We start from the raw sequence: 57,671 nt of genomic DNA on the forward strand, positions 1-57,671 counted from the left end.
CACTACCCAATTTTTGGGAAAAAAGTCGGAGAAGCAGTCGCTAGTGGTCAAGCAGATCTTGGAGTATGTATCTGTGGAACTGGTGTTGGGATTAACAACGCGGTTAACAAAGTCCCTGGAATCCGTTCAGCTTTGGTCCGTGATATGACAACTGCACTTTATGCCAAAGAAGAACTCAATGCCAACGTGATTGGTTTTGGTGGGAAGGTCACAGGAGAACTTCTGATGTGTGACATTTTGGAAGCCTTCATCCATGCGGAATACAAACCTAGTGAAGAAAACAAGAAATTGATTGCCAAGATTCAACATTTGGAAACCCACAACGACCGTCAAGAAGATGAGGATTTCTTCACAGAATTCCTTGAAAAATGGGACCGTGGGGAATACCACGACTAAGAGGTGAGTCTATGATTTTAACGGTAACCATGAACCCTTCAATCGACATCTCCTATCCATTAGAAACTTTACACTTGGATACGGTCAATCGAGTTGACAAGGTAAGCAAAACCGCAGGAGGGAAGGGTCTCAATGTCACACGGGTCCTTGCAGAGATTGGAGATCCTGTCTCGGCAACTGGTCTGATTGGTGGTTCAACAGGCCAATTTATCTTGGACCATCTAGATCAGGAAATCGGCAAAGAATTCTTTGAAATTCAAGGGGAGACCCGGAATTGTATTGCGATCCTTCACGAAGGACAACAAACTGAAATCCTGGAAAAAGGTCCGTCTGTTTCTGAAGAAGAAGGGCAAGCATTTCTGGCTCACTTTGAAGCCTTGCTTCCAGATGTAGCAGTCGTTGCTATCTCAGGAAGTTTACCAGCTGGTTTACCAGCTGATTATTATGTGAAATTAGTAGAGCGTGCTAAGAAGGCAGGAAAACCAGTTGTTCTTGATTGTTCAGGTGTTTCCTTGGAAAAAGCTCTAGCAGCTCCTATTAAACCAACGGTTATCAAGCCCAATAATGAAGAGTTGTCTCAACTCTTGGGCTACGAGGTGACCAAGGATCTGGATCAATTAAAAGAGGTCCTTCAATCTAACTTGTTTAAAGGGATTGACTGGGTCATCGTCTCCCTAGGAGCTGACGGTGCCTTTGCCAAACATGGTGATGTCTTCTATAAAGTAGATATTCCAAAAATTGAAGTGGTTAATCCAGTGGGATCTGGTGATTCGACAGTTGCTGGGATTGCCTCAGCTCTCTATCATCAGGAAGACGACCAAGCACTTTTAACCAAAGCCAATGTCCTTGGCATGTTGAATGCTCAAGAAGCAACAACAGGCCATATCAATATTCATCGCTATGATGATTTGTATCAACAGATAAATGTAAAAGAGGTATAAGATGGTATTAACAGAACAAAAACGCAACTATTTAGAAAAATTGAGCACCAAAGAGGGTGTAATCTCAGCCTTGGCCTTTGACCAACGTGGCGCTTTGAAACGCCTCATGGCTCAATATCAAGACACAGAACCAACAGTGGCTCAAATGGAAGAATTGAAGGTCTTGGTGGCTGAAGAATTGACGCCATTCGCATCTTCTATGCTCTTGGACCCTGAGTATGGACTTCCAGCGACTAAGGTTTTGGATGCGGAAGCAGGGCTCTTGTTGGCTTATGAAAAAACAGGCTACGACACTTCAAGCACCAAGCGTCTGCCAGACTGCCTCAACCTTTGGTCAGCTAAACGCATCAAAGAACAAGGTGCAGATGCAGTGAAATTCTTGCTCTACTATGATGTGGATAGTGCTGATGAACTCAACCAAGAAAAACAAGCTTACATCGAACGCATCGGTTCAGAATGTGCGGCAGAAGAAATTCCATTCTTCCTTGAAATCTTGGCTTACGATGAAACAATCGCTGATGCAGGTTCTGTAGAATACGCTAAAGTAAAACCTCGCAAAGTCATCGAAGCGATGAAAGTCTTCTCAGACCCCCGCTTTAACATCGATGTTTTGAAGGTAGAAGTTCCTGTCAACGTCAAATACGTAGAAGGCTTTGGTGATGGTGAAATCGTTCATAGTCGTGAAGAAGCTGCAGCCTTCTTTAAAGAACAAGAAGCAGCAACCAACCTTCCATACATCTACTTGAGTGCAGGTGTTTCTGCAAAACTCTTCCAAGAAACTTTAGTCTTTGCCCATGAAGCAGGTGCAAACTTTAATGGAGTTCTCTGCGGCCGTGCAACTTGGGCTGGATCTGTAGAAGCCTACATCAAGAATGGGGAAGAAGCAGCTCGTGAATGGTTGCGTACCGAAGGTCGTCGCAACATTGAAGAGCTCAACCAAGTCTTGGACCAAGTCGCAACTTCTTGGAAAGAGCGTATTTAACAGTGTAGACCACTCCTTTAACGATGGGCGTTCGAATTTCCTTGAAGAGCCCAGAGAATACAACGATAAACAGCTATTTGTTAGAAAAAAACAAAAAAGTTAAAAAGTTGTTAAGAAAGGGTTTACAAAAACAAAAGCGTGTGCTATACTTAATCCATAAGTGAATACAAGGTGAGTGTTAGTAAGTTAGATTACGCATGATCACAGATGAATCAGGGAGAAGCCTCTCTGATCTCATTTGTGGTCATTTTTTATACCCTTAACCTTAAATAAACTAGCAAGGAGAGTACCATGTATCGGATTTTAAATCCACTCAATCACAATGTTGCTCTGGTGAGGAATGACAAAGGGGAAGAACTGATTGTCATTGGAAAAGGAATCGTTTTTGGCAAAAAGAAGGGCGACCTAGTCCCTAAAGAAAAGGTAGAAAAGCTCTTTCGGATGAAAACAGAGGAATCCCGAGAGAACTTTATGACTCTGTTAAAAGATGTTCCATTAGACTTCATCACAGTGACCTACGAGATGATCGATTACTTGAGCAAAAAGTATCACTACCCCGTTCAAGAATATATCTATGTGACCTTGACCGACCACATGTTTTGCTCTTACCAGGCAGTGACTCAAGGCAGGTATAAGGAAAGTAATCTTTTGGATATCTCAGAAAACTACCCAGTGGCTTTTGAGATTGCTAAAGAGGCAGTCGATATCTATCGGGAGAAGCTCACAACTAGCTTCCCTGAAGATGAGGTCACTCGTATCGCCTATCATTTCATCAACGCAGAAGGTGAAAATGAAGTAGAAGTCGTAGATTCCATGGACCAACGCAAAGAAATCTTAAAAGGCGTGGAAGAGGTTCTGAATAGTTATTCAATCAAACGGACTGAAGCCAACAACAATTTTTATGATCGCTTCATGATTCATCTCAACTACTTCTTGGATTACCTAGATCGCAATCGCGATGATAATCAATCGCTTTTAGATATGGAGGAACATATCAAAAGTTCTTATCCATTAGCTTTTGAGATTGGTTCCAAGATTTATGATGTAATTTCTAGGGAGACCGGGGTTGACTTGTACAAGAGTGAACGGGTCTATCTGGTCTTACACATTCAACGCTTATTGTAACAACTTTTAAATATTAAGAAATTCAAATTGGAGGAATTGGTCATGACCAAAGAAGAAATGACATTACTAGGTTTCGAAATCGTTGCGTATGCAGGGGATGCTCGCTCTAAACTCTTGGAAGCCCTTAAGGCGGCTGAAAAGGGTGAATTCGCTCAGGCTGAAAGCTTGGTAGAAGAAGCAGGAAGCTGTATCGCAGAGGCTCACAAATCTCAAACAACTATGCTAGCGCAAGAAGCAGCAGGAGAAGACCTCCCCTACAGCATTACCATGATGCATGGGCAGGACCACTTAATGACAACAATCCTATTAAAAGATGTGATTCATCATCTCATTGAACTATACAAAAGAGGAGTAAAATAATGCATAAATTAATTGAATTGATTGAGAAAGGAAAACCTTTCTTCGAGAAGATTTCTCGTAATAAATATTTGCGTGCCATCCGTGATGGGTTTATCGCAGGGATGCCAGTCATCTTATTCTCATCTATCTTTATCTTGATTGCCTATGTTCCAAATGCGTGGGGCTTCCATTGGTCAAAAGAAATTGAGAATTTCTTGATGACACCTTATAGCTATTCGATGGGAATTCTGGCTTTCTTCGTAGGTGGAACCACAGCCAAAGCTTTGACAGATTCTGTCAACCGTGATTTACCTGCAACAAACCAGATCAACTTCTTGTCAACCATGTTGGCATCTATGGTTGGTTTCCTTCTAATGGCAGCTGAACCTGCTAAGGAAGGTGGTTTTCTGACTGCTTTCATGGGAACAAAAGGTCTTTTGACAGCCTTTATCGCAGCCTTTGTCACTGTTAATGTTTATAAGGTCTGCGTGAAAAATAATGTGACTATTCGCATGCCAGACGAAGTTCCACCAAATATCTCTCAAGTATTTAAAGACTTGATCCCATTCACTGTATCTGTTGTTCTCCTTTATGGACTTGAATTGATTGTGAAGGGAAGTCTGGGTGTAACAGTAGCTGAATCTATTGGTACTCTCCTTGCGCCTCTCTTCTCAGCAGCAGATGGCTATCTTGGAATCACGCTTATTTTTGGTGCGTATGCTTTCTTCTGGTTTGTGGGAATCCACGGCCCTTCTATCGTAGAGCCTGCGATTGCAGCGATCACTTACGCAAATATCGATGCCAACTTGGCTCTGTCTCAAGCTGGTCAACATGCAGATAAGGTTATTACTTCTGGTACTCAAATGTTTATCGTTACCATGGGTGGTACTGGTGCAACCTTGATTGTTCCCTTCCTATTCATGTGGTTGTGTAAATCAGAACGGAACCGTGCAATCGGACGTGCTTCTGTTGTTCCTACATTCTTCGGTGTAAACGAACCAATCTTGTTTGGTGCACCTATCGTATTGAATCCGATCTTCTTTATTCCATTCATTTTTGCACCAATTGCCAACGTTTGGATCTTCAAATTCTTTGTTGATACCTTGGGAATGAACTCCTTCACGGCTAACCTTCCATGGGTTACTCCTGGACCTTTGGGGATTGTCCTTGGTACAAACTTCCAAGTTCTCTCCTTCATCCTTGCAGCTCTTCTAGTAGTAGTAGACGTGGTTATTTACTACCCATTTGTGAAGGTTTACGATGAGCAAATTCTTGAAGAAGAGCGCTCTGGTAAAGCCAATGATGATTTGAAAGAAAAAGTCGCTGCAAACTTTAACACTGCTAAAGCAGACGCTATTCTTGAAAAAGCAGGTGTTGAAGATGCACCAGCTGAAAATACCATTACAGAAGAAACTAATGTCTTGGTTCTCTGTGCCGGTGGCGGTACTAGTGGACTCCTTGCCAACGCCTTGAACAAGGCTGCGGCAGAATACAAAGTTCCAGTTAAAGCGGCAGCCGGTGGCTACGGTGCTCACCGTGAAATGTTGCCAGAATTTGACCTTGTTATCTTGGCGCCTCAGGTTGCTTCCAACTTCGAAGATATGAAGGCTGAAACAGATAAACTAGGCATCAAATTGGCGAAGACAGAAGGTGCTCAGTACATTAAATTGACACGCGATGGACAAGGTGCTCTAGCCTTTGTTCAAGCTCAATTTGAAGAATAAGAACGAATAAGTGAGATGGAGATGGATGGCTCACTAACTCCTCTCCCCTCACTTTTCATTATATCCAATCAAGAAATAGGTGAAAAAATGACAAAAACACTTCCTAAAGATTTTATTTTTGGTGGGGCAACGGCTGCCTATCAAGCAGAAGGAGCTACCCATACTGACGGAAAAGGACCAGTTGCTTGGGACAAATACTTAGCTGATAACTATTGGTATACAGCAGAACCAGCAAGCGATTTCTACCATAAATATCCAGTAGACTTACAGTTGGCTGAAGAATATGGCGTAAACGGAATTCGTATTTCTATTGCTTGGTCACGTATTTTCCCAACTGGCTATGGTGAAGTAAATCAGAAAGGGGTTGAATTCTACCACAAACTATTTGCGGAATGCCACAAACGTCATGTAGAACCATTCGTAACGCTTCACCACTTTGATACTCCTGAAGCTCTTCACTCAAACGGAGACTTCTTGAATCGTGAAAATATCGAACACTTTGTAGACTATGCTACCTTCTGTTTTGAAGAATTCCCAGAAGTCAACTACTGGACAACCTTCAATGAAATTGGCCCTATCGGAGATGGTCAGTACTTAGTCGGAAAATTCCCACCAGGAATTCAGTATGACCTTGCCAAAGTCTTCCAATCACATCACAATATGATGGTTTCTCATGCACGTGCTGTGAAATTGTACAAAGATAAAGGTTATGCAGGTGAAATCGGAGTGGTACATGCCCTTCCTACTAAGTATCCTCTAAATCCTGAAAATCCAGCAGATGTTCGTGCGGCTGAGTTGGAAGATATTATTCATAACAAGTTTATTTTAGACGCAACCTACCTTGGACACTATTCTGAAAAAACTATGGAAGGGGTCCATCACATCTTATCCGTCAATGGTGGTAGCTTAGATCTTCGTGACGAAGATTTTGTAGCGCTTGAAGCAGCAAAAGACTTGAACGACTTCCTTGGAATCAACTACTACATGAGTGACTGGATGGAAGCATTTGATGGTGAAACTGAAATCATCCACAACGGTAAAGGGGAAAAAGGAAGCTCTAAGTACCAAATTAAAGGTGTTGGTCGTCGTGTAGCTCCTGACTATGTACCTCGCACTGACTGGGACTGGATCATCTACCCTCAAGGTTTGTATGATCAAATCATGCGTGTCAAGAAAGATTATCCAAACTACAAGAAGATCTACATCACTGAAAACGGACTGGGCTACAAGGATGAATTTGTGGACAATACGGTTTACGATGATGGCCGTATCGATTATGTGAAACAACATTTGGAAGTATTGTCTGATGCGATTGCGGATGGAGCAAATGTCAAAGGATACTTCATCTGGTCTCTTATGGACGTCTTCTCTTGGTCTAATGGTTACGAAAAACGCTATGGTCTCTTCTATGTAGACTTTGAAACGCAAGAACGTTATCCTAAGAAATCTGCACATTGGTACAAGGAAGTAGCAGAAAGTCAAGTGATTGAATAAAGAAATGAATCATATAAGAAGGCTTATCCGTAAGGATAAGCCTTTTTTGTTGGTATTGGAGGTGATTATTTATCTCTTTTATAATTGCAACAAAGATTTCTAAGTCGTATTGCTAAAATACTCTAAAACTTGTACAATAACGCTATGAAAAAATTTAAACAGTGGAGTTGGATCCTTTGTGGCTTTCTTATCCTCTTTTTAGGTGCTACATTTATGTATCACCAAGTTAGTTTGCGACAAGAAAGGAAGCTACTCACACCCATAGGTAAGCAGGTTACGGTCAATGGCCATCAAATGAATGTCTCGATTACTGGAGAAGGGCCTGAAACAATCGTGTTACTTTCAGGTGCTGGCATCGCTTCCCCTATCCTAGACTTTAAGAATCTATCAGATCTTCTATCCAAAAAATACAAAGTAGTCGTCGTAGAGCGAGCGGGATATGGTTTTAGTGAAGATAGTGATCAATCAAGAGATGTAATGGAGGTCCTTGATGAGACCCGTCAAGCCTTATCGCAAGCTCATGTTTCAGGTCCTTATGTGATTATTTCGCATTCTATGGCTAGTTTAGAGAGTCTTGCTTGGCAAGAGAAATATCCGAATGAAGTGAAGGCTTTGATTGGCCTGGATTGGGCTTTGCCAGCGAGTTATGAAAATTTAAAGGATAATCAGGCCTTGCTTACTGTGGCTTATTGGAGCAGTAAGATTGGCTTATTACGCTATTTCCCTGAGTCCTTTTATATAAAAAATCCAACTCTGACTGAAACTGAACGACAACAATATAAATTACTAGCATATAAGCAGTTGATGTCACAAGCCATGCTTCATGAATCCCGTTTGGCAAAGGAAAATGCCAAGAAAGTTCCATCTAGCATTAATCCGAAAATTCCAGCCTTACTCCTGGTTTCTAACGGTGAAGGCACGACCTTTAGCCAATCAGAGTGGCAACGTTATGCAGAGAGATTTGCAAGCGACCAGTCTAACGTTCAAGTCGACTATATGGATGCGCCTCACGACCTCTATCATTATCAAAGCGATGCTATTGTTTCTCGTATTAAAAAATTTTTAGAGAATAATTGAGGGCTTAAAAATCCATTGAGACTGATGATAATAATTAAATGCTGAAGGATTAACAGTAGAATCGTTAATTTTCTCGATTAAAAAAATTCTTTTTCTTAACAATAAGCCTGCCCCTAAGGGCAGGTTTTTTGGTGTCTTAAGGAAACTATTTAACAGAATTTTTGATTAAAAGTTTCATTTTAAGAGAGAAATTTCTAATTTCATAATCAATAAGCAAACGCTTGCATTCCTTTTTTTATTAGATTATAATAGGTTGGTATAAAGCCTTCTGTAATAATATTGAGAAAGTGTAGAAAGTAAGGATTTAGAATATTTGTAGTCAAAAATACAATGTTGCTTCTTACGATAGGGAGATAGATATGGCAATGATAGAAGTGCAACATCTTCAGAAAAATTTTGTGAAGACAGTTAAGGAGCCGGGGTTAAAGGGAGCCTTGCGCTCCTTTATTCATCCTGAAAAGCAGACATTTGAAGCGGTCAAGGATTTAACTTTTGAAGTTCCAAAAGGGCAGATTTTAGGATTTATCGGGGCAAATGGTGCTGGGAAGTCAACCACCATCAAAATGCTGACAGGAATTTTGAAGCCCACATCTGGCTTTTGTCGGATTAACGGCAAGATTCCCCAGGATAATCGCCAAGATTATGTCAAGGACATTGGAGTCGTTTTCGGACAACGCACCCAGCTATGGTGGGATTTGGCTCTGCAAGAGACCTACACGGTCTTGAAAGAGATCTATGATGTACCGGACTCGCTTTTCCATAAGCGCATGGACTTTTTGAATGAAGTTTTGGATTTGAAGGAATTTATCAAGGATCCTGTGCGGACTCTTTCACTAGGTCAACGGATGCGGGCGGATATTGCGGCTTCCTTGCTTCACAATCCCAAAGTTCTCTTTTTAGATGAGCCGACTATTGGTTTGGATGTGTCGGTCAAGGACAACATTCGTCGGGCCATTACTCAGATTAATCAGGAGGAAGAGACAACTATTCTCTTGACTACTCATGATTTGAGTGATATTGAGCAACTCTGTGATCGGATTTTTATGATTGATAAGGGGCAAGAGATTTTTGATGGAACGGTTAGCCAGCTCAAGGAGACCTTTGGAAAGATGAAGACTCTCTCCTTTGACCTGACGCCAGGTCAAAATCATCTAGTCTCTCATTATGAGGGCTTGCCTGATATGTCCATTGATAGACAAGGAAATACTCTCAATATTGAATTCGATAGTTCCCACTACCAGTCGGCTAATATTATCAAGCAAACCTTATCTGATTTTGAAGTTCGTGATTTGAAGATGGTAGATACAGATATTGAAGATATTATCCGTCGCTTCTATCGAAAGGAGCTCTAAGATGGTCAAATTGTGGAGACGTTATAAACCCTTTATCAATGCAGGGATTCAGGAGTTGATTAGCTATCGAGTTAACTTTATTCTCTATCGGATTGGTGATGTCATGGGGGCTTTTGTCGCTTTCTATCTCTGGAAGGCTGTCTTTGACTCCTCCCAGGAGCCTTTGATTCAGGGCTTCAGTATGGCGGATATCACCCTCTACATCATCATGAGTTTTGTGACCAATCTTTTGACCAGGTCTGATAGCTCCTTTACGATTGGTGATGAGGTAAAAGATGGCTCTATTATCATGCGCTTGCTGAGACCAGTCCATTTTTCGACCTCTTATCTTTTCACCGAGCTTGGTTCCAAGTGGTTGATTTTTATCTCTGTTGGACTGCCATTTTTAAGTGTCATTGTTTTGATGAAAATCTTATCTGGTCAAGGGATTGTAGAAGTGCTGGGATTAACTGTCCTTTATCTCTTTAGCTTGACTCTGGCTTATCTGATTAACTTTTTCTTTAATATCTGTTTTGGTTTTTCAGCCTTTGTGTTTAAAAATTTATGGGGTTCCAATCTACTCAAGACTTCCATAGTGGCCTTTATGTCTGGCAGTTTGATTCCCTTGACGTTTTTTCCAAAGGTGGTTTCAGATATTCTCTCCTTCTTGCCATTTTCATCCTTGATTTACACTCCGGTTATGATCATTGTTGGGAAATACGATGCCAGTCAGATTCTTCAAGCACTTTTGCTTCAGCTTTTCTGGCTTATAGTGATGGTGGGCTTGTCTCAGTTGATTTGGAAACGAGTCCAGTCATTTATCACCATTCAGGGAGGTTAGTATGAAAAAATATCAACGCATGCATCTGATTTTTATTAGACAATACATCAAGCAAATCATGGAATACAAAGTTGATTTTGTGGTTGGTGTGTTGGGAGTCTTTCTGACTCAAGGCCTAAACCTCTTGTTTCTCAATGTACTCTTTCAACACATCCCCTCGCTAGAAGGTTGGACCTTTCAAGAGATTGCCTTTATCTATGGATTTTCCTTAATTCCAAAGGGATTAGATCACCTCTTTTTTGACAATCTCTGGGCACTAGGTCAACGCTTAGTTCGAAAAGGGGAGTTTGACAAGTATCTGACTCGTCCTATCAATCCTCTCTTTCACATCCTCGTTGAGACCTTTCAGATTGATGCCTTGGGTGAACTTTTGGTCGGTGGAATTTTACTAGCGACAACGGCGACTAGCATTGCTTGGACTCTTCCAAAATTCCTGATTTTTCTAGTTTGTATTCCTTTTGCGACCTTGATTTATACTTCCTTGAAAATTGCTACAGCCAGCATCGCTTTTTGGACCAAGCAGTCAGGTGCCATGATTTACATTTTCTATATGTTTAATGATTTTGCCAAGTACCCGATTTCCATTTACAATTCGCTCCTTCGTTGGTTAATTAGCTTTATTGTACCTTTCGCCTTTACGGCCTACTATCCTGCCAGCTATTTCTTGCAGGGCAAGGATGGACTCTTTAATATTGGTGGTTTGCTTCTGATTTCTATTATCTTCTTTTGCATCTCTCTGAAACTCTGGGATAGGGGATTAGATGCATACGAAAGTGCAGGTTCGTAAGAGCTAAAGTAAGACTAAAATCAAGAAAGGAACTTATGATGCTTGTTATTAAAGAAGTTAAGGATGAAGAGCAAAAAATGGCAGTTGTCGCTGAGGTTTTAAAGGATTTGCCAGAATGGTTTGGAATACCAGAAAGCACGCAAGCCTACATTGAAGGAGCTAAGGATTTACGAGTTTGGGCTGCTTATCAAGAAAGTGATGTAGTAGGGTTTATAAGTTTATCATATTCGAGTGAAGATTGTGCAGAGATTGATTGTCTCGGTGTAAAAAAAGCTCATCAAGGCAGGGGGATTGGAAGTCAGTTGCTTGCTACTTTGGAAAGTGAAGCCTGCAAAAAAGTCGACTATTTACAGGTAAAAACAGTGGCATAAGGTTCTAACAAGGATTATGACCGAACCAATATCTTTTATCGCAGTCTTGGTTTTAAAAAACTAGAAATTTTTCCTCAACTATGGGATCTTAAAAATCCTTGTCAGATTTTGATTAAAAAGATGGGTTAAGAATCCCTTGACATCCATTCTTAGAGTGCTATACTATAGGGGTAATCGCCGAATTAGCTCAGTTGGTAGAGCAACGCACTCGTAACGCGTAGGTCACAGGTTCGATCCCTGCATTCGGCATCAAATGATATAAGACAAAGCCCCTTGTGACGGGCTTTTTTGGTGTTGAATTACTTTTTGTACCAAAATTTGTACCAAATTATTATAATAGTTTTCGGATGTTTTTAAATTCATCGTTAATCTTCTCTTGTAATGTATAATCGTAGTCTTAGCTAATATGGGAATGGCTTTATCAATATTCTAGAGCTATTTTAGAAATGCTCAAAACTAACTTTCCAGAAAATTTATATTTTTTCGGAAAGTTGAATTTTTCTGTAAATTGATCTTTATTTCTTACTATTATATAATAAAGAAAACCGTAGAAATAAATGTATTGTTGAGGTCGAGTAATGAAAAGAAATATGGATCTGTGCCGACTTAAGATTGAAGCTGAGTATAAATCGACTGCATTGTACAATTTAAATATTGATGGTTATGATATTGAGACAGTAGCTTATCATTGTAAATTATTGTTTAATGCGGGCCTTTTAGAGAGTTATAAACCAACATATGGAGATAATAGAATATATGCTTTCAGTGTAGGTTCATTAACATGGGAAGGACACGATTTTCTTGATAAAATACGAGAAAATACTATATGGAATAGGACTAAAAAGAAGATTAAAGAAAATGCTCTGCCATTCACAATAGAAGTAATCAAAAGTGTAGCAACAGCTATAATTAATAAAAGATTAGAAGGCCTATTACAATAGTGATTTTCAATAAGTAAGTTTTGAAGTTCCCCTTATTCAAAAATTTTGAAATAAAAAAGCAGTATTAGTCTGCTAAAGATTGATATCAAGCTAATCTAAAAGTACCTGAAATCTAACCGTGTCAAGCCAGGATTCAATATAACTTTTGAAGATGAAGGTAAGAATCGATCACAAAAAAGAAGAAAATATTCCGGAATTGCCAAGAAACTTGATTTTGACAAAATTCAGAAATCAAAGAATAAAATTGGTGCTTTAGGGGAAGAAATAGTTTTTAATTTTTTGATGGAACTAGCTCAACAAGAAGAGCTAGATACTCCAATACATGCTTCAAAAGATGAAGGTGACGGTCTCGGTTATGATATTCGGTATTGGGACAAGGATGGAAAGGAGATCCATGTCGAAGTAAAAACAACAACGAGTAGCTATGTAGATGGTTTTGAAATGACTAGAAATGAAATTGAAGCATCAATGAATACAAATTATGACTATCAAATTTATAGAGTCTATGATCTTCAGGTTAAAACAAAAGACTGTAAAATTAAAATATATAAGGGTCCTGTAGATGATGAGAAGTTTATCCTTGAAACAACGAAGGTAGTAGTTTTCAAAAAGTAATAATTATAAAATAAAAACACCTAAAAGGTAGTAGTAATATACAAAAAATTTATTTTTAACCAAATAGTGTTAGGGATTTTATTATAAAGGAAAGATGAAAGGAAGATGTGATGAAAAGACTTTTTAATAGTGTTTTAATAAGTAAACCAATGAAATCGAATCTTATTATAACTATAATACTAGATGTATTTGCCTTGTTGAGTTTTGTGATAATTGGTTTAAAAGCTCAGAAAGGTGAGGGAGATGCAGGATTAATTTTACATCTATTAATATATATAGCATCATTTATTATATTAATTTTATTAAATGCAAAAGAAGATTGGAAAACCAGATTACCCATTAGAGAACAAATTAATGGTCGCTCTAATTTGAATATAGCAAAAATGATATTTAATTTTATCATATGTTATGTGAATTATATTTATACATTAGTTTTTTTTGCTAACTTAGATTTTTTAAATGACTTTATAAAAATTGGAGTTATAATTGTAATTGTTATTCTTTTATTGTCTCGTATAATTTATATAGCAGTAAAGCAGTCACCATTCATAGTTTTCCTTGGAGCGTTAATAGTATTCCTTGTATTTTCGCTGATTGGATTAGAGGATGCTGTGCTAAGTTGGACTTTCGTGACGATTATATTGAGTACACTTTTCATTCAATTTACAAATATAGATGTGAAATATTTACTATCGAAAGATTACAGGGATAAAATAATTAATGATGAAGAAGCAGAAGAAGATATAAAAGAAAAATTATTTAGAAAAAAATATGCAGTACTACTTTATATTCCATTTCTCTATATAACACTACTAATTTCTGAAGGAATAGTGAAAAGCATAAATTTTTTGCATTTTGTTAATCTTATTGCTCAAGTTCATTATGAACATCCACCAACTGATTTCTTTTCATATTTTAAAATTTATGAGGTATTTTTAAAAATCATAGTCTTTCTTTCAATTTGGCTGCTATATTATCAGTTTAAATATATAGTATTGGATTTGTTAGCTAAAGCATTAATAAAAAAAACTGAGGGATCAGATCATTTATTAATGGACAATGGTAGATATTATAGAGCCCAAGTTAGTGAATTCAAGTTTAAAGGATTTAAAAGAAAATGGAGAATAGATAAAAATAATTACCTGTCTATAGATGAAAATTATATTATTGAGTATCAGATAAATAAGGAAACAAATTGTGATTCCCCTTTAATAAACATTAAGTGTTGGTCATCTGTTTCAAAAAATGCAAACATAAAATTTATCACTAATGATATACTTCAAATAAATTATAATTATTTTGTGAAAGATAAATCAGATGTTTTAAATAGACTTGACGGTGCAGATAAATATTATGGAAAGTTACTTTTGAGAAAGACTGATTTTTCAGGGGTTTACTTGTTTTTTATTATTTTGATATTTTTTATTTTTGGATATTTTGGAACTGAGTATAGCATGAAAAATAAATATAGAGGTGTATATGATTTATCTGAAAGTAAAAAATTAACTAAGGATGAAAGAACGGAATTTATTGTTTTTTCAGGTAAAGAAATAAAAGTAATAAAAAGACGTAGTATACATTATAATGCTGATACGGTAAACAAATATACTTATTGTAGTGATAGTCTTCTGATTAAAGACAGTAACGGTAATATAGTGGGTGGTGTTGATCCAGCTACAGAATTAATTCTTATGTACTACGACAAATCAGGTCAACCTACAGAATATAAAATTAAAAAAGTAAAGTGAATATTTATAAATGAGTCATGTTGATGGTGTCAAGATACATTTAGTAAACTAATTCAAACAGTTATGATTAGTGTTTACACAAAATTATTGACAGTATCTTTAAAAAATATAGGTGGTATTTTGAAAATTAAATTTAAAAAAATAAAAGCGTTTCTAATTAAACTATTTTATAATATTTTCCGAATTTTAAAATGGTTTAAAAACAATTTTATCCAAGCATCGTTGGTTATATTGTTGTCATTATCTATTTTCTTACCGTTTATAATATATTACATTTCTGTCAATTATAAACAATTCAAATTCATGGGAACCAATATCGACGTCTTGGGATACTACGGTAGTGTACTTGGGGGCATCGTTACAATTATAGGTATTATTCTAACTTTTAATTACGAAAGAAAAAAATCAAGTGAAGAATTAAGAAAAAACAATTTACCACTTCTAAGGTTTTCCTATAGGCCTAAAAAATTCAAAAGTGATCCAAATAAAAAATATGATGTTGCAGTAATATCTGGCCTAATTAAAGAGATCGATGATTATAATAATAGTAAAAAAAATCTAGAACAAATTGCTTTTTTGCAACAGAGATTTTTCTATCAAATAGAACATTATAATAAACAGCTAGAATACTATTACTCTAGATTAAAAGTTGTTGAGAATATCTACAAAGAAAACTCAGAAGAGTACTTGAAAGAAATTAGTTACTGTCAAAAAGCGCAGGAAATTATTATTAATGAGGACCATAGAATTAAAGAAGATATTCTCAATTCAGCTAATTCTATTAGTCAAGTTCCTAAAAAAATTAATATAATTAACGAAGGTTTTTTAGATATTGAGAATATTGGTTTACAAACAGCAATTATAACATCTATCACCTTGAAAAAATATGATGGGACGCTTTCATTAGATACCGAAATATTTAAATTAGGAAGATTTGCAGTACCAAAAAATTCAAAAATTCAATTAACTCTATTGATAGATATCTATAACTATCATGAACTTGATTGTTTACTAATAGAATTTATAGATCTTTACTATAATAAGTATGAGTATGTAATAACTTTCGAACTTCAGGAAATTGAAGGAGAAAATTCATTAATAATAAATCCCAATAACATTCCTGTATTACCTACACAACTTTCAAAATAGGCTTAAAAAAAGCTCGTAGAGCGTCACTGTTTAATAAACGTTAAAACTTTTTGAATTTATTGAAAGCATCCTGCATACAAAATAGGGCTGCTTTTTTGTATCATCTAATAGATCTTTCACGAAAAGATGCATTTTTCTGAAAAAATATTAGCAAAAGTATACTTTACAATAAGAATAAGTAAAAAGACATCTGATAACGAGTACATCAGATGTCTTTATTTTTTAGGGGATCAATTACTTTATTATAGTTCAGGATGTTGGTTTTCAAAGGAATTGTATACTTCAAAAAGTTGATTTCGTTTAGTAATTTCAAGTTTCATAAAAATATTATGTACATGAGTTTTTACAGTTCCAACTGAAAGAAATAATTGGTCAGCAATCTCCTGATTGCTTTTATGTTCTAGTAATAGTGAAAAAATTTCCTGCTCACGCTCTGTTAAATGTAGCTTTTCGTAGAATAAATCTAAAGTACTATTATTATTGATATTTTTAGACATATCAAGTGAATTTAATTGTTCTTCTACATTTGAAATAATTTTCCAATCAGAAAGTATATATTTCATAATCAAAAAACAAACAGTAATAGTGAACATATCTTCGCATATGTTTCTATTTTGAATCCTTAGATTTAATAAGTCATATGAATCTATATTAAAAATGACAAATAGATCTTCTACGATAATTAGAAATCCAAATATCACTCCGATATGAGAAATTGTTTTTAAGTAATGTTTATTTCTATTACTAACGTTTAAAGATATTAGATTTCGTTTTGCGTATATGCCAGTATAAATCAAAAGGAGCTGGTTGGGAAGATAGTACATAAACACTCTCAAAGGAGAGTTATTAAGAATTGGGAATACCATCCATATGAAAGTAATACAAATAAAGCTGTAATGGATTATAGAAGGTGTTTCTTTTCTCAGTTTAGCAACTATCCAAAACTGGCACATGTTATTAACAAGGTATATGACAGTTTTAACAAAAGGGACGCCTAGAAAGTGCTGGTTGTATGAGTTTCCGAAATCTTTGAATATTTCTGTCATTGATAGGATCAGATTATCAAATATAAAAAAAACCAGATATAAGCTAACTGCAAAAAATAAGTATTTCTTTTCCTCTTCGGAATTTAAAGCATATGTCAATACAAAACCAAAAGTCAAAGTATACAGCATTATTAGAAATACATTGTATATATAAACTATTTCAATCATACTTAGCCTCCATCTGGTACGTGAAACTAATCAAAACTCTAAACTTTATTGAAAAGCAATAAAATAAAAGTTTATATTTAAAATAGCATTTATTTTTTTAAAAGAGAAACACTGGGTTTAGTACTTAAACTTTAAAAAAATAGGGTTTACACCTTTTAGTTTATCGTAAACTGTGTTTTTTTGCAATATCATTAAAACATAACAACACAGGAGGTCTCAATTATGAGCAATAAAATTGATTATATTACAACAGAAGAGTTCTCTAAAGAGCAACTTTTAGAAATGGCTGAGTTATCTCTTAAGATTAAAGCTTGTATTAAAAATGGCTATTACCCACCTTTGTTGAAAAATAAAACTCTAGGTATGATTTTTCAACAATCATCTACAAGAACACGGATTTCTTTTGAAACCGCTATGACTCAACTTGGAGGGCACGCACAGTATTTGGCACCCGGTCAAATTCAACTAGGAGGACATGAAACACTAGAAGATACAGCAACCGTAGTTTCTCGCTTAACAGATATTATAATGGCACGTGTTGAGCGTCATAAGAGTGTAGTTGATTTAGCAAAATTTTCTCAAGTACCAGTAATTAATGGTATGAGTGATTATAATCATCCTACACAAGAATTGGGAGATCTGATTACGATTATTGAAAACTTGCCGAAAGGAAAAAAATTAGAAGATTGTAAAGTAGTATTTGTAGGAGATGCAACTCAAGTATGCTTCTCTTTAGGATTAATTACATTGAAAATGGGTATGGAATTTGTTCACTTCGGTCCGAAGGGATTCCAATTAAATGATATGCATAAGTCAAAATATGATGAAATTTGTAAACTATCAGGTGGTAAATATTTGGTAACTGATGATATAGATTCAATTATTGGTGCAGATTTCTTATACACTGATGTATGGTATGGCCTATATGAAGCAGAATTATCAGAAGAAGAACGTATGAAGGTTTTCTATCCTAAATATCATGTTGATTCAGAGATGATGGCAAAAGCAGGAGAAAATTGTAAATTCATGCACTGTTTACCTGCTACACGTGGCGAAGAAGTGTCTGATGAAGTAATGGATGGACCAAATTCAGTTTGCTTTGATGAGGCAGAAAATCGTCTAACTTCAATGCGAGGTATCTTAGTTTATCTACTTCGTGATTTTGAAAAACGTCATCCATATGATCTTGAAAAACAATCTGTAGCTAAAGCAGAACTGGAATCATTTTTAAATTAAAAGGGTCAATTTACTTTAAATTGACGATGTTACAACTCTCCTCTTAAAGGAAGGAGAAAAAAATGGAAGAAAAGAAAAAATTTAGTTTGTTTACTACAGTATTAACTGTAATATGTGTAGTATTTGTTGCAGAAGCTGCAGCTCCAGTTGCAGCGATTGGGAATTCTCAATTCTTTTGGTGGTTATTTTTATTAATTGCTTTTTTATTACCATACGGATTGATTTCAGCTGAATTAGGTACTACTTATATAGGTGATGGTGGAATCTATGATTGGGTGACGAAGGCGTTTGGACACCGATGGGGCTCAAGGACCTCCTGGTATTATTGGATTAATTTTCCATTGTGGTTAGCATCACTAGCTGTTATGACTCCTGGGTTGTTGACAACGATTACAGGTGTTGAGTTTTCGATGTTCTGGACATTATTAATTGAACTTGTATTTATTTGGTTGATTATATGGATAAGCTTTTATCCCGCAAGTGATAGCGTATGGATCCTCAATGGTGCGGCAATTATAAAGATGATATTAGCACTATTAGTAGGAGTCTTGGGATTATACATTGCCTTTACAAAAGGAATGGCTAATAAAATTACGTTGGATTCACTTTTACCATCATTTGATTTAAATAGTCTATCATTTATTTCTGTTATTATTTTTAATCTACTTGGTTTTGAAGTTATTTGTACGTGTGCGGATGATATGGAGAATCCTAAAAAACAAATACCTCAATCTATAATTGTTGCAGGTCTAGTTATTGCGGCTATTTATATATTTTCTGCATTTGGTATTGGGGTAGCGATTCCAGTTGATAAAATTTCTACCAGTAGTGGTATGATGGACAGCTTTAAACTTTTGACCGGATCAGAAAATGGATGGTTTATAATTTTAATGGCATTTCTGTTCTTACTAACTCTTTTTGGAAATATGATTTCATGGTCATTAGGAGTGAATAACACGGCATGTTATGCTGCTGAAAATGGAGATATGCCAAAGTTTTTTGCAAAACGTAGTAAAAAGAATAACATGCCAATTGGATCAGCTTTAGCAAATGGTTTTGTTGCAACATTTGTAGTAGTCATTGCACCAATATTGCCAAATCAGGATCTGTTTTGGGCGTTCTTCTCATTGAACCTTGTTATGTTCCTACTTTCTTACATACCAGTTTTTCCAGCATTTTATAAGTTAAGAAAAATTGATCCAGAAACCCCTCGACCTTTTAAAGTAGGAGGAAGTGATCTTATTTTAAAAATTATGGTTGTGATTCCAATTATTATGATTTTGATCTCGCTTTTATTTACAGCATTCCCATTATCTTTTGACGAAGTAACATTAGCTGATAAATTACCTGTAACTATCGGTTCATTAATTTGTCTTATCTTAGGTGAAGTAATTATTCGTGTGAAAAAAATCAAAAAATGATAGTAACTAAATACCAATACAATAATAGGAGGACTTGAGATGTCTAAACGTATTGTGGGGACAACCCCTAAAGTAGATGGATTTCGAATGCCAGGAGAATTCGAAGAACAAGAACAAATTTGGATGTTATGGCCATGGCGAAATGATAATTGGCGTCTAGGAGCTAAACCGGCTCAAAAAGCATTTTTAGATGTTGCTAAAGCTATTAGTGAATTTGAGCCAGTTTCACTTTGTGTACCACCTCTTCAATTTGAAAATGCTATAGCTCGTGTATCTGCTCTTAATTGTGAAAATATAAGAGTAATCGAGATGACAAATGATGATTCGTGGATTCGCGACTGTGGTCCTACATTTCTTATAAATGATAAAGGTGAACGTCGTGCAGTAGATTGGGAATTCAATGCATGGGGTGGTTTAGTAGATGGACTCTATTTCCCTTGGGATCAAGATGCACTTGTTGCAAGAAAAGTTTGTGAATTAACAAATACTGATTCTTATAAAACAGATGATTTTGTTTTAGAAGGTGGATCAATTCACGTTGATGGTGAAGGTACAGTGATGGTTACTGAAATGTGTCTTCTTCATCCAAGTCGAAATCCACATTTGTCAAAAGAAGAAATTGAACAAAAATTAAAGGATTATTTGAATTGTGAAAAAGTAATTTGGGTGAAAGATGGTATTGACCCATATGAAACGAATGGTCATATTGATGATGTAGCATGTTTTGTAAAACCTGGAGAAGTTGCATGTATTTATACTGAAGATGAAAACCATCCTTTCTATAAGGAAGCAAAAGCTGCGTTTGAATTCCTAAGTGAACAAACAGATGCAAAAGGCAGAAAATTAAAAGTACATAAAATGTGCGTTACTAAGAAGCCGTGCTATCTAAAAGATGCAGATACGATTGATTTTTCAGAAGGGGCTATCCCAAGAGAGGAAGGAGAAGTTGCAATCGCATCATATTTGAATTTCTTAATAGTGAATGGAGGAATTATTCTCCCTCAATATGGTGATGAGAACGATGCATTAGCGGTTGAACAAGTGCAAGCAATGTTCCCTGATCGTAAAGTTGTTGGAGTTGAAACTACAGAGATTGCATATGGTGGTGGTAATATTCACTGTATCACCCAACAACAACCAGCAACTAAATAGGTTTTGCAGAGTCTGGTAAAACAGACTCTGTTTTCTTAATGTGGCAGATCAAGTAGGTGTAGGCATACGATTGTATATTGTTCTACAAAGAGGAATAAATGATGAAAAATTTTGAGGTGGAATATAGCTGGTTAAAAAATTCTATTATAAAAGGAATAAATCAGCTACCTGAACATTCTGAGCATTATTTTTATAATAAATATGTAGATATAAAACAATTTGAATATATTCAAATGGATATGATGCATTTAAATAGCAATTGGATATACAAAATACCAGTTTTTAATACAAAAACTAGCAATAATGAACAGGAATTAGTAACGTTATTTAATAATTTTAAGGCTGAAGATACATTAATTAACAAAAAAAGTATCTTAAAATTGAGAAGTTTTAATTTTCCTTTTTACATCTGGCTAAATGGATCCTTTGTTGGTTTTTCAAAGGGATTTGAAAGGTATTTAGAGTTTGAAATTACAAATTTACTACGTCCGGATAGTAATGAACTTATAATTAAGGTATATCCAAATAATGAAGAAACAACTAGTGATGATGTGATGTTAGACTCACTCTTGGATAAAATTTCGGAGAGTATTATATATAACATTCCTAATCTCCATGTATATGATTTTAATGTTACATTAGAAAATAAACAAAAATTTAATAAATCGACAATCACAATTGATTGTTTATTAAATGGAAATTCTAAAAGTGCTATAATTGGTATTTATGTATACGATAAAGAAAGAAAGATAATCTTAAAGGATAACGTTGATTATACTAATAAACTAGACAAAAAATATAATTTGGATACAAATTACTTAGCGATTTCTTTTATAAAATTATTAGTAATTGATGATGGTACTGTAGTAGAAACGGCTATAAAGAAAGTTAATTAAAAATTAGTATCACACGATTTTGATTTATCATAAGCTAACATTTTTTTCACCAATATTAAAAATCTCGTGAAGCATCACGATTTATAAAACGTTGAAACCCATTAACATTTATTGAAAGTTAATCTTATTTATATAAGGGGCTGGTTTTTAAATCTGTAAAAACAAACATATTCATCTTTCAGGAAAAATAAGTCTTTTTCGGAAACTTATTAACTGTTGGGGACGATACAAATAGATAATCGTATCCATAATTGCCACTAAATACATGAAAAAGCACTTTAGTTGATAGTAACAGAATATGTGTTATCAGCTAAAGTGCTTTGTTAGATTGCTACATGCTTAAAAATTTTTCCCTTGCTTCATTTGAATCTTCCATTTTGAAAATCCTTATAAAATCAAGATAGTCTGAAAATCGTTCTTCTGGGATACATATTAATAATTCTTCAACATTAGCTTCAAATTGATTCAGGCCCCATTCGTTTAGTATTCTAACGAATTCATCAGAAATACGAATATCACGTTCTCTAATTTCATCAAGTCCCCAATTGTTATTACTTTGACTTAACTCAAGTAAGACGCCAACTTTGGACTTCTTGTAGCTTTCTTTTTTCTTAGCAAAGTATCCGTTACTTGCGCTAATATTCAGCTTCTTTTCAATGGGAATCTTATTACCAATATGTTCAACTAATTCTTTGACTTCAGAATCTGAATTTGTTGGGAAATAACTTGATTGCCATTTTTGGGGAAGGATATGCTCAATTTCCCATTTTTCTGGTAATAATTCCGATTGATGTTGATAAGCTATGATATTTAATATCATCTTCACTGTATTACGATTCGCATTTTTGATTTTATCTGACAATTCTTTCTCATCGATTTTGCTGAAATTGAATCTGGGTTGTGATGAGTTAACTATTTCTGCATTTAAATTCAAGATTCCAGTTTTGACGGCATTAATTGTTGGTGTTATGATATATCTTGCAGAAAGAACTGCTAATAATCTCTTCACAAAAATAAGAAAATCATCTTCAAATGTGTCTTTATGATGATAGTGTAAATAGTAAATAACAACAGGATATTTCCAGAACTCATTAGGATAAGAGGTCAGAGCATCCAATATTTGTTTTATTTCCATATTTTCGGACCATTTTTCATTTTCTAGTGAGACTTTATTATTTATCACTATCCACAAATTTAAAATGGCATTTAAGTTTTGCATTAAATCTTGTGAGTACAGTTTTTCGAAATTATTTTTTGCATAATATTTTCTAATACCAGGAGTAGTTGTCTTGCGATCGTTTTCATTTGCTCTCAAGTAAAACATATAGTAGTAAAACAACTTTTGAATACTTTCCCCAGCATTTGTAGCTTCTTCATCTAGTTCTTGCCAGAGTTCTATAAATTCCTTTTTTTCATCTGAATTCAAGTGATTATAAATTTTTGCTTTAAAAATATCGGCATCCGATAATGCTAGTCCTCTATCGTTTAGAGTTGAAAAAATAGTTAGTGCTGTTTCTTGACTATCGGCTGTAATAGGGAGAAGAATAGCTTGATTTAAGATATTACTGATGAAGTTATAAAAGGACAATGGATTATCTGCAGCATATTCATTAACTAGTTGCTGGAGCAATCTATAATTTTTAGCATAGTTGCTATGTGATTTTTCATCTGCTTTTCCAGAGACTAGTATATTAGCAAATTCTTGATTCCCTTCCTCTCCCATTACCCGGGAACTAATAAGGATTTCATCAAAATTAACAACTCCTGTAGTTGGATTTTGTTTCCAAATTGTTGGCTCGATTTGACTTTTCAAGAAATTAGTCTCAGGACCACCACTTTCTAATTTAGTGTAAATAGCTCTCAATAGCAATAAGAGGCTTGTTATACGCTGTTGCCCATCGATTATTTCCTGTTCTTTATTATCATTTTCATATGAAACTATTGTGCCAAGAAAGTAAGTATTATTTTCATCTTCTGTTGTATTGAGTGTGTATTCAGTTAGATCATCGAATAAAACTTGGATTTGTTCGTCTGACCAAGCATATGGTCGTTGATATTCAGGAATAATAAATCTTTTATTCTTTCCAGTCTCTAATAGTTGTTTGACGCTTCTTTTGTCAACATTTATTGATGTAGTCATAGAAGAAATTCCTTTGATTTGTTTATAATATAGCTAATTATATCAATTTTTTAGTTTTCTTTCTAAGAAATATCTATTTTTCTAAAATTAAAATACGGGTGATAATTCTGCCTGACGTATTATAAAGATCAATTTTGTATTTGAAGGAATCAATAACAGTTGACAACTCTAAGAAAAACGCTTACAATGTTACTATGTTGCGACTTCTATTTTTGGCAACCTAGAGTTGCCCAGAAGGAGGAGATACCATGAAAATGGATAACAAAACAACCCTTGCTCTTATTGAGCTAGCAACAGTTGCCATCTTAGCTGTAAAAGATATTGTACTCAAGAAAATTGAGTGCAATAATCAAAGGCTGGAAGGCTAGCATACAGTTTTACTGTATGCTTTTTATTTAAAATTTATAGATAAGAATTGAGTAAAAATGGTTTTAGATAGATACCAAGATATTATAAAAGGGCATGCTGAAAATTTTAAAGAAATATTTGGGAGTAAATTTATTTACGGGAATTACAAAAGAAATGTAAAAGATAAATCTAGATATAGATCGGACTTTCCTCTATTTAATATTGCCTCTGATAATTTTTATATTTATCAGATATATGTAAAAGATCTTCAATCAAATATCCGAAACTATTTAATAAATCCTATTTTAGAGGAATTACTGAATGAGAGTAGTTATAAAATTACAAGTTCGCTAAAAGGTATAAGAAGATGTGTAAGTTTTAGTAATTCGGCTATAGAGGAATACAATTGTTATCCATTTCAATTTATTATTGAGAGGGAAAATATTAAAATTGGTGTTCGGTATACTGAATTACATGATATAGATGATGGAGATGATGTTTTTAGAGAGTTACTAAATGATTTTCGAATTGATAAAGTAATTATTTTACATTTTTCAAAGGATATGAATATTGTATCAAACTCATATTCCAAAATAATAGATATATATCATTATTCAATTAAAAATTTTTTAGATGAGTTCATCAATGAAAATATATATCAATACTTTTTAACAACTTTAACAAAAGCGATAGATGATATGCAAAAGTTAATAGGTTTTGATGTGATTCCTAGATTAAGCATGTCTAATCTAGCTAAAGTTAGACTTGATTTAAGAGAGAATTTACAAAACGTCAATTTAAAAGCACTAAGTTATAATTCCCCAAAAAAATTTAACAATCTAGAAGAGTGTGACTTAGATATAATTAATTCAAATTTAGAGAAGGGTAAAGCTGAAGTATTATTAGGAAAATCAGATTTTGCTAAGTCCTACCTAACTTCTGAATATTTGTATAAAGTATTAGTTGATAATAGTAACTTTGATTATACTTCTGTTGTAGCGGGGTATTTAAAAACAATTGAACAATTTCTTTACCGGCTTTTAGAATACCAGATGAACACTAATGAAAGAAAAAAATGGATTAAAACGAAAAATCGTCGCCTGGTAAACAAAGAATTCAAAGCAACTAATAGAACAGATGAAATAAAGCCGAATGGAAATAAAATATTAGCTAAATCTCAAAACCTTGAATACATGGATACTAGTTTAGGTTCTCTAATAAATTACATGAATGAAAATAACGATTGTTGGGAAATAAGTAAGGACGGAAAAACGATATTGACGGAACTCTTGAACGATTATAGAGAATCAGTTCGCAATGGGTATTTTCATAAACACAACATAGAAGATATTGAAGAAGTGGAGCGTATTAGAAATAACACTTTATATCTTCTTTGCTTTTTAATTGGAAGTTTAAAAGATTTTGACATTACTAAATTTGGTTATTTAGATTTTTCATTTAATGACTTTTACCATAAAGTTCCTAGACGCCCAGTAGGTATCCCCTTCTATATTCAAGAAACAAAAAATGGCCAACCAAAGCTAATGAAACTAGTTTATGAACAAGAACCTGAAAGTTATGACGTAGATGGTCTACTGGAGAATAATCTCTATTTTGCTGAAGTGGATGATCATAACAAGCCGTATGAATATATTAATCAAGTTCCTAAGGATGATCTGGTTATTTTCAATATTAATAATGTGCCTTACCGAGCAGAGTATGTTGGAAGAAGTACAGACGATGGCTTTATAAATAAAGTTGAATTTTATAGAAAAGATTAATTAGAAAAGAAATAGATCATCTCATCATTCTTGATATATAGTGCATTAACTTTATAGTGCTTGAATGATTTAATTAGATTTTTCTTGTTTTTAAGAATACATACTTCAACACTTCCCTTCTATTTCGGAAAACACAATAAAAAGCTTCTCTTTGAAACTTGTCACAGTTAAAAGAGGAGCTTTTTATTTTTTGATGATATTTAGAATCCAATTTTGCGTTTATTTATTTTTTTTTATTAAATCCATTGACAACAAAAGGGATCAGTGCACCAATTATAGTACCTGCAATAGCAGCAGACTTAGAGGATACAATTAATTTAGAAGCCTGAGAGATTTCATCAAAATCTAGATTTTCTGCTTCAGCTTTAGACAATACTTCTAATAACATTTCAGCACGCTTAGCTCGATCAGAGTCGGTTGACTTTAGTTTTTCAATTTCAAAATCAACTACTGTTCGTATTGCAATGTAATGTAGTTTGGTTAGTTTGCTATTCTTTGTTTCCAAATTACTAATAGTTTGTTTAGTGACTCCAATAAGATCACCTAAATCAGCACTTGTCCAATTTAAAATTTCTCTAATAGACTTTAAATTGTCTTGCAGTATTTGTCTTGTTTTCTCATTTGAGGGATATTTTTCTTTTTTCATTTCACGACACCTACAATTCTGTATTTACATTATAACAGAAATTTGGGACATAAAAAAGCATTGTTTCGGTCAAGATTATAATTTAAATAAAAAATAATTGACAAATTAAAATTAATGGACTATAATATCGGTATTCTTAAGAAAGTGAGGAATAAAGTAATGATTAGCTTGTTAAAAATAAAGTGAGTCATATGTTTGTTCTAGATTCTGTGTCAGAAGCATGACCAGAAGTGTTTTGAGGTAGTGTATACCCTGCCGTTCCATTATAGGAGGAAAGTCATAATGAATTTACAAGTAATGCTTAATATTGTGTTGATTATTGGAATGATCTATTTAGTTGTTAGAAGATATATTATTGCATCAAAATTTACAGATTATATGATTAAGAATGGCGGGGAAGAAATTGAATTTATAAAAGAGCACAGCTTGAGTTTCTCTGAATGTGTAAAATTGCTTAATAAAAAACATAAAATTGGGATAGTCAATGCATTTTCTGTTGTAAACTGTTTAAGAGAAAAGTAAGATGATCCTTTAATTTCGTTAATAAAAATAGTCGAAGTAACAGTATTTGCTATGGATCAGGCTGAGTCTGATAATGTAGAAGCTTCATATACTTGTTTATTAAAAATAGGAGTTTATATTATGTCAAAATTATACGAATGTAGTGAGTGTGGTGAGTTGTTTTCCAAGCATGAAATTGATTGGGAAGGTAGCGATGAAAGCTATGAGTCTTATTATTGTCATGACTGTTCTAGGTTTCTAGAGCAATGTGGAATTGATGCAATGGATCCTGATGGATTTGGGTATGACGAATATGGAAACTGGGATTCTGAACGATTAGGATTATAAATACCTTTGAAAAACTCCTATCGCCTCTTCGTCCGTCCCCTTGTTAGATATTTATAACAGTCTTAAAAAATCACATAAGAAAGTGTAAGAATGAAGTTAATACCGTACATTTTTATAAATAGAAATTTATTGTCTGTTACCGGCACAAAAAAAGAAGTGTTTTCTAAATGTCTCAAAATTGCAAGTAAATATGGAAAAGTGATAGGCAGTGATGAAATGTTTGGGGATATTTATCTTAAAACAAAACTAAATCTGCGCCAGTTACATTTTCCAAGAGAAATAAAAATATCGGTTGCTGCCACTGAGGTTCAAGATTTGACTATTATAAGGTTTGGTGATAGGTATGATTTTACTAGTTCATGGCTTAGGGACGTTTTTGGAAAAGAATTCTTTAAAAAATGAAAACCTGTATATAGTTATAATGAAGCGCTTCAAAACTATACTGGAATTTCCCTAAATTATCAAGCTAATATAAATTTTTTGAAATTTTAGTTGCGTAAGGATGCCCTTAAATACTGTTATGAAGCTATTTTTAAATCAATTGAAAATAATGCTTTCCAAACCAGGTTTTACGAAAAGTTTTATTTGTACCAAAAATGACAAAGCATCCAAAACCTTTTCTCCATCTCTCCGGTAATTCATTGACCTTCCGTTATCCTCGAATATTGTCTTCTAACGCCTAGGAATGAACGGAGATTTGACCAGATAGTCCGATAATTTGACCACTTATCCAAATTTCCTTGTCACCCTTGCCTCTGTTTGTTATAGTAGGATTATCAAAAGAAGCTAGTCTTCTGATATAAATACAAAAAGAGGTAGTATCATGAAAAAATTAATTGGTTTTGGATTTATCCTTGCAGCTCTCGCCGTCATCACCTTTAGTATCATTGGTTACCCGAAAATAGATGCCAATCTTTGGCCCTTGGTTCCAGTTGTCTTGTTTGTTTTCTTTACGCTTGAAAATGCACTCAAGAAAGACTACAAGTCCAGCTTGATTTGTGCCATCATTGGATTCATCATTGCCAATGCCATCTATGATCTTCTTCCGATTTCAAATGGGGTCGTGATTACTGCGGGTGTCTTAGCTTGTCTTGGCCTCGGCTTTCTCTTTCCAGATGCACCAAAAGAAAAATAATGCTTCCGCTTTTATTCGCTCTAGGGGCTTGGCATGAAGAGATTTCTTCAGACCAAGTCCTTTTTAGCTGTCTGAAAGAACCACTTAGGGGCTGAAAATAACCACTTACTGAAAAGGACTTGTAAGATTTTGAACAGCTGTTATAATGTTACTAACAAAGGTTAAGAAAGGAGTCCTATGAAAGTTCGCATCGAATTAGATCCTCAGATGGATGAGCCAGAAATGATCATTCGGGCTCCTCGATTGACGGAAGATGTCGCCCGCTTGCAACAGTTGATCTTGGAGCGAAAAATGACGCCCTTGACCTTTTACAAGGATCGCAGCGAATACTTTGTAGATGTGTCAAAAATTCTCTTCTTTGAGACAGATGGTGAAAAGATCTATGGTCATACCAGAGAAGAGGCTTACGAGGTCCGTCAAAAACTCTACGAGTTGGAAGAAATCTTGCCGATTGCTTTCTGTCGCATCTCCAAGTCGACCATCGTCAATACCAAGCAGATTTATTCCATCGAAAAATCTTTTTCGGGAACCAGTACAGTAAACTTTTATCAAACCCATAAGCAGGTACACGTGTCCCGACACTATTATCAACTCTTAAAAGAACGGTTAAAGGAAATGAGGTAACAAAATGAAAAATAAATTAATTGGGATTTTCTTAATCCTCCTAGCAGCTCTGGTGCTCTTGCAAGGCTATTTTGTAAAATGGGAGATTAGTATCTGGACGCTGGCTTGGGTTGTCTTGCTCGCAGTCCTTTCCCTCTCTAGTTTCTTGAAGCGCCACTTTGGTTGGGGATTTCTATATGGGATTTTGGCCCTCTTCTCCCTTAACGGCCAATACCATTTTCTTCCAGTATCTAATTCGGTGGTCATCTTTTCTTCTATTTTAGCGGTGATCGGTCTCAATATTCTCTTCAAGCCTTCCAAAAAAGCAAAAGCAACTTGGAACTCCTACTCAGCAGGAACATCTTCCCAAACTGCTGGCAATGACATCGATGTCTCCTTCTCTACAGTGACCAAGTATTTGAATGACCAGAATTTTACGGGCGGAAGTGCGGATGTGAGCTTGGGAGAAGCTTCTATCTATTTTGATAATTGCCGGATCGAAGGGCCGTCAGCCCAGTTTGCGGTGGATGTCTCCCTTGGAAGTTTGAGTCTCTATGTCCCGAGCGACTGGCGGGTTCATGTCAATGTAGAAAGTTCTCTGTCAGCTATCCAACACCAGGAAAATCCTAGCAATTTAACCAGCAAAGACTTTTACATCGTCGGAGAGGTCTCACTGGGGAACCTAGAAATCATCTATGTAGGTGAGAATTCCTTTTCATAAGCCGATCTAAGAAAAACTTATTCAAAGGTCTTGCCAAGAGAAAGTTTTTTTGGTAATATAGTACGGTATGTGGTGCTAGCACATCCGTAATATTAGATCTAATAGGAGGCAAAACAGAATGGCTAAAGTATGTTATTTTACTGGTCGTAAGACTGTATCAGGAAACAACCGTTCACACGCGATGAACCAAACCAAACGTGCCGTAAAACCAAACCTTCAAAAAGTAACTGTCCTTATCGATGGTAAACCTAAAAAAGTTTGGGCTTCAGCTCGTGCATTGAAATCTGGTAAAGTAGAACGCGTTTAATAAAGAAAGAAGGCTGGGCATAAAGTGTCCAGCCTTCGCTTTTTGATAGGAATAGTAGTATGACGCAGTGGTTGATTGGAACTACTCATGTTTGAAACATTCGTACTTCCTAATCAACTGCGCGGGGGTGGGAAAATTGAAAAGGTTTGGGGAACCTTTTCAACTTTTTTTATTTTACAGAGTTCTTTCCCACTCCCTTTTCTTTTTCTTCATTTTTCCTCTTTTTGGACATTTGTATCAACCGATAGGAGAAAGGTGTATCCCTTTTACACGCGCCCTCTTTTATGGTAAAATAGAATATAAAATACTTTTGAGGTAGAAATTATGACAGTAAAAATCAATACAAAAGATGGTCAAATTGAATTGACCGATGATGTCATCGCAACTGTTGTAGGCGGTGCAGCCACTGAAATTTTTGGAGTGGTTGGGATGGCCAGCAAAAACGCGATTAAAGATAATTTCCAAGCTCTCTTAGGTAAGGAAAACTACTCTAAGGGTGTCGTTGTGAAAACAGCGGAAGCAGGAAGTATTGCGGTTGATGTTTACACTGTTTTGAGCTATGGTACAAAGATTAGCGAAGTCTCAAAAAATATTCAAGAGCGTGTCAAATTCAGTTTAGAAAATCAACTTGGAATCACAACGGATACAGTCAACGTCTATATCCAAAACATTAAAATTGTGGGAGAATAATCGTGTCTAAAATTACAACTAGTTTATTTCAAGAAATGGTCCAAGCAGGGGCTACTCGCTTAAATAAACAAGCCGAGTATGTCAATTCATTGAACGTTTTTCCTGTACCAGATGGTGATACTGGAACCAACATGGGGATGACCATTGAAAATGGTGCAAAAGAAGTAGCCGATCGCTCTGCTTCAACTGTTGGTGAAGCAGCAAATATCTTTGCGAAAGGGCTTTTGATGGGAGCGCGTGGAAACTCAGGAGTGATTACTTCTCAGTTGTTCCGAGGATTTTCTCAAAGTGTCAAAGACAAGGATGAATTGGATGGGGCAGCTCTTGCGGCAGCCTTCCAAGCAGGGGTTGAAGTAGCCTATAAAGCGGTTATGAAGCCAGTAGAAGGAACCATCTTGACCGTTTCTCGCGGTGCTGCTATCGGTGCCAAGAAAAAAGCAGAATCTACCAATGATGCAGTAGAAGTCATGCGTGCAGCCCTTGAAGGAGCTAAAACAGCCCTTGCCAAAACACCAGATATGCTTCCAGTATTGAAGGAAGTCGGTGTGGTGGACTCTGGTGGTCAAGGTTTGGTCTTCATCTATGAAGGATTCCTATCAGCTTTGACAGGAGAATTCATCGCTTCTGAAGAATTTGTGGCGACTCCAGCAACCATGTCAGAAATGATCAACGCAGAGCACCACAAGTCCGTAGCAGGTCATGTGGCAACCGAAGATATTACCTTTGGTTACTGTACAGAGATCATGGTCGCTTTGAAACAAGGTCCAACCTATGTCAAAGACTTTGACTACGACGAATTCCGTAATTATTTGAACAATCTTGGGGATTCTCTATTAGTCGTTAACGATGATGAAATCGTCAAAGTCCACGTCCATACTGAAGATCCAGGTCTTGTTATGCAAGAAGGATTGAAATATGGTAGCTTGGTCAAAGTAAAAGTTGACAACATGCGCAACCAGCACGAAGCACAAGTTGAAAAAGAAGAACGTCAAGCGAAACCAGCTGAAGCAAAAGAATATGCGATTATTGCAGTCGTTGCGGGTGACGGTTTAGCGGATATCTTCAAAGCGCAAGGAGTGGATTACATCATCTCTGGTGGTCAAACTATGAACCCTTCAACAGAAGACTTTGTCAAAGCTGTTGAAGAGTTGAATGCGCGCAACATCATTATCTTGCCAAACAACAAGAACATCTTGATGGCGGCTCAATCTGCAGCAGAAGTCATTGAGCAACCAGCAGCAGTCGTAGAGACGAAGACCATCCCTCAAGGATTGACCAGTCTTCTTGCCTTTGATGAGAGCAAGTCGATCGAAGAAAACTACGAACGCATGAGCGCTTCACTGGAAGATGTTGTTTCAGGTAGTGTGACGACAGCCGTTCGTGATACCACTATTGATGGTCTTGAAATCCATGAAAACGACAATCTTGGAATGGTTGATGGTAAGATCGTCGTTTCCAATCCAGATATGATGGAAACCTTGACAGCAACCTTTGACAAGATGTTAGACGAAGATAGTGAAATTGTCACGATTTATATCGGTGAAGATGGTAAAGAAGAAGTAGCCAATGACTTGGCTCAAAACTTGATGGCTAAATATGAGGACGTCGAAGTCGAAATTCATCAAGGAAATCAACCAGTTTACCCATATTTGTTTAGCGTTGAATAATCAAAAAATTTCAAAAATAGCAGGAAAAAGAGCCAAAAAATGATTTTTTGGCCCTTTTTTTGATAAAAAAAGCTTTATGAAAGCGATTAGATAGGTGTTTTTAGACAATTTTTATTTGATATGTTATACTTTAGAAAAATAGAAATAGGAGAAAAAAGCAAATGAAAAAGGTAATCTGCTTTTTAGGAGCTTTGCTTTTTGTGATGACGGGTTGTGCTACTAAGTCCCAGTCCACAGAAACATCAAAAAGCTCAACCACTACTTCGATAGAAAAAAGTGAAACTGTTACCAGTGAGGCAAAGGAAGAAACCAAGGTTCTCACTGCAGAAATCAATGGCAATCAACATCGCTACACCATCACGACAAAAGGTGATAAGGTTCAGAAATTAAAGTTAGATGTTTTATCGGCCCTACCAGAAAAAATTGCCACTAATTCAGCTAATTTAAGTCCTGAAGAAATGACAAAAATTATCAATGAAGGTTTGCAGTCAGATTCAGAATACAAGGCTCTGAAAGACACAGCTGGCTTCAGTATCGAATATAAGGTCACTCCAGAGAAAAAATTAGCCTCAACAGTCTCTGTTGATATGGAAACCATTGATTGGGACAAGGTTAAAGATCTATCTTACTTTAAAGATCTTGGTATCGGTGACCTAAAAGACATCAAGGCGTCTACTGTTTTCACAGGATTAAAACTCCATGGTTTCAAAGAAGAAACCCCAGCACCATAGGTTCGGACTCTTGTCCGGCCTTTTTTTATTTTCCATGACATTTGTCATGTCAGCCAGTGACAAAATCATCTAGTGGCCTGTTATTCCTTTCGCTATAATAAAGTCAGAAAGTAAGAGGTAAGGAAAAATGAAACAATGGTTCTATAAAGTATTTACGTTAACAGTGGTTGGGATGGTCGTCTATTTGATCTTTTCAAAGGACGATAGCCTCTATTACCATTTTCCTTGGGAATTATTTGCTGGGATTGGCATCATGAGCTGGGCGGTCCAAGAAGGTCTAAAAATGATCAAGGCTGTTAAAAAGGAGATGGAGCAATGAAAAAGAAACTTGAAATTGGATTGGTAGCTGTTTTGTGTTTGCTCCTTTGGGCAACTGAGATGGTGACGGGCTGGTTTTCTGCCCATTTTCCTAGCTGGTTTTTCCAAACGGTTTGGGGAGTGACCTTGGTCGTCTATGTCATCATTCCAGCTGGCCAGATTTGGTTGAAAGGAGAGTCCCATGAGTGTCATTAGAGTTGATAACTTGAACAAAAGTATCAGAGGAAAGGTGATCCTAGAAGATCTTTCTTTCACAGTTGAGAGAGGGGACTGTCTGGCCTTGATTGGGCCAAACGGGGCAGGGAAGACAACCTTGATGGATTGCCTCCTAGGAGATAGGAAGGTGACTTCTGGAACTATTGAAGTAGAGGGAAAAGCTCCTGGTCATCCTCAGTTAAAGGCTAGTATCTCCTATCTCCCTCAAGAGAATGCCATCGTGCAAAAGCTAACCGTGCAGGAACTGATCAGTTTCTTTCGCTCCATTTATCCCAACCCTTTAACGGTCAATGCCATCGATGATTTATTGCGTTTTACTCCAGAACAAAAGAAGCAATTAGCCAGTAAGCTGTCTGGTGGGCAAAAGCGTCTCCTATCCTTTGTCCTGACCTTGATTGGTCGTCCCAGTCTCCTATTTTTGGATGAGCCAACGGCTGCCATGGATACGTCCACTCGCCAACGCTTTTGGGAGATCGTCGGGCATTTAAAGGACCAAGGTGTGACTATTGTCTATTCGTCCCATTACATCGAGGAAGTAGAACATACAGCTGATCGGATTTTGGTCTTGCACCAGGGCCATTTGCTTCGGGATACGACACCTCTCGCTATGAGAAGCGAAGAGGTAGAAAAACATTTCACCCTGCCTTTGCGTTACAAAGCTCTAGTGGCCGAGATGGAAGGGATTGGTCAAGTGGTCATTAAACCGGATGCCCTTCAGGTTGTGACAGGCGACGCTAATCGTTTGTGGAGGCGATTGCAGGAAGAAGGATGTTCGATCCAAGAGATCGAAGTGACTAATAGAAGTTTATTGGATTCTATTTTTGAAAATACAAAGGAAGTAGGTAGAGAAGATGAAACGCATGAAAGCTCTCGGCGTGGTTGAGTGGCATTTGACTCGACGCCAAGCCATTTATTACTTGTTATCAATTGGGATGCCCACGGCCTTTTATCTATTTTTTTCAGGGATGTACCAGGAAACGCCAGGAGCACCTGCTCACTTTATGAGGGATTATCTCCTTTCTATGACGGCTTTTTCCATGATGTCTACGGCTATCTTTTCTTTTCCAACAGTTCTTGAAACCGATCGACTCAACAATTGGCAAAAAGTCTTGCGCCATACCCCGGTATCTATGGTAGAATATTATCTAATAAAGGTTGTGGGTCTCTTTGTCGATTTTCTCCTATCGATTGGGGTCGTCTTTACCGTGGGCCACGTGGTGCGTCATGTGAATATGTCCCTACAAGATTGGGTCTTGTCGGCCTTTATTCTTATCCTAGGGAGCCTAGCGTTTGTGGCTATCGGTCTGGTCTTGACCCTGCTTCCTTCCAGTCAATTGATGTCTGTTGTGGGCAATCTCCTTTACATGGGGCTTGCTGTTATGGGTGGCCTATGGATGCCGATTAGTCTCTTTCCAGAATGGATGCAAGCCATCGGCAAATGCCTACCAACCTATCAATTGATGGAGCTGATCAAGACCTTTTTAAACAAGGGGCAGATCAATGTTCTCGCTAGTGTCTATTTAACCTTGTTTACCCTGGTCTTGTTTACCCTTGTCATTGTTTATCGTCGTCATTCTGAGGTTCGTTCATGATTGAAAAACTCAAGCGTATCCATTATATGTTTTACGCTAGCCTAGTCTTTATGGGCTTTCCCTTTATCTCTATTTTATTAGGGGAGGTCCCCTACTGGCACTTCTTTTTAGCCCTCTTGTTTATTGCTTCCTATCTAGGAGTCTTGATTACTGAAAACAAAAAGCTGACCTGGATTTGTTGGCTATACCTCCTAGCCTATGTAGCAGGAAATACTCTTTTTATTAACGCCAACTATTTTTGGTTTTATTTCTTCATCAGCAACCTATTGGTCTATCACTTTGAGATTCGCAATTTTCGCTCTCCCTATCTTTGGACAGTTTTTCTATCGCAATTCCTGCTTTTTGGGGCCATCTTTTTCAAACAGAGTGCGATGGAGTATGAATGGGTATTTTTAATCATTATTTTCTTTTTTACCCATGCCATGACCTACGGCATGATTCGGATTCGGATGGTGGAAGAGTTGAAAGCTGACCATGCCAAGCAAAATGCCCAGATCAATCTCTTGTTGGCAGAAAACGAGCGCCATCGGATTGGCCGCGATCTGCATGACAGTCTAGGACACACCTTTGCCATGCTCAGTGTCAAGGCGGACCTAGCTGATCAATTCTTAGCATTGGGTCAGGTTGAGAAGGCGCAGGAGCAGGTGCAAGAGATTCAAGCTATCAGTCAAGAGTCCATGCACCAAGTCCGAGAGATTGTGGAGAACTTGAAGCAGCGAACCCTGACAAGAGAGCTAGAAACTGTCCAGCAAATGCTAGAAGTGGCGCAAGTCAAAGTGGAGATTCAGAATGAGCTCGATACAGCTAGCATCTCGCCGATCCTAGAGTCTGCTCTGGCCATGGTGTCTCTGGAATTAGCCACTAATATGATCAAACATGCCAAAGCGACGCAGGCCTTTCTCTCTTATTGCTCCACCGAGACAGGTGTAGAAATGGTTGCAGAAGACAATGGCATCGGCTTTAGTAAAGTTTCCGATAAGGATCTGCACTCGATCCGCGAACGGATTGCCTTATTGGGAGGAGAGTTAGAGATCAGTCGTCGTCACAAGCCAACCCGCATAGAAATACGGATCCCCTATCAAGAAAGGAAATAAGATGCGCTTATTAGTTGCTGAAGACCAAAGTATGTTGCGCGATGCCCTCTGCCAGCTCTTGCTTTTGCAAGAGGATGTAGAAGAAGTCTTGCAGGCTGGAGACGGGCAAGAAGCTATTCGCTTACTCGAAACCCATCCAGTTGATATTGCTATCTTAGATATTGAGATGCCCATCAAAACAGGGCTAGAAGTGTTGGAATGGGCCAAAAGTCAACAACCCCAGCTCAAGGTTGTCATCGTTACCACCTTTAAGCGACCGGGTTACTTTGAGCGGGCCCTGAAGGCTGGAGTCGATGCCTATGTCTTAAAAGAACGCCGGATCACGGACTTGATGGGGACCCTTCATACCGTTTTGGCAGGTCAAAAAGAATATTCTCCTGAATTAATGGAGGGAATCTTGACCCATCCCAATCCTCTAAGTTCTCAGGAGCAAGCAGTCCTAAAAGAAGTCGCCAAAGGAGCTTCCAACCAAGAAATTGCTGATCGATTATTTCTCTCTAACGGGACCATCCGCAATTATATGTCAGCCATTCTGACCAAGTTAAATGCAGAGAATCGGACTGAGGCAGCAAAGATTGCCCAAGAAAAGGGTTGGTTATAAGGAAGAAAAGAGAGTGGGACAGAAATCGGTAATTGGTTAGAATTCGATTTCGTCGTCCCACCTCCGCACAGTTGAGTAGGGCTGTAAAAGCTGATGAAATCAGCGTAGTAGAGCCCACTCAACCACTGCGTCTTGCTCGACAATCCAAAGACAATTGAGAGGCTAGGACTTTTGTCCCAGCCTCTTTTTTGATTAGATTTGTCAATTTTTTAGGAGAGCTCTCATTATTCGGATTTGGATAGAAAATTCAGAAAATTTGTGATTTTTACTTGAAATATTTTCCAAAAATGATATGATAGTAGCATGCTCATTTGATAATCAAAGAAACAGAAAGGAGAGACATGGAGAAAATTACCTTAGAAACTGCAAAGACAGGTTCAGAGCTTGTGCTAGAAACGCTTCGAGATCTTGGGATTGATACCATTTTTGGGTACCCAGGTGGAGCGGTTTTGCCCCTTTACGATGCTATTTATAGTTTTAAAGGGATCAAACACATTCTTGGTCGACATGAACAAGGGTGTTTGCATGAAGCGGAAGGCTACGCCAAATCAACTGGAAAGTTGGGTGTCGCAGTCGTCACTAGTGGACCTGGGGCAACCAATGCCATTACAGGTATTGCTGACGCCATGAGTGATAGTGTCCCTCTTCTTGTATTTACTGGACAGGTCAACCGTTCCGGTATCGGGAAGGATGCCTTCCAAGAGGCAGATATTGTTGGGATTACCATGCCGATCACCAAGTACAATTACCAAGTACGAGAGACAGCAGATATTCCACGGATTATTACTGAAGCGGTCCATATTGCGACAACTGGTCGTCCAGGCCCTGTCGTCATTGACCTTCCAAAAGATGTCTCTGCCTTAGAAACAGATTATGTATTCAACCCAGCAATCAACATTCCAAGTTACCAACCGACCATTGAGCCAAATGAATTGCAGATTAAGAAAATCTTGAAGCAATTGGGCAAGGCTAAGAAACCAGTCCTTTTGGCTGGGGGTGGCGTTAGCTATGCGGAAGCGGCAGAAGAATTGGTAGCCTTAGCAGAACGCTATCAGATCCCTGTAGTGACTAGCCTTTTAGGTCAGGGAACGATTGCGACAAACCATCCTCTCTTCCTTGGAATGGGTGGGATGCACGGATCCTTTGCGGCCAACATTGCCATGACCGAAGCGGATTTCATGATCAGTATTGGCTGTCGTTTCGATGACCGTCTGACAGGAAATCCAAAGACCTTTGCGAAGAATGCCAAAGTCGCTCATATTGATATTGACCCAGCAGAGATTGGTAAAATCATTGCAGTCGATATTCCCGTCGTTGGCGATGCGAAGAAAGCTCTACAACAATTGTTGGCAGAGCCAGTCGTTCACAACAATACGGAGAAATGGATCGAGAAGGTCACAAAAGATAAGAACCGGGTTCGTTCTTACGATAAGAAAGAACGCGTGGTCCAACCCCAAGCAGTTATTGAACGCGTGGGTGAGTTGACCAAGGGGGATGCCATCGTCGTGACAGACGTTGGCCAACACCAAATGTGGGCAGCTCAGTACTACCCATATCAAAACGAACGGCAATTAGTGACTTCTGGTGGTCTAGGGACCATGGGATTCGGTGTACCAGCTGCAATTGGTGCTAAGATTGCCAATCCAGACAAAGAAGTCGTGCTCTTTGTCGGAGATGGTGGCTTCCAGATGACCAACCAAGAATTGGCAATCTTGAATGTTTACAAGATTCCGATCAAGGTCATCATGCTCAATAACCATTCACTTGGGATGGTTCGGCAGTGGCAAGAAGCCTTCTATGATGGACGAACATCAGAGTCCGTCTTTGAAACCTTGCCAGACTTCCAATTGATGGCGCAAGCCTATGGGATTAAGAACTACAAATTTGACAATCCCGAGACCCTCGAGAAGGATTTGGAAGTCATTACCGAAGATGTACCAATGTTCATCGAGATTGACATTTCTCGGAAAGAACACGTTCTACCAATGGTACCAGCTGGTAAGAGCAATCATGAGATGTTGGGGGTGAAGTTTAATGCGTAGAATGTTAACAGCCAAACTTCAAAACCGGTCTGGGGTTCTCAACCGCTTTACCGGTGTCTTGTCTAGACGACAAGTCAACATTGAGAGCATCTCAGTGGGAGCGACAGAAAATCCGAATGTATCGCGGATTACCATCATCATCGATGTTGCATCTCATGATGAAGTCGAACAAATCATCAAGCAACTCAATCGCCAGGTCGATGTAATTCGCGTCCGAGACATTACAGATAAACCTCACCTAGAGCGTGAAGTTATTCTGATCAAGGTCTCTGCACCAGCAGAGAAACGAGCAGAATTGTTGGCTATTATCCAGCCCTTCCGCGCGACTGTGGTTGACGTGGCTCCAAGCTCCATCACCGTGCAGATGACAGGAAATGCAGAGAAGAACGAAGCTCTCTTGCGTGTCATTCGTCCTTATGGGATTAAAAATGTCGCACGGACTGGTGCAACTGGCTTTACCCGCGATTAAAATCCAACCTAAATTTGTTAAAACAGCCTAAGAGGCAATAAAAATAGAAAAGAGAGAAAAAACTATGGCAGTTCAAATGGAATACGAAAAAGATGTAAAAGTAGCAGCACTTGACGGTAAAAAAATCGCCGTTATCGGTTATGGCTCACAAGGTCATGCCCACGCTCAAAACTTGCGTGACTCAGGTCATGATGTGATTATCGGTGTACGTCCAGGTAAATCTTTTGATAAAGCAAAAGAAGATGGTTTTGATACTTACACAGTAGCAGAAGCAACTAAATTGGCTGATGTCATCATGATCTTGGCTCCAGACGAAATCCAACAAGAATTGTACGAAGCAGAAATTGCTCCAAACTTGGAAGCTGGTAATGCTGTTGGATTTGCACATGGTTTCAACATCCACTTCGAATTCATCAAAGTTCCTGCAGATGTAGATGTCTTCATGTGTGCGCCTAAAGGACCTGGTCACTTGGTACGTCGTACGTATGAAGAAGGATTTGGTGTTCCTGCGCTTTACGCTGTCTACCAAGATGCTACAGGAAATGCTAAAGATATCGCTATGGACTGGTGTAAAGGTGTTGGTTCAGCACGTGTTGGTCTTTTGGAAACAACATACAAAGAAGAAACTGAAGAAGATTTGTTTGGTGAACAAGCCGTTCTCTGTGGTGGTTTGACTGCCCTTATCGAAGCAGGTTTTGAAGTCTTGACGGAAGCTGGATACGCTCCAGAATTGGCTTACTTTGAAGTACTTCACGAAATGAAACTCATCGTTGACTTGATCTACGAAGGTGGATTCAAGAAAATGCGTCAATCAATTTCAAACACTGCTGAATACGGTGACTATGTGTCAGGTCCACGTGTCATCACTGAACAAGTGAAAGAAAACATGAAAGCCGTTCTTGCGGATATCCAAAATGGTAAATTCGCCAACGACTTTGTGAACGACTACAAAGCTGGTCGTCCAAAATTGACTGCTTACCGTGAACAAGCGGCTAACCTTGAAATCGAAAAAGTTGGTGCTGAATTGCGTAAAGCAATGCCATTCGTTGGAAAAAATGACGACGACGCCTTTAAAATCTATAACTAATGAGGTGATGGTGAAGTTGGGAGAAATCCCAACTTCTTTTTCATCAATAGCAGAGATGGATTGGAAGGTATTTTCAACCATTTAGCAGAATCTGTATGAAGAGACGTGGCATATCGAACATTTTGGGTGATTTTTCTGAAAATTTGGAAAACACGCTGAAATTTTTGCAGTCTTTTGATATAATTAGATGAAATAAGGAGAAGAAGAGGAAGACCATGATAACATCGAAAGATATCATAAAAGCCCACAAGGTCTTAAAGGGTGTGGTTGTTGAGACTCCCTTAGATTATGATCATTATTTATCCGAAAAGTATGGAGCAAAAATCTATTTAAAGAAGGAAAATGCGCAACGGGTTCGTTCCTTTAAGATTCGTGGAGCCTACTACGCGATTTCTCAGTTACATGCGAAAGAGAGAGAACGAGGAGTGGTCTGTGCCTCAGCGGGCAACCACGCTCAAGGAGTTGCCTACACCTGCCGGGAGATGAAAATCCCAGCGACCATCTTTATGCCGATTACGACACCTCAGCAAAAGATTAGCCAGGTTCGTTTCTTCGGTGGAGAATATGTGACCATTAAATTAGTAGGAGATACTTTTGATGCTTCTTCTAAGGCTGCGCAGGAATATACCGAGCTTAAAAACTGTACCTTCATTGATCCATTTGATGATGCCAATGTCCAAGCAGGTCAAGGAACTGTAGCCTACGAAATTCTAGAGGAAGCTAAAAAAGAGTCCATCGACTTCGATGCGGTGTTAGTACCAGTTGGTGGAGGTGGCCTCATCGCCGGAGTATCTACCTATATCAAGGAACAAGCGCCGGACATCGAGGTTATTGGAATTGAAGCAGATGGGGCTCGGTCGATGAAGGCAGCCTTTGAAGCTGGAGGCCCGGTAAAACTCAAACAGATTGATAAGTTTGCGGATGGGATTGCTGTTCAAAAGGTAGGCCAGTTGACTTATGAGGCAACGAAAAAAAATGTTGAGACCTTGATTGGCGTCAACGAGGGCTTGATCTCTGAGACCTTGATTGATCTTTATTCTAAGCAAGGCTTGGTTGCAGAACCAGCTGGAGCTGCCAGTGTAGCGGCTTTAGAAGTGTTGAGAGAGTATATCAAAGGAAAGACCATTTGCTGTGTGATTTCTGGGGGGAACAATGATATTAACCGGATGCCAGAGATGGAAGAGCGAGCTTTGATCTATGATGGTATCAAACACTACTTTATCGTCAACTTCCCGCAACGTCCAGGAGCTCTTCGAGAATTTGTAAATGATATCTTAGGACCAAATGACGATATCACGCGGTTTGAGTACATCAAACGAGCAAGTAAGGGGACTGGCCCAGTCTTGATTGGGGTTGCTTTGGCAGATAAGCATGACTATGCAGGTCTGATCAATCGGATTGAACAATTTGACCCTTCTTTCATTAACCTAAATGGAAATGAAACCCTCTATAACATGTTGGTATGATGGCTTCTTTAACAAAGAGTCACTTCAAAAAAGTAATAAAATATAAAGGAGAATCAGGAAATGATTTGGATTTTTCTATTGGCTATTCTAGTAGTTGGAGCTACTGTATTCATTAGCTCACTCTATGTGGTGAAACAACAATCTGTTGCGATTATTGAGCGTTTTGGACGCTACCAAAAGATCAGCAACAGTGGGATTCATGTCCGTGCACCATTTGGTATCGATAAAATTGCTGCGCGTGTGCAATTGCGTCTCTTGCAAAGCGAGATTGTAGTCGAAACTAAGACACAAGATAACGTATTCGTTACCATGAATGTCGCAACACAATACCGTGTAAATGAAAACAATGTAACGGATGCTTACTACAAATTGATGCGTCCAGAGGCTCAGATCAAATCTTACATCGAAGATGCCTTGCGCTCATCTGTTCCAAAGTTGACCTTGGATGAATTGTTTGAGAAAAAGGATGAAATCGCCCTTGAGGTTCAAAAACAAGTAGCTGAAGAAATGTCAACCTACGGGTATATCATTGTAAAAACCTTGATTACCAAGGTTGAACCAGATGCTGAAGTCAAGCAGTCAATGAATGAGATCAACGCTGCTCAACGGAAACGTGTGGCTGCTCAAGAATTGGCTGAAGCGGACAAGATTAAGATTGTTACTGCAGCCGAAGCGGAAGCTGAAAAAGATCGCCTTCACGGGGTCGGGATTGCAGAGCAACGGAAGGCCATTGTAGATGGTTTGGCAGATTCTATCAAGGAATTGAAAGACACCAATGTTAATTTGACAGAAGAACAGATTATGTCGATTCTTTTGACCAACCAATATTTGGATACTTTGAATAACTTTGCAGAAAAACAAGGCACCAATACCCTCTTCTTACCAGCAAATCCGGATGGCGTAGAGAATATTCGCACCCAAATCCTATCAGCTTTAAAAGCTAAATAACAAAATATCTGACTTTTTTAAAATTGTTCGTATTTTCAGCTATTATGGTTGACAAAATATGCAAAAAATTTTATATTAGTATTGGAAATAATAATATAGGAGAAGAATCATGGCTAAATCGAACTTCGAAAAAGTGGAATCAGTTGTTGGTTGGGTACGTGATAAAAAGATCACTGGCTATCGTATCAGTAAAGAAACGAACGCCCGTGAAATGTCTATCATTGCACTTGCGCAAGGTCGTGCAAAAGTGAAAAACATTTCGTTTGAAACTGCGCTTGGCTTGATCGATTTTTATGATAAGAATCATCAAAAATTCGAAAATTAAACTTAGATATAAAAAAGAAGGGAAAAAGCTTCCCTTCTTTTTATATAGTATAAATCAGGATATCGTAGGAAAGTATCACTAGCTTACTTCATATCTATCATAGGATTTCAACAAGTTTATGAGAGGAATCGTGCTTTCAATTGATGGTATTTAAAAACTCCCTCATCGGAAGGATTTCCAGTGAGGGAGTTTGTTTTAGTTTAAGAAACGTTGTAAGAATTCTTTGGTCCGTTCTTCTTTTGGATTGGTAAAGATTTCTTTCGGATCACCTTGTTCAGCGATGACCCCCTTGTCCATAAAGATAACACGACTTGAGACGTCTCGTGCAAATTCCATTTCGTGGGTTACCACGATCATGGTTAAGCCTTCTTTGGCTAAGTCTTGCATAATTTTAAGAACTTCTCCGACCATTTCAGGGTCCAGAGCAGAGGTTGGTTCATCGAACAAAATGGCATCAGGATCCATAGAGAGAGCACGAGCGATAGCGACCCGTTGTTTTTGTCCTCCTGAAAGTTGTTTTGGACGAGCAGCCCAATAAGGTTCTCCCATACCAACTTTCTCTAAATTCGCTTTAGCAATCTTCTCAGCCGTTTCTCTGTCCCGTTTTAGGACAGTTGTCTGAGCGACAATGGTGTTTTCTAAGACATTTAAGTTTTCAAATAGGTTGAAGCTTTGGAAAACCATGCCCAATTTTTCCCGATAGTGGGTGAGATCATAGTCAGGATCAAGAACGTTTTGCCCCCGGTAGAGGATTTCCCCATCAGTCGGTGTCTCTAAGAGATTGATGGAACGAAGGAAGGTAGATTTCCCACTACCAGAGCTCCCAATGATAGAGATTACTTCGCCCTTCTCAACAGAAAGAGAGATGTCCTTCAAAACTTCGTTTTGACCGTAGGATTTTTTTAAGTGTTTGATTTCAAGTATTTTTTCTGCCATTATTTCACCTCTTTGACTTGCATTTGATTGGCACCTGTTGTATAGGTATCAGAATCTAAGCGACGTTCGATGTAACGAAGGATACGGGTGATAGTGAAAGTCAGGATAAAGTAAATAACCGCAATAATAGTAAAGGTTGGGAAGTATTGGTAGTTTTGAGTTGCGACCGTATTTCCTGTAAAGTAAAGTTCGACCACGGAGATAACATTCAAGACAGATGTATCCTTGATGTTAATGACAAATTCATTCCCTGTCGCTGGCAAGATATTGCGAATAACTTGAGGAAGGACGACCTTGCGCATGGTTTGTCCATGGGTCATTCCTAGAGCAGTCGCTGCTTCAAACTGACCAGTATCCACTGCTAAGATTCCTCCACGAACAATCTCGCTCATATAAGCCCCTGTATTGATCGAAACAATAAAGATGGCGGCCCAGGTACGATCCAAGGAAATGTTGAAGGCTTGGGCTGAACCGTAGAAAATAACCATGGATTGAACGATCATCGGAGTTCCGCGGAAGATTTCAATGTAGACATTGAGGAACCAACCAAAGAATGTTTGCAAGGCAGCGAGAGCCTTGTTTTTAGACATAGGTGCAGTCCGGAAGACACCGATCAACAAACCGATAATCAAACCAGCAATGGTCCCTGTCATGGAGATGAGGAGGGTCATACCAGTTCCACGTAAGAACTGTGGGCCATTATCTTTCAAAATCTTCATCATTTGGCTGAAGAAAGTCTGCTCATCATCACTAGCATCGCTGGAAGCTGGTTGCTTCTTGATCATATCATCCATGAGTTTGACTTGGTCTTCAGATGAAATTTTCGCTAGTGCCGCATTGACTTGGTCAAGTCTAGCGTCACCCTTCTTCATCCCGATAGCGATGGTCGCATCTTCTTCCCCAACTTCAAATCCTTTTTTGAATTGGATCATCTTAAATTTTGAATTAGCGGACTCAGCTGTCAAGGCTTCTGGACGCTCAGAAACATAGGCATCGATAACACCAGATTCTAAAGCTTGGCGCATTTGAGCAAAGTCTCCCATTGCAGTTTCTTGTTTTGCACCCTTGAGTTGGGAGATGAGCGAGTAGAGGTAGACCCCTTGTTGAGAGGTGACCTTGGCATCCTTAAAGTCATCTAAACTAGTGGCATTCGCATAGTTTCCATCTTTGCGGACCAGCATGACTGGCTCACTAGTATAGTAGCTATTAGAAAAGGCAACCTCTTTTTTGCGCTCAGCAGTAGGACTCATCCCGGCGATGATCATATCGATTTTCCCAGAAGTGAGGGCTGGAATTAGTCCGTTCCAAGATGTTTTTACGATCAGAGGTTTTTTACCTAGTCCCTCAGCAACCTTTTTGGCGATTTGAACATCGTACCCGTTGGCATATTGATTGGTGCCATCAATCTTTACGGCTCCATTTGAATCATCTTCTTGAGTCCAGTTGAAAGGAGCATACGCAGCCTCCATTCCAATCCGGAGATACTCATCTGCTTTGACAATATGGCTCATTCCCAGACACAAAAGTAGTCCGGTAAAGAGAGCATAAATTGTTTTTTTCATGTAGTCTCCTCTTCCTTTATAAATAGTATCATCTTATTGTACAGGAAATTGGTCTACTTTTCAAACCTGATAACCTTTTCATGAAAAAATGCTATAATAAACCAAAGGAGTATAGGGGAAATGAAAAAAATTCTGTATGTTCTATTGGCAGTGATGGCCTGTCTATTTATAACAGGTTTTGTAAAAGCGGATGGTCCTTCCTATGAGGTTCAGTCTTATCGGGGGACTCTTACCTTGGAAACTTGGGACGATGCTACCTATGAGGAAGAATTGGTCTATCATTTTACAACTTCCTATAATGGTCAATATGTCAGCTTGGGAAGTGCTGGTAAAATGCCTCAAGGTTTTGAAATAGTAATTCCTCCTTTGGTGGAAGTGGAAGGTAGAACCTTGTCGCAAGAACCAGAAGTTCATAATTTAGGCGATGGTTATCAGGTGAAGATTTATAACGGCGGAAGTGCAGGGGATACTGTCAAGATAAAGGTTACCTGGCGCTTAAAAAACCTGCTCTATGTTCACCAAGATATCCTATTATTGAACTGGAAACCAATCAGTGATGGGGATCAAGAGGTCAAAAAAGTAGAGTTACAGGTTATCCCGAAATTTGCCACAGCTGCCTCGAAATCGGAACTGAATATCCATACGGCTTATATGGGGGCTGAGGCAACTGTTCAGAAAGAAGAAGCAAACTATAAGGCTACTCTAGAGAATCTGAAACGAAAAGAAGGTGTTGAAATTTATGCTTACTGGCGGAAATCGGATATAGCTTCCTTTGGGGAATCCTATCGCGATACAGGTTTGATGGAGGAGTCCAACTATCATCGGACGGAAGCAGGAATTGTTCAAAAACGGACCTGGATTCGCCTATTTATGAAGGTCCTACTCCCAATCCTTATTCTGTTCTTCCTTCTTCTTGCTATTTATTATCGTCATCGATTCATACAATCTGTGACTTCTACCAGAGTTTTCCCAAAAAATAGCCGCTTGTATGAGATTCCAAATGACGTTGCGCCTCTACTAATGGCCTCGATTGTATACTCTACAGAGCTAGATGAGATTTCTCCAACCAAAAAACACGCTCGGGGCGTCTTTAAATTTGATCAGTTGGTGCAAGCAACCTTACTTGATTTGATTGATCGAAAAAATATCATCTGTGAGCAATACGACACTCATACAGTTTTAACCATTCAAAATGAAGATACATTGGATGAATTTGAGCGCGAATTTCTTAGACTAGCTTTCGGTTCTCAAAAATATTGTAGAACAGATGACTTGTTTTCAGATTATGAAATTTCGGATTCTCTCTATAAATATGCCTCTGAAAAAGATCAAGATGCTATTCGCAAGCGTGGAAAACAAGCGCAAGATCGGATTGATGCAGCGATTTCTCGTGTCGCTCAGGCAGTTCAACAAAAGATCCAAACCTTTGCCCTTTCTCCTTACTACCGTCCTTTAGAGGCAGGGGAGGAACGTGCAGGCCGTATGTGCCTCTTCTTTGGATGGGCAGCATGGAGCATTGCTTTGGTAGCCGGTCTAATTGCTTATTTCATCTTGAATTGGCTCTCTATCTTTTGTGTGATCTATGTGTTGGTGATGTGGATTCTTCCAGCATCCTTCCAAGGGAAGTTCACCCTCTATCGACGGGATGGAGTCCCAACGGACCTCGGTGCAGAACAGCGCTATTACTGGGATAGCTTCCGTAATATGTTGCGGGATATCGCTCATTTGGAAGAAGCAGAAGTTCAATCGCTGGTTTTATGGAATCGCTTATTAGTCTATGCTACTCTGTTTGGTTTTGCAGATCAAGTAAGTAAAGTGATGAAACTTCGTCAAATCCACTTGGATAACCCAAGTATGGATGCCTATGTCTACACTCCATTTCGTAGTAATCTGATCCATTCCAGCCATCTCTTATCTACTTATGGAACGACCGCGACAACTGCTAGTCATTTTACAGTGTCTTCAAGTGGTAGTTCTGGTGGTGGCTTCTCTGGTGGCGGTGGTGGCGGTGGCTTCGGTGCTTTTTAGAGTCGCACAAGTGCTAGCTAGCCACAGTTGTAGTTACAATTTTAGAAAAGTGAGGTAGGATCTACCTCACTTTTTTAGTCTATGCATCCTTGCAAGCGCATCTGGTTCTATGGCTAGAAATGTGTTATAATATAGCAAATGTAAGTTTAGGAGAAGAAGATGTTTATCATTGAAGTGATAAAAGCGATTATTTTTGGAATCGTTGAAGGAGTCACCGAGTGGCTTCCAATCTCAAGTACAGGTCATTTGATTTTGATTCAAGACTTTATCCAGTTTAAGGATCAAAACTCTGCCTTTATGGAGATGTTTAATGTTGTTATTCAGCTTGGTGCTATTATGGCCGTCGTCGTGATTTACTTCGACAAGCTTTATCCCTTTAAGCCTGGAAAATCGAAAAAAGAGGTGAGACGGACTTGGCAATTGTGGGCCAAGGTTGCTGTGGCGACCCTGCCTTTGCTCTTTGTCTTTAAATTAGATGATTGGTTTGAAGCTCATTTTCATAACTCTTTTTCTGTAGCCATCATGCTGATCACCTATGGTTGGGCCTTTATTTACCTTGAAAAACGAGAGCAAGTAGAGCCAGAAGTGACGGAATTACACAAGTTGCCTTATAAGACTGCTCTCTATATTGGTTTGTTCCAAGTCTTGTCACTTTTCCCAGGAACCAGTCGGTCAGGTGCAACAATTGTAGGTGGTTTGGTCAATGGAGTTAGCCGCTCCGTTGTGACAGAATTTACCTTCTATCTGGGGATTCCTGCCATGTTTGGAGCTAGCCTATTAAAGGTCGCTAAGTTTGTCTTGGGAGGAAATGCTTTAAGCTTCAGCCAAGGAACAATCCTTTTGGTCGCTATGGCAGTTGCCTTCGGAGTCAGTATGGTAGCGATTCGCTTCTTGACAGATTATGTTAAAACTCATGACTTCACAGTTTTTGGAAAATATCGGATTGTTTTGGGAGCGATTTTGCTGGTCTATGCAGTAATTAAAATCTTTATCTAATCATGAGATAGGAGTGCTTCTTCTTTCTCTTCAAATGGCTATGTTTGAGGGGGGAGGAAGTGCTCTTTTGTTTAAGGTTTTTTCATATCTGAGGTGGGGGGTCATGTTTTGAAAAATATGTCCCTTTTTAGTATAATAGAAAGACTAACAGTATGAGGTGCAGTCATGAAGATGAAGCAAATCAGTGATTCAACCATAAAAATCACGATTCAATTAGAGGATTTAGAGGAACGAGGCATGGAAATGGCCGATTTTTTGGTGCCTCAAGAAAAAACAGAAGAATTTTTCTATACCATCTTAGATGAATTGGAAATGCCAGAAAGCTTCTTAGACAGTGGCATGTTGAGTTTCCGAGTGACTCCTAAGCCGGATAAGCTCGATGTTTTTGTGACCAAATCAAAAATTGACCAGCATCTAAATTTTGAAGATTTTTCCGACTTGCCTGATATGGAAGAATTGTCGCAAATGTCTCCGGACGAATTTATCAAGACCTTGGAAAAAACCATCTCTGAAAAGAGTAAGGGAGACGGCGATGCTATCCGTCATTTAGAAGCTGAGGAATTGGCTGATGAGAATCAGCTTTCAGAAGAAGATACACCGAATCATCCAGTAGATACACGGTATATTTATTATATCCTCCAGTTTTCTCAGTTAGAAGAAGTGATTCGGTTTACAAAAACAGTTCATTATGCGGTCGAGACTTCGGAACTTTATAAAATGGACGGGGTTTACTATTTAACCGTCTTGATTGATTTGGAAGGGTGCCCGCAAGATTATCCAGGTTGGCTCTTGGCAACCATGCGTGAATATGCGGAAGATACAGATACTACTAGAGCTGTCCTCCAGGAACATGGCCATCTCTTGCTCGTCTCAGATGCTATTCACGAACTTCAAAAGGTTAATTTGGTATGATTACTTTTCCATTACAATTTATCCTGGTCCTGATTGCAACTTTTTTGATCAGTTTGATTCTAACTCCCTTTGTGAGGTTACTGGCCTTTAAAATAGATGCCGTAGACTATCCAAATGCGCGTCGGATCAATAAAAAACCAATGCCCAGCGCTGGTGGTTTAGCCATTCTTCTTGCTTTCACCATTGCAACCGTGGTATTGCTACCGATGATTACCAAAGGCTATGTAGCTAAGACATCATATCTGACCTATACTTTACCAGTTGTTGTTGGAGGATGGATCATTGGCCTGACTGGTTTAATCGATGATATAAAAGAATTATCACCGCGGTTAAAGATGTTGGGGATTTTCCTAGGGGCCAGTGTGATCTGGTTCTTTACAGATTTTCGCTTAAATGATTTCAAGATCCCTTTTGGAGGGCCATTTCTTCATTTTGATCCCTGGTTGTCCTATATTTTAACAGTCATTTGGATCATTTCGATTACCAATGCAGTCAATTTGATTGATGGTTTGGATGGCCTGGTCAGTGGGGTTTCGATTATTTCCTTGGTGACGATGGGGATTGTTTCTCATTTCTTTCTCCCAGTGCCCAATCTCTTTCTGACTATGACGATTTTTGTCTTAGTCATGGCCATTGCTGGTTTCTTCCCCTTTAATTATCATCCAGCGATTCTTTATTTAGGGGATACAGGAGCCCTCTTCATTGGTTTTATGATCTCTGTTTTATCCTTGCAAGGTCTTAAGAATGCGACGGCTGTTGCAGTTGTTACGCCGATGATTATCTTGGGAGTTCCCATTACGGATACCTTTTTAGCGATTGTTCGTCGGACTCTCTCTGGTCAGAAGTTCTATGCCCCAGACCGTAATCACTTGCACCATCGCCTACTTTCTTTGGGCTTAACGCATCGTGGAACCGTCTTGGTCATCTATGGAATTTCGATGATTTTTGCTATGATTTCTCTTCTATTGAATATTTCGACTCGTATTGGTGGCGTTCTGCTTGTCATCGGTTTGGTATTAGGAGTTGAATTATTAGCAGAATTGATTGGAGTCCTAGGTCCTAACCATAGTCCGCTCCTAAATTGCTTACGCTATATAGGAAATTCTGCCTATCGAGAGGAAGTTCGAAAAAATAGAAAAAACAAGACTAAATAAGAACGATTCTAAACACCAGAAAAGCCTTTTAGGCTTTTTTTTGTTATACTAGATAAGACAAAACTCTATAGCAGAAAGGAATACAAATGTCAGTATTAGAGATTAAAGATCTTCATGTAGAAATTGAAGGCAAGGAAATTTTAAAAGGCGTAAACTTGACCCTTAAAACAGGGGAAATTGCAGCCATCATGGGACCTAACGGGACAGGGAAATCAACCCTATCTGCAGCCATCATGGGGAATCCAAACTATGAAGTGACCAAGGGTGAAATTCTATTTGATGGAGTGAATATCCTTGAATTGGAAGTGGATGAACGTGCTCGCATGGGCCTTTTCTTGGCTATGCAATACCCATCAGAAATTCCAGGGATTACCAATGCTGAATTCCTTCGTGCAGCCATGAATGCTGGCAAAGAAGAGGACGAAAAAATTTCTGTTCGTGATTTTATCACAAAATTGGACCAGAAAATGGAACTCCTCAATATGAAGGAAGAAATGGCAGAACGCTATTTGAACGAAGGTTTCTCAGGTGGTGAGAAGAAACGCAATGAAATTCTGCAATTGTTGATGTTGGAACCGAAGTTTGCCCTCCTTGATGAGATTGACTCTGGTTTGGATATCGATGCCCTTAAAGTGGTTTCAAAAGGTGTTAATGAAATGCGTGGCGAAGGTTTTGGTGCCATGATTATTACCCACTACCAACGTCTTTTAAACTACATTACTCCTGATGTAGTTCACGTGATGATGGAAGGTCGTGTCGTCCTTTCAGGTGGTCCTGAACTTGCTGTGCGTTTGGAGCGTGAAGGATACGCGAAATTAGCAGAAGAGTTAGGTTACGACTACAAAGAAGAACTCTAATCTTGTGTCCAAAACTGAACAGGATCTTTGAGGAGGAGTAAATGACCAAAGAAAATATCAAACTTTTTTCAGAAATGCATGCAGAGCCCCAATGGTTGCAGGAATTGCGCCAGAAGGCTTTTGATAAAATTGATGATTTAGAACTACCCGTGATTGAACGCGTGAAATTTCATCGTTGGAATCTTGGCGATGGAACGATCACAGAAAGTGAGCCGCTCACGGCTGTGCCAGACTTTACTGCGATTGACAATCAATTAAAATTGGTTCAGCATGGAACCCATACAGTATTTGAACAGATTCCAGTTGACTTGGCCAACCAGGGAGTCATCTTTACAGACTTCCACTCAGCCCTGGAAGTAATTCCAGAGGTCGTAGAGGAATTTTTCATGTCATCCGTTAAATATGATGATGACAAGTTGGCAGCCTACCACACAGCTTATTTCAATAGTGGAGCTGTTCTCTATATTCCAGATCATGTAGAAATCGCGGAGCCAATCGAGGGTGTCTTCTACCAGGATAGTGATAGCGATGTGCCATTTAACAAGCACATCTTGATTATCGCTGGTAAGAACAGTAAGATTAGTTACCTTGAACGGTTAGAGTCACGTGGAGAAAGTAGTGCCAAGGCAACTGCTAATATCACAGTAGAAGTCATTGCCCGTTCAGGTGCGCAAGTGAAGTTTGCTGCGATTGATCGTCTTGGTGAGAATGTCACTGCCTACATTAGCCGCCGTGGAAAACTAGGCAAGGATGCTAGCATTGACTGGGCGATCGGTGTCATGAACGAAGGAAATGTCGTTGCTGACTTTGATAGTGACTTGATAGGAAACGGCAGCCATGCAGACCTTAAGGTCGTAGCCCTATCTAGTGGTCGTCAGGTACAAGGGATTGATACCCGCGTAACCAACTATGGTTGCAATTCGGTAGGGAACATTCTCCAACATGGTGTCATTCTTGAAAAGGCAACCTTGACCTTCAACGGGATTGGCCACATTATCAAGGGAGCAAAAGGGGCAGATGCCCAACAAGAAAGCCGTGTGTTAATGCTTTCTGACCAAGCTCGTTCCGATGCCAACCCAATTCTTTTGATCGATGAAAATGATGTGACTGCAGGTCACGCAGCTTCTATCGGTCAGGTAGATCCAGAAGACATGTACTACCTCATGAGCCGTGGCTTGGATCAGGCAACTGCAGAACGCCTAGTGGTTCGTGGTTTCCTTGGATCGGTGATCGTGGAGATTCCAGTCCAAGAAGTTCGTGAAGAAATGATCCAAACCATTGAAGATAAATTATTGAAGAGATAAACATGATAGATGTCGAAAAGATTCGGAAAGATTTCCCGATTTTAGATCAAATAGTGAATGATGAGCCGCTTGTCTATTTAGATAATGCAGCGACGACACAAAAACCAAAAGCTATCCTAGAAGCGGTGAATCGCTATTACCAAGAGGATAATGCCAATGTTCACCGCGGGGTTCATACCTTGGCCGAACGGGCGACCGCGTCCTATGAAGCAGCAAGAGAAACGGTCCGTCGTTTTATAAACGCTTCCTCGACCAAAGAGGTCTTGTTTACGAGGGGGACTACGACAGGTTTGAACTGGATTGGGCGGTTTGCAGAGGAAATCCTCGAAGAGGGGGATGAGGTCCTCATCTCTATTATGGAACACCATTCCAACATCCTTCCTTGGCAGGAAGCTTGTCGGAAGACAGGGGCGAAGTTGGTCTATGCCTACTTGAAAGACGGTGGTCTGGATCTAGAGGATTTCCGAGAAAAATTGACAGATCGAACCAAATTTGTTTCCATTACCCATGCTTCTAACGTTCTCGGGGTGATCAATCCTATCCAGGAACTCGCTCAATTGGCCCATGAAAAAGGAGCCATTATGGTAGTGGATGGGGCCCAATCAGTCCCCCATATGAAAATTGATGTTCAAAAACTAGATGCAGACTTCTTTGTCTTTTCCGGACATAAAATGGCTGGACCGACAGGAATTGGAGTCTTATATGGAAAAGAGCACTATCTCAACCAAATGTCACCTGTTGAATTTGGTGGGGAAATGATTGACTTTGTCTATGAACAATCCGCAACTTGGAAGGAACTCCCTTGGAAATTCGAAGCAGGGACTCCAAATATGGCTGGTGCTATTGGTTTGGCTGCGGCGATTGATTATTTGGAGGCTATTGGCATGGATGCCATTGAGCATCACGAGCAAGACTTGATTGCCTACGTCTTTCCCAAACTTCAAGCAATTGAAGGCTTGAAAATCTATGGCTCCCAAGATTTAGCGAAACGCTCTGGGGTGATTTCCTTCAACTTAGGGGATCTGCATCCTCATGATCTTGCGACTGCCTTGGATTATGAAGGGGTTGCCGTTCGGGCAGGCCACCATTGTGCTCAACCTTTGATCCAGTATTTGGAGGTTCCAGCGACTGCTCGAGCTAGCTTTTATCTCTACAATACAAAGGAAGACTGTGATAAGCTTGTAGAAGCGCTGATAAAAACAAAGGAGTTTTTCGATGGCACTTTCTAAATTAGATAGCCTCTATATGGCTGTAGTAGCTGACCATTCAAAAAATCCCCATCACCATGGAAAGATTGAAGGGGTTGAACAAATCAACTTAAACAATCCAACTTGTGGCGATGTGATTAGTTTGTCTGTTCAGTTTGATGATGAAGGAGTAATCAAGGACATTGCCTTTGTCAACTCAGGTTGTACGATTTCGACGGCTTCTGCTAGTATGATGACGGACGTTGTCCTAGGAAAATCCAAAGAAGAAGTGCTAGAGTTGGCGACTATTTTTTCAGAAATGGTCCAAGGCAAAGAAGATGCCTGTCAAGACCAGTTGGGAGATGCAGCCTTTTTAGCTGGGGTTGCTAAATTTCCACAACGGATCAAGTGCTCGACCCTGGCTTGGAATGCTCTCAAGAAAGCAATCGATGCTCAAGCCTAATGATGAATAAAAGTGATGAAGATTCAAGTCGGTTTTTTAACCGAGCTTCTGGTGAGAAATGATATCAACATTCGGCTGCTGATGGTCCAGACTAGAAAAAGTAATCACATGGGAAGAGCGCTAAAAAGAAAATGAAAGGAAAGATATGACAGAAGAAAGAGTAGAACCAAAACCAATTGATCTTGGTGAATATAAATTTGGCTTTCACGATGATGTAGATCCAATCTTGTCAACAGGAAAAGGGTTGAATGAATCGGTTATTCGCGAGTTGTCTGCTGCGAAAAATGAGCCGGAATGGATGCTGGAGTTCCGTTTGAAGTCTTATGAAGCATTTAAAAAAATGCCGATGCAAACTTGGGGAGCGGACTTGTCAGATATTGATTTTGATGATTTGATTTATTATCAAAAACCATCTGATAAACCTGCACGTAGCTGGGATGAAGTGCCTGAAAAAATTAAGGAAACATTCGAACGGATTGGTATTCCAGAAGCAGAGCGTGCTTACCTGGCCGGAGCAGCTGCTCAGTATGAGTCTGAAGTAGTTTACCATAATATGAAGGAAGAATTCCAAAAGCTAGGAATTATCTTTACGGACACAGATTCGGCTTTGAAGGAATATCCAGACTTGTTTAAGCAATACTTTGCTAAGTTGGTACCTCCAACGGATAATAAGTTGGCAGCCCTCAACTCAGCTGTTTGGTCAGGTGGGACCTTTATCTATGTACCGAAGGGTGTAAAGGTCGATGTTCCTTTGCAGACCTACTTCCGGATTAATAATGAAAATACAGGTCAGTTTGAGCGGACTTTGATTATTGTTGATGAAGGCGCTAGCGTCCATTATGTAGAAGGATGTACAGCACCGACTTATTCAAGCAATAGCCTGCACGCAGCCATTGTCGAAATTTTTGCCTTGGATGGCGCTTATATGCGTTACACGACCATCCAAAACTGGTCCGACAATGTCTATAACTTGGTAACCAAAAGGGCCAAAGCGACCAAAGATGCGACAGTTGAATGGATCGATGGAAACCTTGGGGCTAAAACGACCATGAAATACCCGTCTGTTTATCTGGATGGAGAAGGCGCGCGTGGGACTATGCTTTCTATCGCCTTTGCAAATGCGGGGCAACACCAAGATACAGGTGCTAAAATGATCCACAATGCTCCACATACCAGCTCTTCAATCGTCTCAAAATCCATCGCGAAAGGTGGAGGAAAGGTTGACTACCGTGGACAAGTGACCTTCAATAAAGATTCAGCGAAATCTGTCAGTCACATTGAGTGTGATACCATTATCATGGATGACTTATCTGCGTCAGATACCATTCCATTTAATGAAATCCATAACTCGCAAGTTGCTTTGGAGCACGAAGCTAAGGTTTCTAAGATTTCTGAAGAGCAACTCTATTACCTCATGAGCCGTGGTTTATCAGAATCAGAAGCGACTGAAATGATCGTCATGGGATTTGTAGAGCCTTTCACTAAAGAACTTCCAATGGAATATGCAGTTGAGCTCAACCGCTTGATTAGCTATGAAATGGAAGGATCTGTCGGTTAGGGGATAAAAGGAGAAGCAAATGGGATTCTTAAAAAAATTATTTGGTAATATTGAAAAAGCGAATAAGGGCGAAATTCCTGTTGAGGAAATTGTTCCACCCTTTACAATTGATCTAGCAGAAGAAGCAGATGATTATTGGAGACAAATGGAACAAAATCTCTTGATCAATGCTGTGAAGGCTGTTGGCGGTCCTGATAAAGCGGATCGTGCCTTTATGCTAGTGAATTTTAAGCCGGGTCAAGAAACATTTGATTTGTATTATCAAATCGATGGGAAATTAATTTCTTGGCAAGAATTGGATCCAGAACTTGTAGAAAAAATCCGCCTTCAACTCTTGCCTCAAGCACCAGCAGTGGCCCGTGCAGTCAATGAAAATTACGAAGCTGCCAATGTTCCTGTGATTAGCTATGCCATGCTTCAATTAGAAACGGCGACCATGGCTTGGTTTGGTCGGAAGCTAACAACAGCTACACCTGAAGCTAGCTTATCTTTTGAAGAATTGGTAGCGGGTTGGCGTGCGGTGATTGAACAAGAAATCCCGACTCATCCAATAGACAGCGATACTGCTTTTCCTTATTTCGAAGTTCGATAGAAGTTCTGTTGACAGGAATAAAATAAACAAAAAAAGAGGGTGACCTCTTTTTTTGTTTATGAGCATTTATAGTTTTTCGTTGACGTAACGAACAAATTGATTCCACCACACCTTTAAGAAGAAACTTTTTTGGATATTTTCTCCGCTCACCATTTCCATACTAGGGGCTTTACCTTCGATATACCCTCGACCGATGGGTTCTGGATCAGTGTAGGTAAGGGTTCCGAGAGAAGTACCTTTCTTTATAGGAGCGCTAAATGAAGATTGGCTACTTTTAAAGGTGATTTTAGCTTCTGCTTGGCTTCCTTGTCGTTCGATCACGATGAAGTCATCCTTGGCAACAGCAGTGGCGTTTGTTTTCTTGCCATCGTGAACCGTTGATTTACTGTTGTTGTAAGCTTCGCCTTTGCTGACAATAAGGCTTGGAACGAAGTTTTGGCTCACATAATTCATCAGGTTGGCTGTTGCAACAAATCGTGCGTAAGGGTCACCATCGATTGCCTCAACACCAATGACAACGGTAATCATTCGAATCCCATTTTGATTGGTAGAAGCGACAAATGAGA

General features: G+C 38.6%; 58 protein-coding genes, 1 tRNA gene and 1 pseudogene (1 of these 60 running past the window's edge). 54 read left to right on the plus strand and 6 right to left on the minus strand.

Features of this window, described 5'->3' with window-relative positions; genetic code table 11:
• From lacB to I2C87_RS09425, 17 genes and pseudogenes are all read left to right on the plus strand, one after another.
• On the plus strand, positions 1–396 hold a 396-nt coding region (gene lacB, locus I2C87_RS09345; RefSeq protein WP_195324736.1), incomplete at its 5' end, for a galactose-6-phosphate isomerase subunit LacB.
• 11 nt (positions 397–407) lie between these two features.
• On the plus strand, positions 408–1,337 hold the full coding sequence (locus I2C87_RS09350; RefSeq protein ID WP_125335788.1) for a tagatose-6-phosphate kinase: 930 nt from the start codon (positions 408–410) through the stop codon (positions 1,335–1,337).
• Position 1,338: 1 nt separating this feature from the next.
• On the plus strand, positions 1,339–2,319 hold the full coding sequence (gene lacD, locus I2C87_RS09355) for a tagatose-bisphosphate aldolase (RefSeq protein ID WP_048691508.1): 981 nt from the start codon (positions 1,339–1,341) through the stop codon (positions 2,317–2,319).
• Between the two features lie 291 nt (positions 2,320–2,610).
• Entirely contained in the window at positions 2,611–3,444 is an 834-nt protein-coding gene (locus I2C87_RS09360; protein WP_195324738.1) for a PRD domain-containing protein, read from the plus strand.
• 42 nt (positions 3,445–3,486) lie between these two features.
• Positions 3,487–3,804 carry a PTS lactose/cellobiose transporter subunit IIA gene (locus tag I2C87_RS09365; RefSeq protein WP_048714813.1) on the plus strand — a complete coding sequence of 106 codons (318 nt, stop codon included), beginning with the start codon at positions 3,487–3,489 and terminating at the stop codon, positions 3,802–3,804.
• The gene (locus tag I2C87_RS09370; protein WP_195324741.1) at positions 3,804–5,507 is read left to right on the plus strand and encodes a lactose-specific PTS transporter subunit EIIC; all 1,704 of its coding nucleotides are present in this window, start codon (positions 3,804–3,806) and stop codon (positions 5,505–5,507) included. Before I2C87_RS09365 ends, I2C87_RS09370 begins: the two co-directional genes overlap by 1 nt.
• A gap of 87 nt (positions 5,508–5,594) precedes the next feature.
• Positions 5,595–7,001 carry a 6-phospho-beta-galactosidase gene (lacG, locus tag I2C87_RS09375; protein WP_324250065.1) on the plus strand — a complete coding sequence of 469 codons (1,407 nt, stop codon included), beginning with the start codon at positions 5,595–5,597 and terminating at the stop codon, positions 6,999–7,001.
• Positions 7,002–7,145: 144 nt separating this feature from the next.
• Positions 7,146–8,078 (plus strand): alpha/beta fold hydrolase, encoded by a 933-nt coding sequence (locus I2C87_RS09380; protein WP_195324745.1) that lies wholly within the window; start codon positions 7,146–7,148, stop codon positions 8,076–8,078.
• Between the two features lie 359 nt (positions 8,079–8,437).
• A complete protein-coding gene (locus I2C87_RS09385; RefSeq protein ID WP_048714799.1) occupies positions 8,438–9,430 on the plus strand; it encodes an ABC transporter ATP-binding protein in 993 nt (330 codons plus the stop codon).
• A gap of 1 nt (position 9,431) precedes the next feature.
• Positions 9,432–10,250, plus strand: coding sequence for an ABC transporter permease (locus I2C87_RS09390; RefSeq protein WP_195324747.1), 819 nt, complete (start codon positions 9,432–9,434; stop codon positions 10,248–10,250).
• A 1-nt stretch (position 10,251) separates the two neighbouring features.
• Positions 10,252–11,037 carry an ABC transporter permease gene (locus tag I2C87_RS09395; protein WP_195324749.1) on the plus strand — a complete coding sequence of 262 codons (786 nt, stop codon included), beginning with the start codon at positions 10,252–10,254 and terminating at the stop codon, positions 11,035–11,037.
• A gap of 38 nt (positions 11,038–11,075) precedes the next feature.
• Positions 11,076–11,537 (plus strand): annotated as a pseudogene (locus tag I2C87_RS09400) (GNAT family N-acetyltransferase).
• A gap of 47 nt (positions 11,538–11,584) precedes the next feature.
• Positions 11,585–11,657, plus strand: a tRNA-Thr gene (locus I2C87_RS09405).
• A gap of 329 nt (positions 11,658–11,986) precedes the next feature.
• Complete coding sequence (locus tag I2C87_RS09410) at positions 11,987–12,349, plus strand: DUF2513 domain-containing protein (RefSeq protein WP_229046357.1); 363 nt, start codon at positions 11,987–11,989, stop codon at positions 12,347–12,349.
• Between the two features lie 264 nt (positions 12,350–12,613).
• On the plus strand, positions 12,614–12,964 hold the full coding sequence (locus I2C87_RS09415) for a DUF3883 domain-containing protein (RefSeq protein ID WP_324250066.1): 351 nt from the start codon (positions 12,614–12,616) through the stop codon (positions 12,962–12,964).
• Positions 12,965–13,074: 110 nt separating this feature from the next.
• Positions 13,075–14,712: a hypothetical protein gene (locus tag I2C87_RS09420; RefSeq protein ID WP_195324751.1), complete on the plus strand. Its 1,638-nt coding sequence runs from the start codon at positions 13,075–13,077 to the stop codon at positions 14,710–14,712.
• 120 nt (positions 14,713–14,832) lie between these two features.
• Entirely contained in the window at positions 14,833–15,861 is a 1,029-nt protein-coding gene (locus I2C87_RS09425; RefSeq protein ID WP_195324753.1) for a hypothetical protein, read from the plus strand.
• A gap of 242 nt (positions 15,862–16,103) precedes the next feature.
• Here the strand turns inward: I2C87_RS09425 and I2C87_RS10170 are convergent, their stop codons facing one another.
• Positions 16,104–17,075 carry a response regulator transcription factor gene (locus I2C87_RS10170; protein WP_195324755.1) on the minus strand — a complete coding sequence of 324 codons (972 nt, stop codon included), beginning with the start codon at positions 17,073–17,075 and terminating at the stop codon, positions 16,104–16,106.
• Between the two features lie 222 nt (positions 17,076–17,297).
• On the opposite strand from I2C87_RS10170, the gene ptcA reads away from it, so the two are divergent.
• The 4 genes from ptcA to I2C87_RS09450 all read left to right on the plus strand — a co-directional run bounded on the left by ptcA (position 17,298) and on the right by I2C87_RS09450 (position 21,780).
• Positions 17,298–18,311, plus strand: a complete 1,014-nt coding sequence (gene ptcA / locus I2C87_RS09435) for a putrescine carbamoyltransferase (RefSeq protein WP_195324757.1) — start codon at positions 17,298–17,300, stop codon at positions 18,309–18,311.
• Between the two features lie 62 nt (positions 18,312–18,373).
• Positions 18,374–19,732 carry an APC family permease gene (locus tag I2C87_RS09440; protein WP_013903609.1) on the plus strand — a complete coding sequence of 453 codons (1,359 nt, stop codon included), beginning with the start codon at positions 18,374–18,376 and terminating at the stop codon, positions 19,730–19,732.
• A gap of 39 nt (positions 19,733–19,771) precedes the next feature.
• Complete coding sequence (gene aguA / locus I2C87_RS09445) at positions 19,772–20,884, plus strand: agmatine deiminase (RefSeq protein ID WP_070661270.1); 1,113 nt, start codon at positions 19,772–19,774, stop codon at positions 20,882–20,884.
• A 98-nt stretch (positions 20,885–20,982) separates the two neighbouring features.
• A complete protein-coding gene (locus tag I2C87_RS09450; protein WP_229046360.1) occupies positions 20,983–21,780 on the plus strand; it encodes a hypothetical protein in 798 nt (265 codons plus the stop codon).
• A 331-nt stretch (positions 21,781–22,111) separates the two neighbouring features.
• Here I2C87_RS09450 and I2C87_RS09455 read toward each other — a convergent pair whose 3' ends face one another.
• On the minus strand, positions 22,112–23,920 hold the full coding sequence (locus I2C87_RS09455) for a DUF262 domain-containing protein (protein WP_195324759.1): 1,809 nt from the start codon (positions 23,918–23,920) through the stop codon (positions 22,112–22,114).
• Positions 23,921–24,345: 425 nt separating this feature from the next.
• On the opposite strand from I2C87_RS09455, the gene I2C87_RS09460 reads away from it, so the two are divergent.
• A complete protein-coding gene (locus I2C87_RS09460; RefSeq protein ID WP_195324761.1) occupies positions 24,346–26,049 on the plus strand; it encodes a hypothetical protein in 1,704 nt (567 codons plus the stop codon).
• Positions 26,050–26,272: 223 nt separating this feature from the next.
• Here the strand turns inward: I2C87_RS09460 and I2C87_RS10175 are convergent, their stop codons facing one another.
• Positions 26,273–26,695 (minus strand): helix-turn-helix transcriptional regulator, encoded by a 423-nt coding sequence (locus tag I2C87_RS10175; protein WP_195324763.1) that lies wholly within the window; start codon positions 26,693–26,695, stop codon positions 26,273–26,275.
• A 282-nt stretch (positions 26,696–26,977) separates the two neighbouring features.
• Between I2C87_RS10175 and I2C87_RS09470 the strand changes: the two genes are divergently transcribed.
• The 22 genes from I2C87_RS09470 (at position 26,978) to I2C87_RS09575 (ending at position 43,556) form a co-directional block, all read left to right on the plus strand.
• A complete protein-coding gene (locus tag I2C87_RS09470; RefSeq protein ID WP_195324766.1) occupies positions 26,978–27,217 on the plus strand; it encodes a hypothetical protein in 240 nt (79 codons plus the stop codon).
• A gap of 120 nt (positions 27,218–27,337) precedes the next feature.
• Positions 27,338–27,544: a hypothetical protein gene (locus I2C87_RS09475; RefSeq protein WP_048788774.1), complete on the plus strand. Its 207-nt coding sequence runs from the start codon at positions 27,338–27,340 to the stop codon at positions 27,542–27,544.
• Between the two features lie 90 nt (positions 27,545–27,634).
• The gene (locus tag I2C87_RS09480; protein WP_195324768.1) at positions 27,635–27,946 is read left to right on the plus strand and encodes a hypothetical protein; all 312 of its coding nucleotides are present in this window, start codon (positions 27,635–27,637) and stop codon (positions 27,944–27,946) included.
• A 421-nt stretch (positions 27,947–28,367) separates the two neighbouring features.
• Entirely contained in the window at positions 28,368–28,679 is a 312-nt protein-coding gene (locus I2C87_RS09485; protein WP_195324770.1) for a hypothetical protein, read from the plus strand.
• Between the two features lie 177 nt (positions 28,680–28,856).
• Positions 28,857–29,303 carry a LytTR family DNA-binding domain-containing protein gene (locus tag I2C87_RS09490; RefSeq protein WP_195324780.1) on the plus strand — a complete coding sequence of 149 codons (447 nt, stop codon included), beginning with the start codon at positions 28,857–28,859 and terminating at the stop codon, positions 29,301–29,303.
• 4 nt (positions 29,304–29,307) lie between these two features.
• On the plus strand, positions 29,308–30,003 hold the full coding sequence (locus tag I2C87_RS09495) for a LiaF transmembrane domain-containing protein (protein ID WP_154858860.1): 696 nt from the start codon (positions 29,308–29,310) through the stop codon (positions 30,001–30,003).
• A 118-nt stretch (positions 30,004–30,121) separates the two neighbouring features.
• Entirely contained in the window at positions 30,122–30,310 is a 189-nt protein-coding gene (gene rpmB / locus I2C87_RS09500; RefSeq protein ID WP_001140948.1) for a 50S ribosomal protein L28, read from the plus strand.
• Positions 30,311–30,634: 324 nt separating this feature from the next.
• On the plus strand, positions 30,635–31,000 hold the full coding sequence (locus I2C87_RS09505) for an Asp23/Gls24 family envelope stress response protein (RefSeq protein ID WP_006594986.1): 366 nt from the start codon (positions 30,635–30,637) through the stop codon (positions 30,998–31,000).
• Positions 31,001–31,002: 2 nt separating this feature from the next.
• Entirely contained in the window at positions 31,003–32,667 is a 1,665-nt protein-coding gene (locus I2C87_RS09510) for a DAK2 domain-containing protein (RefSeq protein WP_048691480.1), read from the plus strand.
• Between the two features lie 161 nt (positions 32,668–32,828).
• Entirely contained in the window at positions 32,829–33,398 is a 570-nt protein-coding gene (locus I2C87_RS09515) for an SP0191 family lipoprotein (protein WP_154854537.1), read from the plus strand.
• Positions 33,399–33,525: 127 nt separating this feature from the next.
• Positions 33,526–33,717 (plus strand): hypothetical protein, encoded by a 192-nt coding sequence (locus tag I2C87_RS09520; protein WP_014712940.1) that lies wholly within the window; start codon positions 33,526–33,528, stop codon positions 33,715–33,717.
• Complete coding sequence (locus I2C87_RS09525) at positions 33,714–33,911, plus strand: hypothetical protein (protein WP_048691475.1); 198 nt, start codon at positions 33,714–33,716, stop codon at positions 33,909–33,911. The genes I2C87_RS09520 and I2C87_RS09525 overlap by 4 nt, the downstream gene beginning before the upstream one ends.
• On the plus strand, positions 33,898–34,815 hold the full coding sequence (locus I2C87_RS09530) for an ABC transporter ATP-binding protein (RefSeq protein WP_195324782.1): 918 nt from the start codon (positions 33,898–33,900) through the stop codon (positions 34,813–34,815). Before I2C87_RS09525 ends, I2C87_RS09530 begins: the two co-directional genes overlap by 14 nt.
• The gene (locus I2C87_RS09535; protein ID WP_195324784.1) at positions 34,784–35,524 is read left to right on the plus strand and encodes an ABC transporter permease; all 741 of its coding nucleotides are present in this window, start codon (positions 34,784–34,786) and stop codon (positions 35,522–35,524) included. Before I2C87_RS09530 ends, I2C87_RS09535 begins: the two co-directional genes overlap by 32 nt.
• The gene (locus I2C87_RS09540; RefSeq protein ID WP_048714776.1) at positions 35,521–36,618 is read left to right on the plus strand and encodes a sensor histidine kinase; all 1,098 of its coding nucleotides are present in this window, start codon (positions 35,521–35,523) and stop codon (positions 36,616–36,618) included. Before I2C87_RS09535 ends, I2C87_RS09540 begins: the two co-directional genes overlap by 4 nt.
• Before the next feature lies 1 nt (position 36,619).
• On the plus strand, positions 36,620–37,219 hold the full coding sequence (locus I2C87_RS09545; RefSeq protein WP_129270464.1) for a response regulator transcription factor: 600 nt from the start codon (positions 36,620–36,622) through the stop codon (positions 37,217–37,219).
• Positions 37,220–37,560: 341 nt separating this feature from the next.
• Complete coding sequence (locus I2C87_RS09550; RefSeq protein WP_048788759.1) at positions 37,561–39,261, plus strand: acetolactate synthase large subunit; 1,701 nt, start codon at positions 37,561–37,563, stop codon at positions 39,259–39,261.
• On the plus strand, positions 39,254–39,730 hold the full coding sequence (gene ilvN / locus I2C87_RS09555) for an acetolactate synthase small subunit (RefSeq protein ID WP_006594976.1): 477 nt from the start codon (positions 39,254–39,256) through the stop codon (positions 39,728–39,730). The genes I2C87_RS09550 and ilvN overlap by 8 nt, the downstream gene beginning before the upstream one ends.
• 64 nt (positions 39,731–39,794) lie before the next feature.
• A complete protein-coding gene (ilvC, locus tag I2C87_RS09560; protein WP_023027688.1) occupies positions 39,795–40,817 on the plus strand; it encodes a ketol-acid reductoisomerase in 1,023 nt (340 codons plus the stop codon).
• A 215-nt stretch (positions 40,818–41,032) separates the two neighbouring features.
• On the plus strand, positions 41,033–42,283 hold the full coding sequence (ilvA, locus tag I2C87_RS09565; RefSeq protein ID WP_195324786.1) for a threonine ammonia-lyase IlvA: 1,251 nt from the start codon (positions 41,033–41,035) through the stop codon (positions 42,281–42,283).
• A 60-nt stretch (positions 42,284–42,343) separates the two neighbouring features.
• A complete protein-coding gene (locus I2C87_RS09570) occupies positions 42,344–43,231 on the plus strand; it encodes an SPFH domain-containing protein (protein WP_023022202.1) in 888 nt (295 codons plus the stop codon).
• Positions 43,232–43,340: 109 nt separating this feature from the next.
• Positions 43,341–43,556, plus strand: coding sequence for a hypothetical protein (locus I2C87_RS09575; RefSeq protein ID WP_006594972.1), 216 nt, complete (start codon positions 43,341–43,343; stop codon positions 43,554–43,556).
• Between the two features lie 195 nt (positions 43,557–43,751).
• On the opposite strand, the gene I2C87_RS09580 is transcribed toward I2C87_RS09575, so the two are convergent.
• Both I2C87_RS09580 and I2C87_RS09585 read right to left on the minus strand, forming a co-directional pair.
• Entirely contained in the window at positions 43,752–44,492 is a 741-nt protein-coding gene (locus I2C87_RS09580; protein ID WP_009732258.1) for an amino acid ABC transporter ATP-binding protein, read from the minus strand.
• Positions 44,492–46,054 (minus strand): ABC transporter substrate-binding protein/permease, encoded by a 1,563-nt coding sequence (locus I2C87_RS09585; protein ID WP_048788757.1) that lies wholly within the window; start codon positions 46,052–46,054, stop codon positions 44,492–44,494. Before I2C87_RS09585 ends, I2C87_RS09580 begins: the two co-directional genes overlap by 1 nt.
• A 120-nt stretch (positions 46,055–46,174) precedes the next feature.
• On the opposite strand from I2C87_RS09585, the gene I2C87_RS09590 reads away from it, so the two are divergent.
• From I2C87_RS09590 to I2C87_RS09635, 10 genes are all read left to right on the plus strand, one after another.
• The gene (locus I2C87_RS09590) at positions 46,175–48,082 is read left to right on the plus strand and encodes a DUF2207 domain-containing protein (RefSeq protein WP_195324788.1); all 1,908 of its coding nucleotides are present in this window, start codon (positions 46,175–46,177) and stop codon (positions 48,080–48,082) included.
• Positions 48,083–48,241: 159 nt separating this feature from the next.
• A complete protein-coding gene (locus tag I2C87_RS09595) occupies positions 48,242–49,078 on the plus strand; it encodes an undecaprenyl-diphosphate phosphatase (protein ID WP_195324790.1) in 837 nt (278 codons plus the stop codon).
• 165 nt (positions 49,079–49,243) lie between these two features.
• The gene (mecA, locus tag I2C87_RS09600; RefSeq protein WP_006594967.1) at positions 49,244–49,990 is read left to right on the plus strand and encodes an adaptor protein MecA; all 747 of its coding nucleotides are present in this window, start codon (positions 49,244–49,246) and stop codon (positions 49,988–49,990) included.
• The gene (locus I2C87_RS09605) at positions 49,987–51,144 is read left to right on the plus strand and encodes a glycosyltransferase family 4 protein (protein ID WP_195324792.1); all 1,158 of its coding nucleotides are present in this window, start codon (positions 49,987–49,989) and stop codon (positions 51,142–51,144) included. The genes mecA and I2C87_RS09605 overlap by 4 nt, the downstream gene beginning before the upstream one ends.
• Before the next feature lie 86 nt (positions 51,145–51,230).
• Positions 51,231–52,001: a Fe-S cluster assembly ATPase SufC gene (sufC, locus tag I2C87_RS09610; protein WP_048692034.1), complete on the plus strand. Its 771-nt coding sequence runs from the start codon at positions 51,231–51,233 to the stop codon at positions 51,999–52,001.
• A 41-nt stretch (positions 52,002–52,042) separates the two neighbouring features.
• The gene (gene sufD, locus I2C87_RS09615; protein ID WP_195324795.1) at positions 52,043–53,305 is read left to right on the plus strand and encodes a Fe-S cluster assembly protein SufD; all 1,263 of its coding nucleotides are present in this window, start codon (positions 52,043–52,045) and stop codon (positions 53,303–53,305) included.
• A gap of 2 nt (positions 53,306–53,307) precedes the next feature.
• Positions 53,308–54,534 carry a cysteine desulfurase gene (locus I2C87_RS09620; RefSeq protein WP_195324797.1) on the plus strand — a complete coding sequence of 409 codons (1,227 nt, stop codon included), beginning with the start codon at positions 53,308–53,310 and terminating at the stop codon, positions 54,532–54,534.
• Positions 54,521–54,955, plus strand: a complete 435-nt coding sequence (sufU, locus tag I2C87_RS09625) for a Fe-S cluster assembly sulfur transfer protein SufU (RefSeq protein WP_195324800.1) — start codon at positions 54,521–54,523, stop codon at positions 54,953–54,955. The genes I2C87_RS09620 and sufU overlap by 14 nt, the downstream gene beginning before the upstream one ends.
• 145 nt (positions 54,956–55,100) lie before the next feature.
• Positions 55,101–56,513, plus strand: a complete 1,413-nt coding sequence (sufB, locus tag I2C87_RS09630; protein ID WP_006594961.1) for a Fe-S cluster assembly protein SufB — start codon at positions 55,101–55,103, stop codon at positions 56,511–56,513.
• A 19-nt stretch (positions 56,514–56,532) separates the two neighbouring features.
• Positions 56,533–57,105, plus strand: a complete 573-nt coding sequence (locus I2C87_RS09635; RefSeq protein WP_195324802.1) for a hypothetical protein — start codon at positions 56,533–56,535, stop codon at positions 57,103–57,105.
• 66 nt (positions 57,106–57,171) lie between these two features.
• On the opposite strand, the gene pbp3 is transcribed toward I2C87_RS09635, so the two are convergent.
• On the minus strand, positions 57,172–57,671 hold the 3' portion of the coding sequence (gene pbp3, locus I2C87_RS09640; protein WP_233332433.1) for a D-alanyl-D-alanine carboxypeptidase PBP3. It continues 742 nt past the right edge of the window; the window shows 500 of its 1,242 coding nt (coding positions 743–1,242); its start codon lies beyond the right edge, outside the window; its stop codon occupies positions 57,172–57,174.

Source organism: Streptococcus sp. 1001283B150225_161107_H12 (genome assembly GCF_015552665.1).
Taxonomy (GTDB): domain Bacteria; phylum Bacillota; class Bacilli; order Lactobacillales; family Streptococcaceae; genus Streptococcus.

Coding starts and splice junctions, on each gene's coding strand:
- I2C87_RS09390 (WP_195324747.1), top strand. CDS start 9,432: ATGGTCAAATTGTGGAGACGTTATAAACCCTTTATCAATGCAGGGATT.
- ptcA (WP_195324757.1), top strand. CDS start 17,298: ATGAGCAATAAAATTGATTATATTACAACAGAAGAGTTCTCTAAAGAG.
- I2C87_RS09370 (WP_195324741.1), top strand. CDS start 3,804: ATGCATAAATTAATTGAATTGATTGAGAAAGGAAAACCTTTCTTCGAG.
- I2C87_RS09590 (WP_195324788.1), top strand. CDS start 46,175: ATGAAAAAAATTCTGTATGTTCTATTGGCAGTGATGGCCTGTCTATTT.
- I2C87_RS09605 (WP_195324792.1), top strand. CDS start 49,987: ATGATTACTTTTCCATTACAATTTATCCTGGTCCTGATTGCAACTTTT.
- I2C87_RS09440 (WP_013903609.1), top strand. CDS start 18,374: ATGGAAGAAAAGAAAAAATTTAGTTTGTTTACTACAGTATTAACTGTA.
- I2C87_RS09380 (WP_195324745.1), top strand. CDS start 7,146: ATGAAAAAATTTAAACAGTGGAGTTGGATCCTTTGTGGCTTTCTTATC.
- I2C87_RS09470 (WP_195324766.1), top strand. CDS start 26,978: ATGAATTTACAAGTAATGCTTAATATTGTGTTGATTATTGGAATGATC.
- ilvA (WP_195324786.1), top strand. CDS start 41,033: ATGATAACATCGAAAGATATCATAAAAGCCCACAAGGTCTTAAAGGGT.
- I2C87_RS09520 (WP_014712940.1), top strand. CDS start 33,526: ATGAAACAATGGTTCTATAAAGTATTTACGTTAACAGTGGTTGGGATG.
- sufC (WP_048692034.1), top strand. CDS start 51,231: ATGTCAGTATTAGAGATTAAAGATCTTCATGTAGAAATTGAAGGCAAG.
- I2C87_RS09505 (WP_006594986.1), top strand. CDS start 30,635: ATGACAGTAAAAATCAATACAAAAGATGGTCAAATTGAATTGACCGAT.
- I2C87_RS09495 (WP_154858860.1), top strand. CDS start 29,308: ATGAAAAATAAATTAATTGGGATTTTCTTAATCCTCCTAGCAGCTCTG.
- I2C87_RS09480 (WP_195324768.1), top strand. CDS start 27,635: ATGAAGTTAATACCGTACATTTTTATAAATAGAAATTTATTGTCTGTT.
- sufU (WP_195324800.1), top strand. CDS start 54,521: ATGGCACTTTCTAAATTAGATAGCCTCTATATGGCTGTAGTAGCTGAC.
- I2C87_RS09450 (WP_229046360.1), top strand. CDS start 20,983: ATGATGAAAAATTTTGAGGTGGAATATAGCTGGTTAAAAAATTCTATT.
- sufB (WP_006594961.1), top strand. CDS start 55,101: ATGACAGAAGAAAGAGTAGAACCAAAACCAATTGATCTTGGTGAATAT.
- ilvC (WP_023027688.1), top strand. CDS start 39,795: ATGGCAGTTCAAATGGAATACGAAAAAGATGTAAAAGTAGCAGCACTT.
- I2C87_RS09420 (WP_195324751.1), top strand. CDS start 13,075: ATGAAAAGACTTTTTAATAGTGTTTTAATAAGTAAACCAATGAAATCG.
- I2C87_RS09525 (WP_048691475.1), top strand. CDS start 33,714: ATGAAAAAGAAACTTGAAATTGGATTGGTAGCTGTTTTGTGTTTGCTC.
- I2C87_RS09365 (WP_048714813.1), top strand. CDS start 3,487: ATGACCAAAGAAGAAATGACATTACTAGGTTTCGAAATCGTTGCGTAT.
- I2C87_RS09360 (WP_195324738.1), top strand. CDS start 2,611: ATGTATCGGATTTTAAATCCACTCAATCACAATGTTGCTCTGGTGAGG.
- mecA (WP_006594967.1), top strand. CDS start 49,244: ATGAAGATGAAGCAAATCAGTGATTCAACCATAAAAATCACGATTCAA.
- rpmB (WP_001140948.1), top strand. CDS start 30,122: ATGGCTAAAGTATGTTATTTTACTGGTCGTAAGACTGTATCAGGAAAC.
- I2C87_RS09475 (WP_048788774.1), top strand. CDS start 27,338: ATGTCAAAATTATACGAATGTAGTGAGTGTGGTGAGTTGTTTTCCAAG.
- I2C87_RS10175 (WP_195324763.1), bottom strand. CDS start 26,695: ATGAAAAAAGAAAAATATCCCTCAAATGAGAAAACAAGACAAATACTG.
- lacG (WP_324250065.1), top strand. CDS start 5,595: ATGACAAAAACACTTCCTAAAGATTTTATTTTTGGTGGGGCAACGGCT.
- I2C87_RS09455 (WP_195324759.1), bottom strand. CDS start 23,920: ATGACTACATCAATAAATGTTGACAAAAGAAGCGTCAAACAACTATTA.
- I2C87_RS09570 (WP_023022202.1), top strand. CDS start 42,344: ATGATTTGGATTTTTCTATTGGCTATTCTAGTAGTTGGAGCTACTGTA.
- I2C87_RS09350 (WP_125335788.1), top strand. CDS start 408: ATGATTTTAACGGTAACCATGAACCCTTCAATCGACATCTCCTATCCA.
- I2C87_RS10170 (WP_195324755.1), bottom strand. CDS start 17,075: ATGATTGAAATAGTTTATATATACAATGTATTTCTAATAATGCTGTAT.
- I2C87_RS09535 (WP_195324784.1), top strand. CDS start 34,784: ATGAAACGCATGAAAGCTCTCGGCGTGGTTGAGTGGCATTTGACTCGA.
- I2C87_RS09580 (WP_009732258.1), bottom strand. CDS start 44,492: ATGGCAGAAAAAATACTTGAAATCAAACACTTAAAAAAATCCTACGGT.
- I2C87_RS09585 (WP_048788757.1), bottom strand. CDS start 46,054: ATGAAAAAAACAATTTATGCTCTCTTTACCGGACTACTTTTGTGTCTG.
- lacD (WP_048691508.1), top strand. CDS start 1,339: ATGGTATTAACAGAACAAAAACGCAACTATTTAGAAAAATTGAGCACC.
- I2C87_RS09485 (WP_195324770.1), top strand. CDS start 28,368: ATGAAAAAATTAATTGGTTTTGGATTTATCCTTGCAGCTCTCGCCGTC.
- I2C87_RS09595 (WP_195324790.1), top strand. CDS start 48,242: ATGTTTATCATTGAAGTGATAAAAGCGATTATTTTTGGAATCGTTGAA.
- ilvN (WP_006594976.1), top strand. CDS start 39,254: ATGCGTAGAATGTTAACAGCCAAACTTCAAAACCGGTCTGGGGTTCTC.
- I2C87_RS09410 (WP_229046357.1), top strand. CDS start 11,987: ATGAAAAGAAATATGGATCTGTGCCGACTTAAGATTGAAGCTGAGTAT.
- I2C87_RS09545 (WP_129270464.1), top strand. CDS start 36,620: ATGCGCTTATTAGTTGCTGAAGACCAAAGTATGTTGCGCGATGCCCTC.
- I2C87_RS09490 (WP_195324780.1), top strand. CDS start 28,857: ATGAAAGTTCGCATCGAATTAGATCCTCAGATGGATGAGCCAGAAATG.
- I2C87_RS09540 (WP_048714776.1), top strand. CDS start 35,521: ATGATTGAAAAACTCAAGCGTATCCATTATATGTTTTACGCTAGCCTA.
- I2C87_RS09385 (WP_048714799.1), top strand. CDS start 8,438: ATGGCAATGATAGAAGTGCAACATCTTCAGAAAAATTTTGTGAAGACA.
- I2C87_RS09635 (WP_195324802.1), top strand. CDS start 56,533: ATGGGATTCTTAAAAAAATTATTTGGTAATATTGAAAAAGCGAATAAG.
- I2C87_RS09460 (WP_195324761.1), top strand. CDS start 24,346: ATGGTTTTAGATAGATACCAAGATATTATAAAAGGGCATGCTGAAAAT.
- I2C87_RS09395 (WP_195324749.1), top strand. CDS start 10,252: ATGAAAAAATATCAACGCATGCATCTGATTTTTATTAGACAATACATC.
- sufD (WP_195324795.1), top strand. CDS start 52,043: ATGACCAAAGAAAATATCAAACTTTTTTCAGAAATGCATGCAGAGCCC.
- I2C87_RS09530 (WP_195324782.1), top strand. CDS start 33,898: ATGAGTGTCATTAGAGTTGATAACTTGAACAAAAGTATCAGAGGAAAG.
- I2C87_RS09620 (WP_195324797.1), top strand. CDS start 53,308: ATGATAGATGTCGAAAAGATTCGGAAAGATTTCCCGATTTTAGATCAA.
- I2C87_RS09515 (WP_154854537.1), top strand. CDS start 32,829: ATGAAAAAGGTAATCTGCTTTTTAGGAGCTTTGCTTTTTGTGATGACG.
- I2C87_RS09550 (WP_048788759.1), top strand. CDS start 37,561: ATGGAGAAAATTACCTTAGAAACTGCAAAGACAGGTTCAGAGCTTGTG.
- I2C87_RS09575 (WP_006594972.1), top strand. CDS start 43,341: ATGGCTAAATCGAACTTCGAAAAAGTGGAATCAGTTGTTGGTTGGGTA.
- aguA (WP_070661270.1), top strand. CDS start 19,772: ATGTCTAAACGTATTGTGGGGACAACCCCTAAAGTAGATGGATTTCGA.